Here is a 57,482-nt window from a genome sequence, read left to right on the forward strand (position 1 = left end):
TGCAGGATCGTTGTCGCCAAGAGTAAATTTCCCGCCTTCTATCCAAACCATTCCTGCAGGTTTGCTTATGTTTTTTTCGTTGGTATTTACAGCCAGTTCTTTTGGTTGTTTCTAGCAACTGAATAAACAAAGGCTACCCAATAGTAGTAATGATATTTTCATCGTAATTTTTAGATTGGTCAATAATTGGTTCCTTAAAGATATTACATTTATCTTAAAATTAAGATAACTATATTCATAATGTTTTTATTTATTAGCATGTTAACTGTTTTTAAACAAATATGTAGTTGTATAATGTATTGTGTGTGACAAAGAGTTTTTTTATGATAATTTAGGCTATATTGTATAAAGAAGAGTAAAGTAATTATAAAAAAATGCTGCCCTATTGGACAGCATTTACATTTATTGAGGTTCAGGTTATTCTGTTTTTTCCTTTATGTTTGGTTTACCATTATCCATCATTTCCATGAGTTTTAATCCTAGTAGTCCACTTATGGAACCGTCTGAACCGCCGTTACCTGAGATTAAAACATCAGGAATAACTTTTATATTACCTTTGCCAATCTCTTCTGTAATTTTATACTTAGTAAAGTTATCACCCCCCATAGCCGATACCTGTAACTGATAAGCTTCAGCGGTAGATTTACCAATTGCCATAATCTTTTCAGCTTCGGCCAAACCGGTTTTAGAAATGCGTTCCGCTTCTGCGCTTGCAGTTAGTTTAGTAGCTTCTGCCTGAGCACCGGCTCTTGCTTTAGTAGCTTCAGCCTCTGCATTTGCACGCATTTTAGTAGCCTCTGCCTCAGCATTAACATTAAGTTTTAAACTGGTAGCATCACCTTCAGCTTTTTTAACTGTTGCATCCGCGGTACGTTGAGCAATTTCTACACTTTGCGATGCACGCACAATCTCCTTTTGCATATCTGCAATTGCTGTTTCTTTTTCTACTCCCTGGCGCTGTTCTTGCGCCATTTTTTGAGTTTGATACGTTTTTTGCTCTTCCTCAGCTATTTTACGATCAGTTAATGTTTTCATTAGTGATTCAGGAGGAACAATATCACCTATAAGTGTATCTACTGCATTAACATTATATTCGTCAAGAACTGCTTTGATATGATGTTTCGCAGATTCCTGACGTTCTTTTCTTGTACTTAGAAAAGAAATCACATCGCTATCCTGTGCAGAGTTACGGAAGTAGTTACCAATAGTTGGTTCAAGTACCTGAGATACCAGGTTAGTCATGCTTCCAAAACGTGCAATTACCTTAGGTGCTTCATTAGCCGGAACATGAATGATTTGAGCTACATCCAGATTAAAAGGGAAACCATCTTTTGAACGAACAGTGATGGTTGACAGGTTTTTGTCAAGATCATGTGATTCACTACGTGCATTTGCCCAGTTTAGTACAAGGTTAGTTGTAGGTACAGCTTCAAGCTTGGTCGTATATTTATTAATGGCATACTTGCCGGGACCAAGCGGTTCCATCCATACACCACGGTTTCCTTTAGCAACAATGTTACCGTGTTTAAATGTTTCTCCAGTCATATCCTCACCGTCTTCACCAATATATGATATAACTACCCCTACATAACCAATAGGTACATCGGTCATTGGTATCTGCTCTATTAAAACTCCCCAGGTGTTTAGATAATAAGTACCTGCAAGCATTACCTGCGGCTGTAAACCCCGATTACCTCCTTTGTTAAGAAACTCATCAAGATCCTGAAAGTTGTTGTGATTTTCAACAAATTTACCTGCAATCTGGCCTATTGGTATTGGCTCTCCATCCAGCGCAGTTACAATTCCTACCATGTTCTCAAAAATCTTGACCTGATCGGAGATAATAACTTCAAACAAAAAGGTATTTATTCTGTATGATCCTGTTGTGATAAAAGCCGTTTGACGTCCTTTCTGTCCGCCATTTTGAAGAAATGCACTGGCATCCTGAAAGTTATCGCTCTCAACTTTTCTTGCAAGGATTCTTCCTGTTGGTATTTCCATACCGTCTTTACTTAAAATCAAACCAATTTTTCCTTCAGGAATAATCGTAAAAGAGGTCATGTCAATACTGTATTGCCATATCCATTTCATCCAGTAAAGTCCTGGGGCCAAGGTTTGTGCCTGAAAACCAGCTTCCCCTTTTGTTGCCACAATTCGGCCATCCGGGAGTGATTTATTTTCACCAAACAGTACAAATTTTTTGGTAACAAGGCCAATTTTATCTTCAGGAACGATAACCATTCCAAAAAATACACGGAGTACAAATTTGTACCCAAAAACACATAAAAGCACCGGTATGATCCACCAGTAGCTCAATACATTTGTTGTCATAACTAACAGATTTAGACTACAAAATTACTGTTAACAGAAATCGAAAATAACAATTTTAACTAAATATTTTTTTGCAGATCTACCCTTAAAAAATTCCTCATTTTAAGGTGCTAAATTGTCATTTTAAGCGATTATTTTTTTTAAAGTAAACTATAGTTGGTTTTTTGAATTTTAACAATTTTCAGAGGTTATTTTATTTAGCATGATATTAATTATGTTTCAGGTTGTAAAATGAAACGCATTCACTGACTTAAAAAAATATTGAATGTTTATTATCAGTAACTTGCCGAAAGTTTAAGATAACTCTTACCATGGGTATAGCTAATAGATGCTTTAGTTCTAAGATCAACATCTTGCTGACGTGTATGATGTTGCTGATTTCCCAATATGTTTTCTCACAGGAAACTATGGATTTAGAATCGCCATGTGCGCCAAAAACCTTATTCGAATTGTTTAAGAAGAAGGATTCCTTGCTTGTCGTAAAGCCTGTTAAGAATAGCTTTTTCTTAGTCATTCCTATTATAGGCTCACAACCTGCTACGGGATTTATGTATGGAGCAGTTGCGCAATATACTTTTAAAGGAAAAGGTATAAATGATAAATATTCTTTGGCTAACCTCGGAGTTGTTTACACTGCAAAAAAACAGCTGATGATAAATGTAAAGAATAACATTTTATTAAAGGGTAACTCATGGTATTTAAGTGGAGACTATCGTTTTTATATTTTTACACAGGCTAATTATGGTTTGGGCACTGGCATAATACCATCACATGATAAAGATTTTTCAATAGAATCTATTGCCGAGCCAATGGACTATAACTATCTTAAATTTCATCAGACGGTTTCTTATGAAGTAAAAGATAATCTTTATGTAGGAGGAGGGATTAATGTAGATTGGTATTCTGATATAAATGATAAATTACTTGATCCAGAAAATGGTATATATACGCATCATTATAATTATAGTAAAAAGTATGATTTTAATGATAAGGAGTATTTTATGAATGGGTTCAGTGCAAATGTTACTTTTGACTCAAGGGATAATCAGGTTAATGCCAAACGAGGCTGGTATGCGAACTTAAACTACAGAATGAATCCCAAAATTTTCGACAATCAGCACTGGAGTAATATTTTATATGCCGAATACCGCAATTTTATACCTGTATCTAAAAAGAATGAGAACTTTACATTAGCATTATGGGCTTACGGACAGTTTGTTACCCGTGGTCGTGTTCCTTATTTAAGCTTACCCGCCATAGGATGGGACCAGAGAAGCAGAAGTGGGGAGGGCTATACTCAGGGACTTTTCAGAGGGCCAAATCTTATCTATTTTTCTACAGAATTCCGTTTTCCGATAACCTGTAATCAATTGTTGGGCGGCACGGTATTTACAAACTTTGTTACTGCCAGCAATAAGGAAGAGAATATACATCTTTTCAGGTATATTCAACCTGCTATTGGTGTAGGTTTACGCATTATGATTGATAAGGCTACGCGTACCAATCTTATTGCTGATTACGCCAAAGGGCGTCATTCCGATGGTTTTTATCTTAATGCGGGAGAAACATTTTAAATTCCTGAAAAATAATTTTGCGGTGTCAGGCTAATTATTAACTTTGTATTATAAAGTACTTTTTTATGAAACAGCAGCAGGATTATATCCGTGACATTTCAGAGATACGCTCCATGATGGAGAAATCTACTAAATTTCTTTCCCTTTCCGGATGGGCAGGGATCATGGCAGGCATATATGCATTGATCGGAGCCTATATTGCTTATAAAGTATTGTATTTTAACCCTGATGAGATTATTTATTCTTCAGTTTCACAAAGGCATTATACCGGAGGTATAGTAAAACTTGTGCTTCTTGCTCTTTCCGTTTTGGTTTTAGCTGTTGGCACCGCCGTATTTTTTTCAAGTAGAAGAGCAGCAAAAAGAAATGAGAAGTTTTGGAACGCTACCTCGAGGCGATTGTTAGTAAATATGGGTGTACCACTCGTAATAGGAGGGATATTAATATTAATTTTGATTTCTAAAGGATTTGTAGGCTTAGTAGCGCCACTAACACTTATATTTTATGGACTTTCTTTATTTATTGCCAGCAGGTATACTTTTGAAGACGTTAAAATATTAGGATTGATTCAGGTTGTATTAGGGCTTATAAGTTCATACTATATAGGTTATGGCCTGTTGTTTTGGGCGCTTGGTTTTGGTGTAGCGCACATTGCATATGGTATATACATACATTTTAAATACGAAAGGTGAAAATATCAGTAAACGGATTACATAAGGCATTTGAAAGTCGGATCAGGCTTGGTATCATGTCGGCTCTGGCTGTTAATGAGACCCTGGATTTTAATGCCTTAAAGGAATATCTGGACGCAACTGACGGTAACCTTGCCAGTCATTTAAAAGCACTTGAAAAAGAAGAGTTTATAGCTGTTGAGAAATCGTTTGTTGGAAGGAAGCCAAATACCAGGTATTTTATGACTAAAGAAGGAAAAACAGCTTTTTTGGAACACCTTCGTATACTTGAAAATTTAGTGAAATCACATAAATAAAAAAAATTTACCCTGCAACTTTGCTTTTCAAAGTTCTTTTAAAATTATTATTTGATGATAATTTTAAGAAGTAAAAGGAAAGCAACTTGTTAAAATAAAAGGTTATAATAACTATGGAATATTTTGTTGATAAAGATTCGATCGTAAGGAAGATATGGGGGAATAGTGATACCATACTTTTCATATTTGCGGGTGCTGCAGCTGAATTCGCACTTAATAAAGCTGTAGACTGGCTTTATTTTACAGGGAAGCTGCCTTCAGATCCGCTTGGGCGGCTTTTCTCAACCGTGTCGTATGCAAGGACAATTGTATTTGCCGAACACGATGCTGCTTTACGTTCAATTGATAAAATTGCAGCAATTCACAAAGGAGTGGAGCAGGGACGTGGATTTAAAATTCCTGATTGGGCATATAGAGATGTACTTTTTATGCTCATCGATTATTCAATCAGGTCGTATGAACTATTGGAGCGTAAGCTTAGTGAAGATGAAAAGCAGGAAGTATTTAATGTCTTTTATAGAGTGGGAAGCCGTATGGGATTGCAAAGTTTGCCGAAGGATTTTAGAGAGTGGGAAATAAGTCGTCAGGAACATTTACAGAAGGATATGGTACATAGCGTTCATACTACCGACTTGTTCAGGCAATACCGAAAACATTTGGGTGATTTTAGATACAGGATAATGCTTGAATCGCAGCTACTTGTTGTTCCGGATAAAGTAAGGTATATGCTTTCTATGCGACGTTTTTCGATCTTAGCTCCATTGATTGCCGGTTATAAAATAAGCAAGAGTATGAACCTTGATAATTTAATTAAGTCGGTACTCATACCCAATAAGTATAAGAAAGAAATTGACGCACTTAATATAATTCCAACTTAATAAGAAGTATCGATATGAATGCTACAGCAACATTTTATAATCGTATAAGTATTTTATACCCCATTATAAATTGCTTTTTGAGCCCTCAAAGAAATGTACTGGTTAATGAAGTAAATAGCTGTGAACCGGGGAAATTACTTGAAATTGGAATAGGGGATGGCGTGTATTTACCTTTATATAAAGGACACAAGGTAATAGGTGTTGATATTTCGGAAGCTATGATTGCTAAAGCAAAACGTTTTGAAAGTAATGATGTGAGTTTGATGCTTATGAACGCTGAAGATCTTTCATTTCATGACAATCACTTTGATTATGTTGTTATGTCTCATTCCATTGCTGTAACAGAAAATCCGGATAGATTGATAGAAGAGGCTTATAGGGTATTAAAATCCGGAGGCAAACTATTTATCCTTAACCATTTTACGCCTGATAATGCTCTTAGATATGGAGATAATCTTTTTAAGCCGATTGCCAGACTCCTGCATTTCAGGTCTTCATTTTATCAGAAAGATATAAAAGGACTGGACCAATTTTCATTATTAAAACAGTCTGAACTTGGTTTTGGGTCTTATTATAAATTGCTAATATTTTCAAAGCCTTGAAAAAATATATACCACCCATCGTTGTATCACTACTGATATCATTATATATCTATGTTTTTTACAGAACTTCAAAAACCCTGATAAACAAAGTTATTATTGAGCTATTTTCTTATGAGGAATATATAGCTCTGAAATCGAAAATAATAACGATTTTACCTTTAAATGATTACATAGTGTTTTCTCTACCCGAAGGTTTATGGATATATTGTATAACTATACTTTCCGGGCCATTTTGCCTGATGATAGGGAAAAGAAAATATAATCTTGTATTCCTTCCTTTTATAACGGCAGTGATTATGGAACTGTTTCAGCTATTTCACATTGCAAATGGAAGATTTGACTGGATGGATATCCTCTTTTCACTCTTCTTTTGGTTGCTGGCTTTTTATCAAACCAAAACGATGGTAAAACAAAAGTTGTTCAAGCGATTAGATGCCAAATCAATATGGTGCATTTGTTGCTACTCAATAGTATATCTGGCACATGTTTTCTATTAACACCTATATAGTGTTTTACTTTTGCTCAGACGTATTAACTGCGCAGTTTTCATTGTAGTAATTAACCATCTCGACAAGTGTATGGCTGTTGAATTCTCCACTCTCCAAACGATCGTTAATTCCCTGACATTGAAAATAGGCGGTAATTTTCTTTTTATTGCTAAGTATAGCAAAGTCTTTTTCTGTAGCCCTTTTCGCTTTTATGTTTTTGGGCATTGGAGGGATTATTTTGTCATTTTTTGTGTCCCAAACGGTTACAGCTTCTGCATAAAGTGTTATTTCGCCAGGTTCAATAACCTGAAAGAGTGATGCCTGTACTCCGTCTACGTAAGTAATGTTAATGTATTCAAACGTAACAGGCGCTCCCATATCGTGAAAAACAATTTTAGCTACCGTTTCTTCATCCCAAAGTTCAGCTTGATCATCTTCAGAGACCCTGAATGATATCTTATCTTTAGGCATCCCGTAAAAAGATTCCTTAATGAATTTTATTGATGCAAAACCGGCAACATCAGTACCATCAGTAAAATACATGGTTGCCTCATGATCCTGAGCTATTGCTGAAAGTCCGTGAATGATAAAAAGGGTAGATAGTATTAATTGTCTCATTGTTGAATGCGCTTAGAGACAAATATAATCACTATTCTTTTATAACCATAACAGAAGCTTTAAATCCTGTGGCGAGATTCCACTGATTTGACATTAATTGCTTCTCATGGTCATCAATAACAGTAAATTGAGCAGTATTTGGTCCAGAAGTTCCCTGATTCATAGCTTCAAACTCAATTTTGTTAAATCCGGGCTGAAGCATTATTTGGAGGGCTTTGCTGTTGTTTGTAAGTGTAAATTCCGGTATTACAACCCTGTCGTTGACTAAAACTCTTATCCTGTCGCCGTCTTCAAGGCCGTAATCAGCTGAGAATATGGTGAAATAGTTCGATTTTGTGCGGATTTCCCCAAAACTCTGGTTACCTCGAAAGGCTTCATTTGACTCCCCTTTTTGCTGTACGCTCTGGTTTACTCTGTCCTGATATTCAGTGCCTCTGTTAACGAATTCCTCCTTTTTGATCATGCTGAATTCTTCCTTTTTCTTGGTTAAATCCGTGGCATTGTAGGTCTTAGCGGGAGGCATAACGCTCGAAGGTAAGTCAGTTTTTGCAGGGATTGCTGAAGGCGTAACTGTAGATTTAGCTTTAGGGATGGCCATTCCGCCCATAGGATTATCAATCTGGGCGAATGCTGCTGTACCTGATGTGATTAATAGCGATAATATAGCGTATTTTAAGTAACGTCTCTGCATAAAATTGAACCTTTTATAAGGGCTGTTCCTGACAAAACTAACCAAAATTTTAGAAATTTATTGCAATTAATATGCCAATTTATTGGTGTTTACGCATCTCTCTGATTTGTAATGTGTTGTTTTACAAAGGTAAAGTCACTACTTATTACGTCCGGATCTGTTTTGTTCGGCGTTCCAGTCGTCCATACTTTTATTACGGTCGCGATCATCCTCCCGGGTGATTTTCCCATCTTTAGAATAATGTGCGTTATTACTTACATTGTCGTCGGCTAAAGTTTTTCCTTCGGAGGTGTTTTTTTTATCGTTCATAGCTCAAATTTTATTTCTTAAAGTTATGAATGATATTTTGTTTTTTTGTTAAAAACGTAATAAATCCTTCTTAACGAAAAACCCGCGTGAGGGATGGCAGCGGCACCCCGCGACGAAGGAGTGGGTATAGCGAACAGCCCGACCGTAATGCAATGGAGGGCACGCCCTAATACAACAGTTCCTCTACGTTTTTCCTGATATTCTCGGCCATTTTAGTGGTAGGCAGGTCGTTAGCATCATCCCCGAAAGGTTCTTCGATTTCTTCAGCGATAAGCTCAAGGCTGGAGAGTACATAAAAAATGAACACCACGACTGGTATAACATAATAGCCCAACTGGAACACATAACCAAAAGGCAGCGTTACAACATAAGCGAAAATGAATTTCTTGATAAAAGCACTGTAGGAAAAGGGTATAGGCGTGTTTTTAATGCGTTCGCAGGCGCCACAGATATCGGTAAATGACTGTATTTCGGCGTTTAGCACAATAAGCTGTTCGCCACTAAGTTTGCCTGCCAGGTAAAGGTCGTTCAGCTTGGCCATAATCGTTTTGGCTATCTGGTTGGGTTTATGATTGTAAAGGTTTGTGGAAAGTGTTATATCGTCAAACAATTCGTGGTTTATATCAGCACTTTTAAGGTGCTGGCTTAGTACCTCAGCATAAGCAGGTATCAGCTTTCTGAACAGCTCTTTATCTTCTTTATCTTTAAGCATTACTGCCAGTTTCAGGGCGAGGTTACGGCTGCTGTTTACGAGTCCGCCCCACATACGGCGGCCTTCCCACCAGCGATCGTACGCCGTATTCGTTCTAAAAACCAGCAACAATGAAATCACAAAACCTAACATGGTATGCATTACGGTTACATTCTTTACATGACTGGTTTCGGATAGTTTAAACACTTCTATCTCAAGAAAAGCTATAAGAGCGGAGTATGCTGCTATGGCAACCATCAGTGGCAATAATTTGCCAAACGTTTCACCTTTGTGAAACCTGAAAATAAACGAAAACCATTCCTTAGGATTGTATGAAATCATATTGTGTTATTTCTTTGTTTTTAACAAATTAGATGTAAAATTAATATTGCACTTTTTGTTCTCAAAACGCCATTTTTGTGCGTAAAATTAGAGAGGGCTAAAGTGTTGTTTATCAGTAAACTAATTTTTAATGTTACTTTTCGCGACACTTTTGAGAAAGCACACAAATTTAGCAAAAATCGCATACGGAAAAATACTATATCATGACTGAAAGAATCATTTCAGTAAAGGTTAAAATTGCGGTTGTAATTTTGCAGTGTTAGTTCCGGATTGCAGTTAGCCGGAAAAGTTTAGGGAGTAATATATTTTCGCGGATTAATTTTTAATCAGCATGCATGGGTCGGTCCGGGAGAAAATCTAAAAGGCAGGCCTTTCTGAAAAGCCTGCCTTTTGTGTTCATAACCTGATGATTTCCTGCAGGTGCGCAATTGAGTACGCAAATGCTGAAAGTGTCAATCTAAGGTGCTTCACGAACAAATGTGTGGGGGCATTTTTCATAAACATTGTAATTAAATGTTATATCAAATGTAACCTCCTGTAATCACATAAAAAATTTATTGAGGTAAAAGGCCGGATTTAAGCGGTAAGCGGGATTGTTAATCTGTAAAGTGTTGAAAGCCATATAAAAAGAAAATCCCTTCTGTTTTTACAGAAGGGATTTGCATAACCAATAAGATCCTTACAAAACTATAACTTGTTATAGCACAGTATAAAGGTAGCTTATATATGATGCCTTATGTTGTGTTTTGGTGCAACTAATTTATGAAATCGTGTAATTTACAGTTTTTTAGCACTTTTGTCTATAATTTTCTGAAGTCTTTTGTCAAGATCTTCCATAAGTTCTTCAAGGGCGCTCTCACACTGTGGCATTACCTTGTTGGCATCCAGTACAGGTACACCACTAACCATCATACCTGTTTGTTTGGCATTGGCATTTTCGTTGATAGTAAATACTTTAGTGCCAAGTTTATTATACAGTGTGATATTTGTGTACGCTTTCATTTTTGTAGTTGCCGTACCGCCAACGCCAAAACCTTTGTTCATTGAGAATGAAATGTATACAAACAGTACGCCATCATAATCGGAAAATAATTTAACCATTTCCTTTACGTTCTTTTTGCCATAATAAGCATCTATAGCCTTATATCCGGCAGGTACAACATAGCGTGTAACCTCATAACCGGGTTTATATTCCGGCAGGTAGGCCTGATATGCCGCATTTTCGGTTACTGTTGTTTCAGGGGCAATGTCAAAAGGGAATTTAGGAGCGTAGTCCTTAAAGAATTTGTTGTGGTACTTGTCGATAAGGGGCTTAAGGTTGAACGTAGGATCATCCAGAAGTTCTGCGACCAGGGTAACACCGGCACCGCCTACATCCGAAAGGTCAATATTCCTGTCAGCATAAAAAGTAACAACAGCAACTTTCTTTTTAGCCTGGGCAAAGCCCGGCATGGTTACTGCCAGTAAAAGCACTGCCAGCATCATTTTAATCTTACTCATAAGTATTTGTTTAATAATTGTTTGGTTGGTGCAAAGAAAAACAATTAATACTTTATGAAGGGTTTTTAATGTTAAATTTTTTAAGTTTTTTTTAACATTAAAGTAAGTGCTTAGGCAGGACTAGAATTTCCCTCCTTTAGAGGGGTGTTGTTAGCAACGACGAATGGGTGGTTTTATCATATCCTTCCTGGTATAAAATTAACCACCCCTCCCTACGGGCACCCCTCCGAAGGAGGGGAATTCTCATAAGAATATTTACGGTAGAGTAAGCAACTTTGAGTTCCCCTCTTCTTTGGAGAGGGGTTAGGGGTGAGGCCAATTCAGAGTAAGCAACCCAAAACCCAAAACCCGAAACCCGAAACCCAAAACCAAACAACCGCGAGGTTTTAGCCGAGCTCTATCCACACCGGGGCATGGTCGCTGGTCTTTTCCCAACCGCGTACGTATTTGTCAACCTTGGCATCTTTAAGCTTGTCAACGAGTTGCGGACTCAAAAGGAAATGGTCGATGCGCAGTCCGGCATCGCGCCCGTAGGCATTGCGGAAGTAATCCCAAAAGGTATATATGGTTTCGTTAGGATAGAGGTGGCGTATGGCATCCGTCCAGCCCTGTGCGACAAGATTGTGAAAAGCAGCACGCGTTTCAGGCCTGAAGAGCGCATCGTCTACCCAGCGTTCGGGTTTGTATACGTCGCGTTCGGTAGGCATTACGTTGAAGTCACCCAGCAGGATAACGGGGATCTTAAAGTTGAGCAGTTCCTGCGCACGGTCGGTAAGGCGTTGGAACCATTTTAGCTTATAATCGAATTTAGGCCCCGGTGCAGGGTTGCCATTCGGCAGATACAGGCAGCAGATAAGGATATCATTTACCATACACTCCAGGTAACGGCTCTGTACATCTTCAGCATCACCGGGCAGCACACGGCCAACTTCCTTCACGTCCATACCGGCTTTGGTAAGTATGGCGACACCATTCCATTGCTTTTGCCCGTGCCACACCGCATCATAACCCGCCTTGTTGATTTCATCAACAGGAAACTTCTCCTGCGGGGCTTTCAGTTCCTGAAGGCATACGATATCCGGCTGTGCCTCGCCAAGCCATTGCAGCAATACCGGAAGCCTGCCATTTACCCCGTTTACGTTATAGGTTGCTATTTTCATATTCCTAAGTTAGGGAATAGTTGTGATAGGAGGAAAAGGATTAATTAAAATTTTAGAGAGTCTGTAAGCTGAATGTGTAGAATAACATGCAATTAATATAATTTTATAGAATTATTTTCATATTTTAATTTGTTGTCAAAATTTCTTAATAAGGAGTCGACTTTTGATTCAAAGATGTTAATTACCCATGGTAAAAATATTTTTAGTACTGGATAAGAATCTAATTTTGTTATTGTTAAATGAAATTCACTTTCTTTGTTATGCACAACACAATTTCTAAGTTTGTAAATGAGTTTTAATAATTTTGTCAAAAACTCTGTATCATTATCGGCAACAGATAATTTAATACCAAATTTTGACATAGTTAATTCATCTAAAACATTTCGATTAGCTTCGCTAATTGTTTGATATTGTGTTTTGAAAATACTATTTCGACCAGTAAAGAGCTCAGATATTTTATTTTTAAATATAGTCTCTTCACTGTCTTTATGGGAAGATCCAGCAATTTTATGTATATCTGTTATGAATGATCTTTCAAGATCAGCATTCTTAGCGATTTTTTTTATTTCTATACGATAAGCTATATATTCCAACTGATGATAAAATTTCAAATACCTTGTTAACAAATCGGGGCAAAAATTAGCCTCATTTATTACATCAGCTAATTCAAAAAATTGAGTAAAGTCATTATCATTATTTAAATCAGGGTCAATATTTAAAAAAAGTGGGGAATTTTTTTCATGTTTATGATTCTCATCCAGTTCAGTATGTCCTTGAGTAGACAAAAAATCGTAATACAAATATGAATAGAGATTAATAGATGATATGTTTGCTTTCTTGTTAATGAGTAAAGACAAATTATTTTTTTTGTCTCTGATCGATTTTATTAATTCTATAAGTGATACACCTTCATTATCTTTAATGATAAAATCTATAAGGGCATTAAAAGAGTTTGTAGGGTTATACTCTCCATTAATTAATTTAAAAGGAGATGAAGGACTTTGATAGTACTTTTCATTATGTAAAAATTCTATTGGTAAATGTGATCCATATGAATTTGCAAAACCAAACTTTCTATATCTCATTTTAAAATTGCTATTCTGATTATAATCAATTATTTCAGCAGTTATAATATTTGTAAAACTTTGAGTATCTCTTTCAAGAGTCTCATCATCTATTTGAAGATTTTTGAAACATTCTAAAAGGGGTTTTAAAAATATTTTATCATCACCTAATTTTGATATAACATACTCTGAAAAATCAGAAATTTTTGAAAGATCTTCGTAATTTTCATCTTTTTCTAGATTAAATACTTCAAATATTAAATCTATAAATTTTATTATTGCTTCACTAACTGTCATAATTTTAATTATATATAGTTTGACCAATTAGCTTGCTCTTCATTCAGCATGTCACAAACATACTCTTTTACTCCTGTCCTGACTACATTGCCAATATTAATTGAACGACTTGAAAGATTTTCATATGCCTTTTCAAATCCTTCTAAGTCAATGTTTCCATTTTTTACATTTTTTATGAATTGATTTTTACCCTTATTAGTTAATTTTAATAAATTTTCTCTAATTTCTTCGAATTGAGAATCACTTAAATCATTATCTATATCAGCGAGAATATTACTTACTTCTAGATAATCGGATATACCTGCAAATACTCCACTGAGAGTTGTGTCTTTGCCGAACCATTTTATTCCTTTCCCTGCGTAAGATTTTTTAAATTGATTATCAATGTCGTAAAGGGAGTTAAGGAAATTTAAGATAAAATCTTTATTAAATAATATTTTAAAAATTGGAGCATCAAAATCATCTTCGCTTTCAATTGAAAAGCCAAGATCATTTTTATTAACTCTTTTTGCCTTACCTTCATAAAATGATAGCATAGAAATTATCACTGATGAAAATAAAAAATTACCTGGTTCACGATTTTCGCCTCTTAAAGTTTTTGCTACCGTTTCTCTTTCTCGAATGATTTTTACTTTTGAATCATGATTATTAAATCGTTTATAAAAATTAAGGAATAATAGTTCAAATTGATGTTTAGGAGACACAGATTTTTGACCCAGATTTAAAAGCAGCATCTTATTAACGATTTCAATTTCTTCGAGATTAAGCCAAACATAAAAATATACTTCAAATTTTTCACAAACATCTTTTATAGATTTTATGCGATTTTCTTCTATTAATTTTCTGATGTATGAACTTTTAAATACTCCAAATTCAAAAAACAAACCTCCATCATCACTACTTTTAAATTCTCTTATGAACTCTAATGTTTTTCCATGACCTTGATTTTTAGATTTATTATATGCCTCAAAAAGTTTAATATGTGCCCATAATCGGAAAGTTCTTTGAAGACCATCAAGTATTTCAACTTTTAAAGGATCAAATTCAATATTTTCTCCCTGTTTAATTTTGTGATTAAATTGAGTTGTAAGCGTTATAACAGGGAAAGGTTCCCCATTTTCCACAGTTTTGAAAAGTTGATCGAGATAATCGTTCCTAACAATTTTTCTTTGTATTGCATATTCATAAAAATCTGTTTTTAGAGAAGTTAAGTAATCATATAAATTACCCTCACAAAGTAACCAATGCTTGTTTTTTCCTATTGACTTTGCTTTTAATATGTTTAGTTTAATCAAGTCCATAAAATTCTTTTATTTTCTGTATTAATTCTTCTTTTTTTTGATTAATTATTTTTAAATCACCTATACTTTCACGTTTAATAAAAGAACTTAGATTAATATGGTAATATACTAAATCTGATTTTGTATATATTTCAATTCCGTTTATTAAAGAGATTGTTTGGCCTATGTTAAATGCTAAACTTTTGAAAGCATTCTTATTTTTTATGTCTTCTAAATATGGTAAATGTGTTAGGTCAATATTTTTTAAATGTTCTAATCTTATAGATATTTCAGCTTTACCATTTTTTATTTCTTTGGGAATATATTTATAAAGGTTTTTACATTCCGTGTTTTTGTAAAATGTAAATATGTAAGATAGACACTTTTCAATTGCTGTATTACAATCTCTTTCAACTTTATTTAACAAAGGAAATGGGTACTTTTGTTTATGGAGATTATAGGTCTCATAAAGACTATTGTTAACCCCGTCAGGATTTCCTTTTGAAGGAATTGTGTTAGTCACAACACCATTATCAATAGTAATAATATTTATATTCCAATCGGTAGTTGAAGGATATTTTTGCTTTATATCATTGATAAGTTCTTTATCTCTTTCTATTCCTGATGCTTGAGGATGATTAATCATAACATCTATATCTAGTGAATCTTTTGAACCAAAAAAATAGTAAGGAAAATCTATTTCAATCATAACTTTATTAACCATGCATTAACTAATATAGTTTATAAAGTTAGTTAAATTTCTTACAACGTTTACGAAATATAATTCCAAATATTCTTCTTCTTGCTAATTTCAAGGAAGGCATTACGTAAGGCGGTATGCTCGGGTTTTGCCAGGGCGGCATCATCCTTAAGTATCTTAATGGCGTACTGTCGTGCCAACTGTAGTATGTCGCGGTCTTTAACGAGGTCGGCAATCTGCAGGTTCAGGACACCGCTTTGTTGCGTACCCATAATGTCGCCGGGGCCGCGCAGTTTTAGGTCAACCTCAGAGATTTCAAAGCCGTCGTTGGTACGGCACATGGTTTCCATACGTATCTTGCTGTCGTTGCTTAGTTTCTGGCCTGTCATAAGTATGCAGTAGCTTTGCTCGGCACCACGGCCCACGCGCCCGCGTAACTGGTGCAGCTGCGAAAGTCCAAAACGCTCGGCACTCTCTATGATCATCACGCTGGCATTGGGTACGTTTACGCCCACCTCAATAACGGTAGTAGCTACCATGATATTTGTTTTTCCTTTAGCAAAGCGTTCCATTTCGCTGTCCTTTTCCGAGGGTTTCATTTTTCCGTGTACAATGCTCACGCTGTATTGTGGCAGCGGGAAGTCGCGCGAAATACTCTCGTAACCGTCCATCAGGTCTTTGTAGTCCATTTTCTCGCTTTCCTGTATCAGCGGGTAAACGATGTATATCTGTCGGCCTTTGGCGATTTCCTCGCGCAGGAACGCCCAAACCTTAAGTCGGTTGCTGTCGTAGCGGTGTACGGTCTGTATGGGTTTACGTCCCGGAGGCAGCTCATCGATAACCGAGATATCCAGATCGCCATACAGGCTCATAGCCAGCGTACGTGGAATAGGGGTGGCGGTCATCACCAGCACGTGCGGCGGAATCTCATTCTTATGCCAGAGTTTGCTGCGCTGCTCCACGCCAAAACGGTGCTGCTCATCTATAATCGCAAGCCCGAGGTTTTTGAATTGTACCTTGTCTTCGAGCAGGGCGTGGGTGCCTATAATGATATGCAATTCCCCCGACTCAAGCTGCTCGTGTATGATTTTTCGTTCTGAAGTTTTAGTTGAACCGGTCAGTATTTTTATGTTGATTCCTAATGGTGTAGCCAACTCGCTTAATCCTAAAAAATGCTGATTGGCAAGGATTTCCGTTGGTGCCATCAAACACGCCTGAAAACCGTTATCCAGTGCCAGCAGCATGCTCATCATAGCAACGATTGTCTTCCCCGAACCTACGTCACCCTGTAACAGGCGATTCATTTGTGCGGGTTGCCCCATATCGTGACGTATCTCTTTGAGAACGCGTTTCTGGGCTCCCGTGAGGTCAAAAGGCAGGTGGTTATTGTAAAAGTCGTTAAAGTAAGTGCCTACCTTATCAAAAGCGTGGCCTTTTATCTTATGCTTACGGATGATATTCTTGGTTATCAGCTGTAGCTGTATAAAGAACAGTTCCTCAAACTTCAGCCGGAACTGTGCCCTTGCAAGCAAATCCTGACTCTTCGGAAAATGTATGTTGAAAAGGGCAGCGTTCTTAGGAATTAGCTGCAATTCGTTTACAAGATGTGCTGGCAACGGTTCGCTGAATAATGCCTGTGTCTCGATAAAGAGCTGCTGCATGATCTTGTTCACAACCTTGTTGGTAATGCCGCGTTGTATCAGCTTCTCGGTAGAAGGGTAGATAGGCTGCATGGCACTACGAAGGCTCTGCTCGTGTTCGGTGAGGAGTTCCATTTCGGGGTGCGCCATATTAAACACACCATTGAATGCGCTCGCCTTGCCAAACACCACATACGGCACGTTGATCTTCAGGTTCTCACGAATCCATTTTTGCCCCTGAAACCAAACGAGTTCCATTTCGCCCGTACCATCGGTAAAGGTGGCTACAAGGCGTGTGCGTTTCTCCCCAACCGATTTCAGGTTAATTACTTTTCCCACGACCTGAACCTCACTGTTGCTGTTTAGCAGCTCGTGGATCTTGTAGTAGCGGGTACGGTCGATGTAGCGGTTGGGGTAAAGATTTATGAGGTCGCCATATTTATGGATGCCCAACTCTTTCCGGAGCAGCTCACCGCGCGCCGGACCCACGCCTTTCAGGTATTCTATGGGAGTTTCGAGTAGGTTGTTCATTCAGGCTTATAGATTGAAGTACGAAGGTAAGAAAGGGGAGTCAGGTATGCAAAAAATAGTAAAAAACACCCTCTCACATTATAAGAAAATTTGTGTAAAATATAACATTTCGAAAGCTGTTAAATGTTAAATTTGTTTTGAATATTAAGAATGCCCCGATTTTTAAAACCTTATCTCATAACCTTAGAAACTCACAAATGGAAAACACTACAGTAAAAATCCTTAAAGAAAATAAAGAAGCTATTTTAGCTTTGTGGACAGAAAAACAAAAAACAGAAGACAGCTATTTTAGTTCTGATGATCAAAATGAAGATTCAGGAGATTTTACTGAAGCTTTTCTGGATGCACTGAACGATTCTAATATCGATGATAAAGATGCCAGAGGATTTGATAAAGTTCATGAGATTTTGATGGGTATCTCTATATCAAGAGCGAAAAGAGGTTTTTCTCCAAGAGAAACAGGTGTTTATCTTTTCAGTTTTAAAGAGGCTATGCTTGAGGTTTTGTCCGATAACATTGCTGATCCGTCAGTATTATATACTGATAGCCTTAAGATAAGCAAAATAGTTGATAATATGGCCATACTTACTTTTGAGGGGTACATCAAAGGCCGTGAAGATGTGATTTTAAGGCAAACGGATGAGATCGCTGAGATTTCTACTCCTGTAATCCGTGTTTGGGATGGAGTTGTTGCCTTACCTATTATTGGTACGCTTGACAGTGCACGTACACAGGTTGTAATGGAAAACCTGCTTCAGCAAATTGTTGATACCGGCAGCACTATCGCTATTCTTGATATTTCTGGTGTGCCTGCCGTAGATTCTCTTGTTGCTCAGCATTTGATCAAAACAGTTAGTGCAACACGATTATTGGGTGCAGAGTGTATTATAAGTGGTATAAGGCCTGAAATTGCACAAATTGTAGTTCATTTAGGTATAGACCTTTCGAATATAATAACAAAATCTACGTTAGCCAGTGCGCTACAAACAGCATTTGCAATGCTGCAGCTTGAAGTTAATAAAAAGAAACCAAACGTAATTAACCGTTAATATCATGGAAAGGATTCCTATTTTAAAAATGGGTGATTTTTTGCTTGTTACCATTCAGGTTGACCTTTATGATCAACTTGCGGAAAATCTTGAAACTGATTTGGTTAATTCAGTAAAAAAACACGAATCCAAAGGTGTTCTTATAGATATTTCATCGGTATCAATTATCGATTCTTTTATGGGGCGCATTTTGGGTAATATCGGTATTATGTCACGCATAATGGGGGCACAGTCGGTTATTGTTGGTATGCAGCCGGCAGTGGCTATGACACTCGTTGAACTTGGGTTAACACTCACAGGAGTTTCAACGGCACTTAATGTCGAGAAAGGCATGGAGCTTTTGCATTCAAAAATTTCATTTAATGAAGGCCTGAGCTATGACGATGACAGCACCTTTGAATAAACAGGATTTTCTAATTCTTCGCGAACAGGATGTGGTTCCTTTCAGGAATCAGGTCAAGGAAGCGGCGGTTAAGATTGGTATGGGTATACTTAACCAGACCAAACTTATTACTGCGGCCAGCGAATTAGTGCGAAACCTTCTGAAATATGGAGGCGGAGGCACTGCAGAAATCGAAACTGTCAGTAATGGCAGGGAAAATGGCATACGGCTCACTTTTACTGATAAAGGGCCGGGGATCAAAGATATTGACCTCGCAATGAAGGATGGATTTAGTACAGGAAAAAGCCTTGGACTCGGTTTGCCGGGTACTAAAAGACTTGTAAATGTTTTTGATATAAAATCAACTGTAGGAGAAGGAACTACCGTGATGATAATAAAGTGGAAGAATGGATAATAGCGTTTTTGTAAGCTATAAGATTGAAGAAAGAAGTTATGTGTCTTTTGTTAAGCGCGAAATACACAACCTTACAAATGCTGAAGGTTTTAGTGCACAAAAGATAGGGGAGATAGATATTATAATTGCAGAACTTACCTCTAATCTTATAAAGTTTGCTAAAGAAGGTGAAATGCTTTACCGTATAGGAGCAGATGATAATGGAGTATACTTTGAGGTTTATTGCATGGATAATGGTTCAGGAATAAAAAACCTTTCACGCATGATGCAGGATGGTATGTCTTCTTCTGAAACGTTAGGACATGGCCTGGGGTCTATTGAGCGCTTGAGCGATGTGTCTTCAATTTATACAAATGCTAATTGGGGTACGATAGTTTACAGTAAAGTGTATAAGGAACCTTATAATCGTAACAAAGCTAAAAAAGAATATGAGCTTGGCTCTGTTCAGGTTTGTTGTCCGGGAGAAGTTGTTTCCGGAGATGGTTTTGCAGTAAAAAGAGTAAATGGGTTGACACAATTCTTTATGGGTGACGGACTTGGGCATGGTGTTAATGCGCATGAGGCAGTACAAACAGCGATTAAGGCTTTTAATGAATGTACAGAATCCAGTCCTACAGAAATTCTAAGGTATATTCATCTCAATGTGAAAAAAACTCGTGGACTTGTGGCAACTGTTGCTTGCCTGGATCTGGAAGCTAAGCGATGGACAATTTCCGGGATAGGTAATATTTCCACAAGCCTTTATACAGGACTGAGCGTTAAAAATTATACTCCATATAACGGAATATTGGGGCTTAATATACCAAGAACAATAAACGATTCTGTTATGGCACTGGACAAATATCAGATGCTTATTATGCATTCTGACGGATTACGTACAAGATGGAATCTGACGGATTTACCCGCTATATTAAAATATGATCCTAATATAATCGCGGCTTCTATATATAAAGATAATGCCCGTTACAATGATGATATGACAATTTTTGCAGCTAAAATAAATATGTAAAATGGAAGAAATAGTACGCATTAACCTTGATAATGAAATGGATCTTATTTTGGCGCATAAACGCACCATGAAGCTGGCAGAACTTTGCGGGCTTGTGATTTCTGCCCAAACAAGGTTTGCTACGGCTGTTTCTGAAATTGCAAGATGCTCTATTGCTAACGGGGAAAATTCATGCTTAGTGCTTGGTATTAAATTTTTAAATGGGGGAAAGAAAGAAATAGGGGCTGTAATACTAGACAAAGTAAATCTGGAAGAATCTAATCCCGAAGCTTATGCTTATGCCTCCAGACTTGCCAGAGATATTGTAAAAAAGTATAGTAACGGAGTGTATGAAATATCCCTGAGTCTGAAAATACCGTATTCAGGAATTATTTCACCAGCCCGCATAAGTTCTTTTATAGAATATTTTAAAAAAGAGACTTCTTTATCTCCTTATGATGAGATACGTAAAAAGAATATTCAGCTTATAGAATTATCCGAAAAACTTAGTGATAGTGAAGCCAAGTACAGGCAATTAACAGATACATTGCCATTACTTGTATTCTCGGTTGCGGCTACCGGCGCAGTTACTTTGACTAATAAAAAAATGAAAGATGTTCTGGGTTCAGGGTTTAGTCATTTTACACAAACATCTATAGCTGCTCTTTTTCATCCTGATGATGTGGCAGTAATTGGTAATGCCTGGGATTCTGTAAAGAGAAGGGGTAGTGGTTTTTCCGGGCAGGCAAGAGTTAATATAAAGGATGAATATTTATGGCATATAGTATCGATAGTGCCTGATAATAATGAAGATGTTTCCGGATATATAGTATCGATGGTTAATATCCATGCTCAGAAACTTATAGAAGAAACGCTTAAAGATAATAAAGCATTAAGACAGGCTCAGGAAAGCCTCAAGTCTACTAATGCTGAGCTTTATAAAAAGAATAAGGAACTGGAACAGTTTGCTTATATAGCAAGCCATGATCTTCAGGAACCTTTACGAAAAATACGAAACTTTACCTCTTTAGCTGAGCGCAACCTCTCTGAAGAAGAGAAAGAGAAACTGTATTTCAACAAGATAAATTCTTCTGCCGAACGTATGTCGCGCCTTATAACCGATGTGCTTAATTATTCTAAGCTTTCTGTTGATGACAGAAGCTTTTCAGCAGTCGACCTCAATGTTGTACTTAACGAGGTTATAGGTGATTTTGAATTTCAGATTGAAGAAAAAAATGCTGCTATTACAATAGCAGAACTTCCTTTTATACAGGGTATCCCTATACAGCTAAGCCAGTTGTTTTATAACCTTATAGGCAATTCACTGAAGTTTGTTGAGGGCAAACCAGAGGTTGTTGTAAACTATGAAAAAGTTGAAAAAAACAAACATTTATATCATAAAGTATCAGTGATTGATAACGGTATAGGTATAGAAGAAAAACACCTTTCTAAAATATTTACCATCTTTAAAAGGCTTCATCACCAGAGTGAATATGAAGGTACGGGCATAGGTCTGGCTTTATGTGAAAAGATCATCGAAAATCACCACGGTAGTATTGAGATTTCAAGTATTCCAAATCAAGGCACTACTGTAGACGTTTATTTGCCTGTTTAAGGATATCGAATATTTAATTCGTTCTCCTCCCTCGGCTTCACCACACTCCCTTCTTCAGGATACCTTATACTTCCTTTGATTTCCTCAACATGTTTCGGGTCAAATTTAGGGAGCTGGAGTTCACCTTTTTCTTTCCATTGTTTTACGGTGTCTTCAGCCTGAGTGGTTTTCTCGGCAGAATTGCCTGAGTCTTTTGCAAAATAAATAGTTTGAGAAGGGTAGGCGAGTCCTGTACCGCTTTTATCAATGATATCTAAAATACGAAGCAAAAGATCTTCCTGTACTTCCTGTGAGTCGTCAAAGGTATTGGCTTCAATATATGAAGTAACCTCAACTTTCATGGCATCTGCTGTAATGCCTGTAAAGCGTACGATTGGGGGGGTATTTAAGATTCCGGGGTGAGAATACAGTAATGCTCTAATTTCAACTAACAGAAATCGTAATTGGTCCGGTGTGGTTTCCATCCTGAATGTAAGAACAGGATTGAACAAAAAGCGATCACGGTGCGCATAATTCTCTATTTTACTCGAAGCGAGTTCGCCATTAGGAATGGTTACTATTGTTCGTGCCTGAGTACGAAGCATTGTAGATCGCATTCCAATGCTTTCTACAGTTCCTTTGATGTCACCTACCTTACAAAAATCTCCAACACGCAATGGCTGGTCGGCAATAAGCGAAACACTTCCAACGAAGTTTTCCATGGTTTTTTGTGCTCCCAATGCTAATGCGATACCACCAATACCCAGTGCTGCAAGTCCTGCGGTAACGTCAACGCCTATTGCGCCTAGTATGGCAATAATTCCGGCAATTACAATTGCAGCTTTCGTTGTGCGCCTCAGGAAGAGTATTACAGATATGGCAGAGATACGCCCTCTTTCGGTCATTCTCCTTTTAGTATAAATACTAAGAAGATCGGCAAGTCTCCATAAAAGCATCAAAAACGATACGATGGCTATGGTAACGATAATTACACTAAAACGCTGGCGGACTATAATCGAAATCCCCATACGTTGTGTTGCACTTATAAAAATCCATACTGCAAGGTATAAGCGCACAGGCAGGTTGAATGCTTCTATAATGGCGGTTATCTTTTCGGTACGGGCTTTTGGCCATACTAATGTCAGGATAAAACTAATTAGTGAAACAATACCCCAGGCAACCATATAGCATAGTAATGTCATTACCACAACCACAAGCCAGTGGCCAACCGGAACTCCGCCAAGCTTACGTTCTTTTAGTGTAGTGGGTAAAATCCTGTCTAAAAAGGTGTCATCGTCAATAGTAGCGTTGGCAATGGCACTAACGGTTTCATCGGAGAATAACCAAAGCGCCGGTTTATCATCCTCAGATTGATTTTCGAGATAGATATTTATGACAGTATTATTGGTAGTAATGGTGCCTACTTTGTCAATGCCCGGAGGTAGGTCATCATCGGTTTTTCCACTTTCTTTATTGCTTATGGATGATGTTACTTCCATGTCACCTTTCTGATCCAGTAAGCGCTGGAATGCCTGTGCTATGCGGATCCTTTCTTTTTCTTTTCTGTAGGAACGCCTGCTTAACACCAGGTACTGACTTGCCCTGACATATTTTTCTTCCGAAATCGCTTTTATAAAACCGTTTACGGTACCCTGTGGCGTACGTCTGCCTAATGAGTCCGGTTCAGTTTTAGGGGTTTCCTCAGTTTGCGATTTTGTAGCACTCAATAACTGGGCTGCTGCATTATAGGGTAAAAGGCTCAATACTACTAATGCGATAATAGATATTGTTTTTGGCAGGCAAGGTCTCATAAGGATGTAATAAGGGTACGATAGCTATAAATTTATGAAAATATAACGGTCATGATAAAGTTTTTAACGAGAAGTTGAGAAAATAAAGCATTGTCTATGCTTTGCCAATTGTGTAGCTTTGTATAAATATCATTCCCTTATATGAGATACTTTCTTTTACTGCTGACTACTGCACTAACCTTCGCACAACAAACCAAAAAGGTTGATTTTACTACAGTTAACGCTGACCTGACTTTTGATGTTGCTCAAAAGAAAGTTATGGGGAAGGTTAATTATGCCTTTGAGGTTCTTGATAAAAAGATCGACACCATTTTTATCGACGCAAAGAACATGCAGTTCAGCGATGTGAAGATCAACGGAAAGAAAGCAGGTTGGGTTAACTCAGCGAATGCTTTAAAATTATATAAAGAGTTTAAGAAGGGAAAAAATACGGTTGAATTCAATTATACCGCCCAGCCTAAGCAGACACTATATTTTGTAAAAGATGGTCAGGATGTCCAGTTATGGACTCAGGGGCAGGGCAAGTATACCAGTCACTGGCTGCCAAGCTTTGATGATGTTAACGAAAAGGTTATTTTTAATATATCTGCTTTATTTGATAATAATTATACTGTGCTATCTAATGGAGAACTTAAAGATAAAATTATAAAAGGAAATGACCAGCAATGGATTTATAAAATGGAGAAACCCATGAGTAGCTATCTCGTTATGCTGGCTATAGGCAAGTACAGAAAATGGCAAATGGGAACTGCTTCTAAAACTCCGTTGGAATTTTACTTAAGGGAACAGGACAGTAGCATGTTTGCGACTACTTACCGTTACAGTTGGGATATTTTTGATTTTTTTGAGAGGGAGATAGGTTTTAAATATCCATGGAAAGTTTATAGACAGGTTCCTGTGCTTGATTTTTTATATGCCGGCATGGAGAATACAACTTCAACTATTTTCGCTCAGGACTTTGTGGTAGATTCCATAGGCTTTAATGATCGTACTTATACCAATGTAAATGCCCACGAATTGGCACATCAGTGGTTTGGTGATATTGTTACTGCCGAAAATGGTAAGCATCACTGGCTTCAGGAAGGTTTTGCGACTTATTATGCACTATTGGCTGAACAGAAGCTTTTTGGGGATGATCATTTCAATTACGAAATGTACCAGATGGCAGAGCGTTTACAGCAGGTAGCAAAAACTGATACTATTCCGGTAATGAATGAGAAGGCAAGCAGCTTGTCTTTTTATCAAAAGGGCGCCTGGGCACTACATGTATTGCGAGAAGGTGTAGGGTATGAGAATTTTCAAAAAGCAGTAAAAAACTACCTCGAAAAATATGCCTTTACCAATGTAAATACCGATGAGTTTCTGGTTGAAGTTAATAAGATAAGCGACTATGACACGAACAATTGGAAGAAGCGCTGGCTTGAAACCGGAGGCTTTGAAGTACATGAGGCTATAGAATTGCTCAAAAAGAATGGGTCAATGGCATTGTATTTTGAACTGGGGGAATTGATGGACAATACCTTTGAGCAAAAGAAAGAAACATTTATACAGTTGCTAAGGTCAAATGCGTATTATGCTTTGAAGGAAGAGGCAATATACCAGACGGCTGAAGTGCCTTTTGAACAGAAAGCTGATTTTATCCGCCTTGCAATGCAGAGTAAGGATTTAAGGATTCGTCAGGCGGTAGCACGAACAGTTACCAGTTTTCCGGCAAGCTTTACTGATGAATACAAAACCTTTCTTTATGACGAATCATACATTACCCGTGAGATTGCGATTAATGTACTATGTAAAAACTTTCCGGACCGTAAGGCTGAGTTTTTAGAGGTAGGTAAAGACTGGGTTGGTTTTAACGATATGAACCTGCGTATATTATGGCTTACTCTGGCTTATACAGCTAAGGATTACCGTACACAGGAAAAAGAAAGTTTTTATGGTGAACTCCTCAGATATGCTGCTCCTGAATATGAAAGCACTGTACGTACGAATGCATTGGCAAACCTGATATATATTGGCAAACCTGATCCTGTAGTTTTGCAAAACCTTGTAAATGCAACATTGCACCACAAATGGCAGTTTGTAAAGTTCGGCAAAGATAATATCCGTAAGCTGTTGAAGAAAGAAGGGTATCGTCAGCAATTTGAAAACTTATTGCCATCATTACCCGAAGCTGAAAAGAAAAGTCTTGAAAAGTTATTAGCAGAGAAGTAATTATTCATAGATAGATGCGCCTTTAAGAATATCCGCAAATACCTGCCAACTCGCCTTATCAGCATTTATAGCTTGATTTGTATTTTTATAATATCCATCAATGTCTTCAGTATATCTTAACATAGCTTCCAGAAAATCAGAAAGTGAGATGTTTTCCCATTCTTGTGGATTGGTCTGAAGATGTTGATGCAGAAGTTCCAGAAAATGTATAAATGATTTTCGGTCTGTTATATTAGTATCCATAGTTTAAAAGTTACATAGGCAACAAATCACAAAACCAGAACTGCGATTTGAAGCCATTACTGTCATATTCTCTCATTATAACCTCACCTTTAGTAAACTGTATAGACTGCTTAAAATAGGGTCCATCAAAGCAAAAGGTATGGAACTCGCCATTCTCTCCACAGATGTCTACATCTTCCGGCAGATCATTAATAAAATCATGGTCTATAATACGGCCAACAAACGAACTGTCAAGTTTGCTACCATCTACGCAAACGGTAATGGCTTTAAAACCCAAATCTATGAAATTTGTAAGTAATTCTTTTGTGTCTTTTTTCCACAGCGGAAAAACAGTTTTAATGCCGTAAGGCTCCAGTTGTTTTTCGCGGTACGCTTTCAAATCTTCAAGAAATATATCACCAAAGGCAGTACACTCATAGCCATCAGCTAATAATACGGAAACTGTTTCTTTCATTAGCGCTTCATACTCGGCATTGGTAGGATGAGGAGGAAGTTGGATAATTTTTGCAGGAATGCCAAGGGCTTCTGTCTGTTGTTGTAAAAGTTCCTTACGAAGTCCATGCATGCTCACCCTGTCATATTCTGAACTTACGGATGTCAGCAGGCAATCTATACTATAATTCTTATCCTGTAACAGGTAATATAATGCCAGTGTACTGTCTTTACCGCTACTCCAGTTAAAGTACGTTTTTATGGGTTGGCTCATTGTTATAAAAAAAAGCATCCTGAGATGCTTTAGGTTATGATTTTTGCGATGTTATAGGTTACTGCACCCTGTCTTATTGTAAGTTTGTCTGTTTCAAATTTTACAATTTCAATTTGTTCACCTTTAGAATCTTTATGTTTAAGTTCAATTTTACCGTTAACAATTTTCCATGTTCCGGATGTTTTGCTTTTTCCTAAAAATACAGTAAACCTTCCATCAGGTCCAAATTCAAGATTTAGGTCTTTAAAGCTCTTTTGGTAGGTTTCTGTAATAGACGGACTTAAATCTGCAGCATTTGGTACACCATCATACTTCCATGTTCCTATAAGTTCTGCATTAGTCTGTGCAAATGAAGCTATAGAGGCAAAAGTGCATACTATAAGTATAAAAAGTGATTTTTTCATATTGGAGATTTTAAGTTGATTCATACAAACATAATAAAAGCATCCGCTACTACGAATGTATTTCGATATAATATATGATTTACTCGCTCCAAAGCCCGGATACCTCATTCTTAAGGTGGGCAATGGCAACACTGCTCGGACTTTGCTTGTCGAAAAGATTCTTTAATAGTGTTTCGCGCAGTTCCTGCGCTGTTGCGATTGCAGGATCAGCAGTCGTTTTTCGTACCATCTGTATGGTAGCATTCTTGGCAGTAGTAACAATGTCCCAGCTTTCAGAAGAGATATAGATCTGCTGTGAAAGATTGTGCTCATATTCTACCTCAATTTGTGATACAAGGTACTCTTCATAATCGTGTTTGTTTGATGACTGAGGAGTTATTCTTATGAGAATCTTTGCAGGGTTTATCCTTTCAAGGAATAAAGTAAGTCTTTCATACGCTTGTAAGCGAAGCGGTAATGCGTTCTTTTGTGCTTCTTTGTGTATAAGGTAACGGCGACGGCCTTCTTCGTTACGGGTATGCATGCTAAAAAAGTAGTAAGCAACTCCTCCTGTTATAAGTGCCGGAAGGGTATAAAAAGCAAGTTCAATAATTTTGTCTGAGCTCATAGGTTTATAGTAATGTGTTTTTGGTATAACGTTACAATAGGGTTTCAAATTGCAGAAGCGAAAATAAGGAAATAAGTTTTTTCCGTAAGTGTGCAATTCAAATAATTTGCAATTATATTTGAGGATAATCCTACTCAATCATGAAAAACAAAAGGATAGTATTTTTAATTGTCAGTTTTATTACTATAGTAACGGGTCTCTTCATCAGACTTAAAAAGCATTGGTTTCCTGATATTGTGAATCTTTACCTGGGCGATATATTGTATGCATTTATGATGTTTTATATCGTCAGTTTTTGTGTGCCTCATAAAAATATAAAAGCAAGGGCTGTTACAGCATTGCTTATCTGTTATTGCATTGAAACATTACAGCTCTATCAGGCTGATTGGATCACTGCAGTCCGGCAGACCATTCCAGGAAGACTGGTGCTAGGCTCAGGTTTTTTGTGGAGCGATATACTGGCATACTCTATTGGTATAACAGCAGCTTTTCTTTTTGAAAAATTTATGTTTTTCAAAGGAAGACCAGAGGATAAGAATATCAGCTAAAATAGCTATTTTTGCGTTGTAAATTGTAGAAATGGATATTCGTAGTTATATAAGCCAGTTAAATGAAGCCCAGCAGGCACCAACGCTGCAAAAAGACGGTCCGATGATCGTTATTGCGGGTGCAGGTTCGGGAAAAACCAGAGTACTTACCCTTCGTATCGCTTACCTGATGAGTCAGGGAGTGGATGCATTCAATATTCTTGCACTGACCTTTACCAATAAGGCAGCAAAGGAGATGAAGAAACGTATTGCCGACATTGTAGGTAACTCGGAAGCTAAGAATCTTTGGATGGGTACATTTCACTCGATTTTTGCTAAAATTCTTCGTTTTGAGGCTGACAAACTGGGGTATCCGTCAAACTTTACGATTTATGATTCTCAGGACAGTGTTCGTCTTATCAGTTCTATCATTAAAGAAAAACAGCTTGATAAAGATGTTTATAAACCTAAACAGGTTTTAGGACGTATTTCTTCGTATAAGAACAGCCTTATTACTGTTAAGGCTTACTATAACAATCCTGAATTGCAGGAAGCTGATGCGATGTCTAAAAAGCCACGTCTTGGTGAGATTTACGAAGCTTATGTAGAGCGTTGCTTTAAAGCCGGAGCAATGGATTTTGATGACCTGTTGCTTAGAACCAACGAGCTTCTTAATCGTTTCCCGGATGTACTTGCGAAGTATCAGGATCGTTTCCGTTATATACTGGTAGATGAGTATCAGGATACCAACCACTCGCAGTATCTTATCGTTCGTGCGCTCTCAGACCGTTTCCAGAATATTTGTGTGGTTGGAGATGATGCACAGAGTATTTATGCTTTCAGGGGAGCGAACATCAATAACATCCTGAACTTCCAGAAAGATTACGAGAATGTACAGATGTACCGACTTGAACAAAACTACCGCTCGAGCAGGAATATTGTAGAAGCGGCAAATGCCATTATAGATAATAATAAAACCAAGCTTGATAAGGTGGTTTGGACTGCCAATGATGAAGGTCCTAAAATCAAAGTGCATCGCAGCCTTACCGATGGTGAGGAAGGTCGTTTTGTTGCCAGTACCATTTTTGAACAAAAAATGCAGCACCAACTGACCAATAATAAGTTTGCTATTCTTTACCGTACTAATGCGCAGTCACGCGCTATGGAGGATGCCTTACGTAAACGTGATATTCCGTATCGTATTTATGGAGGTCTGTCATTCTATCAGAGGAAAGAGATAAAGGACATATTGGCTTATTTAAGGCTGGTAATAAACCCTAAGGATGAGGAGGCACTTATTCGTGTTATTAATTATCCTGCAAGGGGAATAGGGGATAGTACGGTTGAGAAACTTACAGTGGCAGCTAATCACTACGGTCGTTCTATTTATGAAGTGATGGAGAACATTGATCGTATAGATCTTAAGCTAAACAGTGGTACTAAAAATAAGCTGAATGACTTTGTAACTATGGTTAAGAGTTTTCAGGTAATTAATGAATCGCAGGATGCATTTTTCCTTGCAGATCACGTTACCAAAAAAACCGGACTTATCCAGGAGCTTAAAAAAGACGCAACACCCGAAGGTATTGCCCGTATAGAAAATATTGAGCAGTTACTAAGTGGTATCCGTGACTTTATTGAGGGGCAAAAGGAAGTTGACGGTGCCCGCGGTGCCTTGTCTGAATTCCTTGAGGATGTTGCCCTGGCGACTGATATGGATAACGATACAGGTGATGATGACCGTGTAGCACTTATGACCATTCACCTTGCAAAAGGGCTTGAGTTCCCTCATGTATTTATAGTAGGGATGGAAGAGGATCTTTTCCCGAGCGCCATGAGTATGAATACCCGTAGCGAACTGGAAGAAGAAAGACGATTGTTCTATGTGGCTCTTACACGTGCAGAGCATCAGGCATATTTAACCTATGCACAGTCTCGTTATCGTTGGGGTAAACTGGTAGATAGTGAACCTTCACGCTTCATTGAAGAGATTACCGATAAATACTTAGAATACCTTACACCGGCTGAGTCGAATTATAAATACAAGCCAATGATTAATGCTGATATCTTTGGTGATGTAGATAAATCCAAACTAAGGCTAAATAAGCCAACCAATACAGCTCCGCCCAAATGGGTTACTGATAATGAGCCTAAGCCGGATATTCCTATCCGTAAGCTAAAGCCTATGAATAGCAATGCACCTGTTTCATCAGGGCCTGCAATGCCGGACACCAAACTGGTAATAGGTAATGTAGTAATGCATGAACGTTTTGGTAAAGGCAAGGTCTTAAATCTGGAAGGTGTTGGTGCCGACAAGAAAGCTGAAATTCACTTTGAAGTTGGCGGTATCAAAAAGCTATTATTACGTTTTGCAAAGCTGGATATACTTAGTTAGTATTCTTTTAAAATTATAAAAAACCTGATTTCACATTGAAGTCAGGTTTTTTTATTTCTATAACTCAACTTTAAGAAAATATTAATAGTTTGTTTTTATACTATATTTTTTAAAATAAGTATATTTGAATACTAATTTTATTGGTATGAATTATACTTTGTTAAAAGAAGTTGTACAGCTTTTGGAAGAATTTGAAGTTTCCGAAACATCTAAGAATCATTCTCAGGATTTAGAAGGATTTAAAGGATGGATTGCTGACTCATTTATTCAGGATGAGAAGAAATATCCGGAACCTGAATGGGAAAACAAAGCTAATGGACGTACTCCTGAAAGTGCTATATCTACAATGCTTGTGCATATGAGCAGGTATGCTAAAATGTATTCCAAATCCGCTATATCAGACTCTTCTTTTTCTACTCAGGAAGATTTTATTTATCTCATAAATCTTAATGCATTGGGAGCGATGTCCAAGATTGAATTGATTAAAAAGAATATTCAGGACAAGCCAACAGGTATGCAAATCATTGGCAGACTTATCAAACAAGGCTGGGTGGTTCAGAGCAAATCTGATAATGATAAAAGAAGTAAATTAATAAGCATTACCGAAAAAGGTCGGGAAGCTTTGGATGCACAGATGGGAAAAATACGGCACGCAACTTCAATAGTTTCAGGAAATCTGAATTATATGGAGAAAATGGAGCTAATAAGAATACTTAATAAGCTTGAAGATTTTCATAATCCAATATTCAATAGCAATATTTCTGTGCCTGAATTGCTTGATGAGGTAAATAATAATTATTTACAAATTCAAAATTAATAGTATGCCTAACAAGATCGCGGTTATTGGTTCCGGTATTTCAGGTCTTTCTGCAGCAGCTTATCTGGCTAAATCAGGAAACGAGGTTCATGTGTTCGAAAAGAATAGTACACCTGGAGGACGTGCAAGGCAGTTCCACACTAATAATGGTTATACTTTCGATATGGGACCAAGCTGGTATTGGATGCCGGATATAATTGAAGATTTTTTCAAAGATTTTGGCTATAATTCTAATGATTTTTATGAATTGGTACGACTTAATCCTCAATTTGAAATGATTTTTGCAGATGGTAAACTCAGTTTGCCTGATAGTTATGAAGATATGCGTCTTCTTTTTGAGAAAATTGAGTCTGGTGGAGCAAAACAACTTGACCGTTTCATGGAATCTGCAAAATATAAGTATGAAATAGGTATGCGCGACTTTGTCGTTAAACCCTGTCTTTCATGGTTTGAGTTTATATCTTTAAAAATCGCAAAAGGTGCATTAAAACTTGATTTGCTTTCTGATTATCGCTCTTATGTAAAAAAGCATTTTACTAATCCAAAACTCATAGCTTTAATGGAGTTTCCGGTAATATTTCTTGGTGCATCACCCAAAAACATACCGGCACTTTACAGCCTTATGAATTATGGAGGGTATATGCTTGGTACGCACTATCCCATAGGAGGATTCTACGAGTTGGTTAAAGCGATGAAGTCTGTTGCAGAAGAACAGGGAGTTAAGTTTCATTTTGAAGCTAATGTAGATAGGATAATAACAGTTGATAATAATGCTACAGGGATTTCAGTTAATGGAGAATTTATAGAATTTGACAGCATAGTGTCTTCCTCGGATTATCATCATACAGAAACGCTTCTGGATGCTAAGTACCGAAACTATAACGAGGAGTATTGGGAGAGCAGGACTTTTGCACCTTCATGTCTTATCTATTATCTGGGTTTTAATCACGTTATACCAAACCTAAAGCATCATACATTGTTCTTTGAAAACGATTTTGATTCGCATATTGCTACTATTTACGGAGATAAAAAATGGCCAAACGAACCGCTGTTTTATTCGTGTTGTCCTTCAAAGACCGATAGTTCTGTAGCACCTCAAGGACATGAAAATGTATTTTTATTAATGCCATTGGCAATCGGTATAGAAGATGAGGAGGCAATAAGGGAAAAATACCTTGAAGAAATGGTATCAAGACTTGAGAGGCATACTGGTACTACAGATTTGTTATCAAAAATAGATTTTAAAAGAAGTTATTGCGTTAGCGATTTTGTTAGTGATTATAATGCTTACAAAGGTAATGCTTATGGGTTGGCCAATACTTTAAAACAAACAGCCGTTCTTAAACCCTCAATAAAAAATTCTAAATTGAAGAACCTGTATTATACCGGTCAGCTTACGGTTCCCGGCCCCGGAGTACCACCTTCGATTATTTCAGGAAAAATAGTCGCTAAAGAAATTAATAAACAAACACCATCCCGCTATGAAAAAACTATTTGATGAACTTTCGCATCAGGTTAGTAAGGCTACAACCCAAAAATACTCCACAAGTTTTTCGTTGGGTATTATGGCCCTTAAACCAGAGATAAGACCGGCTATTTATGCTATTTATGGATTTGTACGTTTGGCGGATGAAATAGTGGATAGCTTTCATGATTATGATAAAGAAGCTCTAATAGCCCGTTTAAGGTTACAGACAACTGAAGCTCTTAATGAAAAAATCTCACTAAATCCAATCCTTAATTCATTTCAGGAAACAGTTCATAAATATCAAATTGGTCTTGATTTGATAGATCAGTTTTTGAAAAGTATGGAAATGGATCTTAATCCGGTTGATTATAATACCGAACTGTATAAGGAATATATTTTGGGGTCGGCTGAGGTTGTTGGGCTTATGTGTCTAAAGGTTTTTGTAGAGGGATGCCAGGAAAAATATGATGAGTTAAAGCCTTTTGCAATGAAGTTAGGATCGGCGTTTCAAAAAGTAAATTTCCTAAGAGATCTTAAAGATGATTATTCAGTTTTAGGGCGCACTTATTTCCCTAATGTTGATATGAATGAATTTAATAATGAAGTAAAATGCTGTATTGAGAAAGAAATAAAGCAGGAATTTGCAGAAGCGCTTATCGGTATAAAGAAGTTGCCGGTTTCATCTCGTTTTGGGGTTTATCTGGCGTACAGATATTATCTGTCGCTTTTAAAGAAAATATGCAATACTCCGGCTCAGCAAATTCTAAATGCCCGTATAAGGATACCTAACACGCAAAAAATTTCATTGATGATGAGAAGCTATGTAAAATATAAAGTAGCTAATGTATGAGGATCTTTTGTGTATTATTGTGTAGTTTAGTTTCAGTTGGTTACTCACAGGAATTGGAGGACGTGCGATATAAGTATTCGCAAGCGGCAACTAATAAGTTATTGTGCAAAGAAATGATATATAAACTTAGAAATGATAGAGAGCCAATCAGGATTGCTTATTTGGGGGCGTTTCAAACTATTTGGGCTAAACATACGCTAAACCCATTCGAAAAACTAAAAACTTTTAAGGAAGGTAAAGCAAATATTGAAGAGTCTGTAGCTCAGTCTCCGTCTGATATGGAAATACGTTTTATAAGACTTTCGGTCCAGCTTAATGCCCCTAAATTTCTTGGATACAGCAATAATATTGAAGAAGACAAAAAAATCATCAGGCATTGTGGTTCAGAGATAAAATCAGAAACACTTCAGAAGATGATTAATGAATGTATTAAATTAAAACAATAATGGAATTCCTTATTATACTTCCCGTGTTTCTTATTATGGAAGGCCTTACGTGGGTTATTCATAAATACGTGATGCATGGATTTCTTTGGGTCTTACATAGAGATCATCATGATCATAGCTCTGAGAACCATCTGGAACGTAATGATTATTTCTTTGTAATTTTTGCTATACCAGCTATTGCGTTAATGTATATAGGTGCAGTTCAGGGATATAATTACTTGTTTTACGTTGGATTAGGGATTACAATTTATGGGATGGCCTATTTTTTTGTCCATGATATATTCATACATCAAAGAATTGGTTTTCTAAAGAAAACAAAAAATCCTTATTTATTAGCTATCAGGCGCGCTCACAAACAACATCATAAACATACGGGGAAAAATGATGGTGAATGTTTTGGGTTTCTTTGGGTTCCTGTAAAGTATTTTAAAATGTATTTTAACAAAGACAATAAATGAAACCATACACTTATTTGCTCATTAATTTCCTGACTATTGTTGTCTGTTTTATATTCTCATTTCATCCAAAGATAAGATTTGATAAATATTTTGGTTCTTTTATAAAAGCCAGTATAATTGTAGCAATTCCCTTCTTAATTTGGGATGCTTGGTTTACACATTCAGGAGTGTGGTGGTTTAATCAGGATTATGTTTTAGGAATAAGTATAATTGGGATGCCTGTTGAAGAATGGTTTTTTTTTATTTGTATACCATTCTCCTGTGTTTTTACATATTATTGCCTTCTAAAGTTTTTCGATTTAAAGTGGGCTGAGAAATTGAGTAAACTAATAATCTTCGTAGTACTAACAGTAAGCATTACGAGTTTATTTATTTTTTACAATAAAATATATACGGCAGTTACGGCAATAGTAACAATTGTTACTGTTGCTTATTTAGGTCTGATTGCCAGATATGAATTATTTGGCAGGGCTTCCCTGATATATCTTATATTAATGCTAGGATTTGTTCCTGTAAATGGAACCCTTACAGGTACAGGACTTGAAAGTGCGATTGTAAATTATAATTCTGAGGAAATAATTGGGTTACGTATACTTACAATCCCGATTGAAGACTTTATTTACGGCTACATTATGTTTTTGTTGAATATTTACATTTTTGGATTACTAACAAAGTTTCCTTTATCAATTCACACCAATGCTGATTCAGGTCTTTAATTACAATTTAAAGGAGTGCCTTGTTCTTTAAGTTTGCTAACAATTTCGGTAGTATCGGAGAGATTGACGAATTCAAATTTAGTATAAGAGTAGAAGTAGTTATAAACTTCCTTTCTAAGATCATATTTTCGATTATAATCAGCACTGTTAAGGCCAACATAAATTGTAGGTGTTTTAGATGCGATGTATAATGCTGCAATAGGATTGGCTGTTAATCTTCCTTTTCTCTCGACATTTTTTTTAAGGCATTTAGTAAGTTCTGAGAGTGTAGATTTGTCCAAATCGCGGAATAGGGTAGATGTTTTACGGATAATAACCTTTCCTTTTAAAAAATCTTCTTTACTGAGATTTGTATAAACATCATCGGTTATATTGTTGCCCTTTCTGTTTTTTGCTGCAACCCTATATACATATACAGGACCGAAAGGTAATCCCCACCATCCCCATATTAGATTGATGAGGTTGTATTTAGCATAATATCTTTTAGAATCACCTTTTTTTACAAAATAAATCTTTGATACTGCACGACCGGGAGCAATTATAGGTCTGGGGATTACATATTCATAGTATATGAACTGCGCACCATTTTCCCGTTGGTCCATGATGCTTTCAAAGGTTTCGCCCTTTGGAATTTGTAATTTGTAAACATGCTCTTTCATAAGGTGTTGGTTGGCAGTGTACAAACAAATATAATTAATTGTTTTTTTATTTTCAATACCTTTTGACTGTTTGAAAAACAGCTTAAAAAACACTGTTGATGAAACATTGAGTTTAATCGTTTTATATAAAAAATGAGCCCGGTATTAAACCGGGCTCATTTTTAATTATAATCTTTGTTTTAGATTGTAGTATCGAACTGACTAACCAAATGCTATTAAAATTGGTTTATCGTTTTACGTATAGCAACCAGTTTTTGCATTAATCCTTCAAAATAATCAAGGTGAAGCATGTTAGCGCCATCACTTTTTGCATTAGCCGGATCAAAGTGTGTTTCGATAAAAATACCGTCAACACCTACAGCAATTCCTGCTTTAGCGATTGTTTCAATCATATCAGGACGTCCGCCGGTAACACCTACTGTCTGGTTAGGTTGTTGTAATGAGTGTGTAACATCAAGCACAGTTGTTGCATATTGCTGCATTGTAGGTATTCCTCTGTAGTCAACAATCATATCCTGGTATCCGAACATGGTACCGCGATCGGTAACCATTACGTTTTCATTGTTAGAATCCAATACCTTTTGAACAGCATGTTTCATAGCCTCAGGGCTCATAAACTGACCTTTTTTAAGGTTAACTGTCCTTCCTGTCTCGGCAGCAGCTACAACAAGGTCGGTTTGACGAACAAGGAAAGCAGGAATCTGAAGTACATCAACATATTGTGCGGCCATAGCAGCATCTTGTTCTGTGTGAATATCAGTAACGGTTGGCACACCAAAAGTTTCCGATACTTTGCGAAGTATTTTTAAAGCCTTTTCGTCTCCAATACCGGTAAAGCTATCTACACGCGAACGGTTCGCTTTTTTGAAAGAACCTTTAAATACGTAAGGAATTTGTAGTTTGCTGGTAACCTCTACGGTTTTTTCAGCTATGCGAAGCGCCATCTCTTCTCCTTCAATGGCGCATGGGCCAGCAAGAAGAAAAAAATTACCGCTGTCAGTATTTTTAATTTGTGGTATATTATTTAAGTTCATTGTTGTGTTATAATTTGGTGCAAAGATAACGATAAAAAACCATTGCTGTATACAAAGACAATCGAGAGAATCTATGGTGTTATAGTTCGAATTGTGAAGCCCTGAGGAGCTACAACTTTTCCTTTTTCATAAAGATTAATATAGATACGTTTTGGTTCATTTAATCCTTCCCAGGTTACCTCATAAACATCAAGAAGACCTGCACCTGCATCAAATTTCTTAGTAGGAAAGGGGCAACAGCTTTCTATTTTAGTATAAGTTAATTTTTCGCCTTTTGGTCCTGCAAGAGCACCAAAATAACGCTGAACATTTATTTCACCGGTTGCCAGCGGAAGAAAACCTAGGTTTACAGGATAATCCTGATCATAGCCATATTTTTTATCCTTGCTTATTTCTGTAATGATAAATGTTTTTTCTTTACTCAAAGCGGGCATGAGTGCAGTGTCATCTATATTTTGTATTGTGTTTCTTGTACTAACGCAAGATGTAGTTGCAAGTGCTAAAGCCATAAGGCCAGCGAACAGTTGTTTTTTCATTGATGGTTAATTGTTGATCAAAAATAGTAATTTTTTGGTTGTCTGTTACCGGTTGATGGTTGTCAGAATCTGTAGTAAGAGTCTTTTATCTATTATCGCAAATCTATTATCGCAATACTAACTAAATCGTTACTTTTGTGAAAAAAATAAAATAACATGGAGAGTTTATATGGTACCTGGCCGTGGTATGTGTCGGGATTCCTTATTGGGGGCGTAATGCTTGCCCTATTGTATTTCGGAAAAACATTCGGAATGTCATCGAATCTACGTACAATGTGTACTATGCTTGGTGCGGGAAAAACATCAGAGTTTTTTAAATTCGACTGGAAAACACAACGCTGGAACCTTACAGTTGTACTTGGTGCCATGATAGGAGGATACATCGCAGTTAACTTTCTAAGTGACCCTGCGCAAATGGTACAGATTAATCCAAAAACTGTAACAGAACTTCAGGCGATGCATATTGATGCTCCTGAAGGTAAGCTACTTCCTGATACCCTTACAAGTAAAAAAGCTCTTCAGTCGCCTAAAATATTGGGTATATTATTACTTGGTGGTCTACTTGTTGGTTTCGGAACTCGTTATGCCGGTGGCTGTACTTCAGGTCATGCTATTACCGGATTAAGTAACTTGCAGTTACCATCACTTATAGCAGTAATCGGATTTTTTATTGGTGGCCTTGTAATGTCATGGCTGCTGTTACCATTATTCTTTAATTAAGATCATCTCATGAAGTTTATAAAATTTTTACTTGTAGGTATAGTATTTGGTATAGTACTAACCAAATCGGAAGCGGTATCGTGGTATCGTATTTATGAGATGTTTCATTTCCAGTCATTTCATATGTTCGGGATCATTATGACTGCTGTTGTGGTTGGTGTGGTTGGTGTGCAAATTATTAAGCGTACTAATATGAAAGATATTACCGGATCACCAATCGTAATTCCTGATAAAGAAAAAGGTTTTACAGGATATCTTGTAGGCGGTACATTGTTTGGTTTAGGATGGGGACTTATCGGTACCTGTCCGGGGCCTATGTATATCCTTATCGGTGCCGGCTTTTATGGAATAGGTGTTATTCTATTGGGAGCTTTGGTAGGAACGTATTTGTACGGAGTATTGAAAAATAAACTACCTCATTAATTAATATGGTTCTATAATAGAAAAAGGGATAAGCTATAAACTTATCCCTTTTTCTTTATATTAATTCTGGACTATTTGTTCAGCCAGTTTACCATATCGTAAAAGTTCTGAGGAGCAACACCGTGTCCGGCATTGTACTCATGATATTCTACATCAAGGCTTAAGTTCTTTAGGAATTCAGGTGCTTTGCGTGCCCATTCAACGGGTATTACCTGGTCTACTGTTCCGTGAGAGATGAAGAAGCGTACTTTAGACACATCTTCGGCATGAAGGCTTTTACCAACAATATCCATATTCAGGTAGCCGCTCAATGCCAGTACTCTTGATACTTTTTCAGGGTAGGTTAGTGCTACAGCATAGCTTAGTATTGCACCCTGACTAAATCCAACAAGTGTTACATTATCAGCATCAATAGGGTATGTGGCAATAATCTCGTCTATGAATCTAACGATAAGATCACGTGATTCTATGGCCTGTTTGTCGTCTGAGAATTTATTCATGTCACTGTCAAACGTAATGGCATACCATGCATGGCCGCTATATTGAGGCAAGTTATAAGGTGCCCTTGCGGACACGATAAAATATTCATCGGGCAGGTGCTGGGCAAACGAAAAAAGATCTTCCTCATTGCTTCCGTAACCATGAAGCAAAAGCAGTAATGGATTCTTATCCTTTTTTACTTTTGGTTCTCTTATGAGATGGTATAATGATAAATCCATTAATTATAATCCTTTAAACAGTTTTTGAAAGAATGGCCCAAGTAATGGAACAGCATTCATTTTGCCTTGTATAGCACCAATAATTCCATATGTCCACAAAACAAAAAAGAATAGGTAAAAAGGCCCTGTTACCAGCCAACTGTCAAAATTAGATATAGTTGAACCTAACAGCATAGACAACAACGTAAGTCCCAATGATTGTCTTATATGAAAGGACGCGAATGCACTTTTCTTTTCGGCATCGCTATTCATCACCATGGCTATAATACAGCCAATGATGTGTAGGTAAGATATAATGGCGTTAGTTTTGCCTTTTTCTATATCGGAGATATTATTGTAATTAGTCATTTAAGATAAGTTTTCCCTGATTGTATATTCCATATGCTTTACCCTTCATGGCTTGTCCAAGGAAAGCTGAATTTTTCGATTTTGATTTGATATCTTCTTTGCTGAATGTCCAGTGTGTTTCAGGATTAAACAAAGTGAAAGAAGCTACAGCGCCTTCTGTAATATCCTGGTTTGTAAAGCCAAATATTGGTTTGCCGGCAGTGAATTTTTCAACAATAACTTCAAGTGGAAGTACAGTCTGTAAAGCTCCAAAGGCGCTTTCAAGGCCTATTGTTCCGTCTTTTGCCATATCAAATTCCAGTTTTTTAAGTTCAATATCAAGAGGGTTGTGGTCTGATGTTATCATGTCAATGGTACCGTCAAGAACAGCTTCAATAAGTACTTTTCTTTCTGAATCAGGACGTAGTGGTGGCATTACTTTATAACGGGTATCAAAGTCCGTAAGCACTTCGTCCGTAAGTATCAGGTTGTGTATAGCGACACTACAGGTTACGTTTAGTCCTTTTGCCTTAGCTTCTTTAATAAGCTGAACCGACTTTGCAGATGAAATTGTAGGGATATGCATTTTGCCGCCTGTATATTCTAATAAGTACAGGTTGCGTACAATTTGTAGTTCTTCAGCAAGGGTAGGGATTCCTTTAAGGCCTAAGCGGGTGCTAACAACACCTTCGTGAACCACACCTTTACCTTTAATATTATTATCCTGGGCAAATGCTATTACCAGACCGTCAAAATCCTGAACATATTGCAGTGCAATTTTTAGTATACCGGCATCAGTAATAGATTTGTTATAATCACCAAAAGCAACCGCTCCGGCATTTTTCATATCAAAAAGCTCAGCAATGTCTTTTCCTTCGCTATTTTTTGTAAGTGCACCTATTGGGTGCAGTTTTGTCGCTGCAGTAGCCGATTTGGTCAATAAGAAACTAATATCTGCCTGTCTTTCGGCAATTGGGTTTCCTGTAGGCTGAAGTGCAATATCGGTAAAACCGCTTTTAGCAGCAACATTAAGTCCGTTAGCCAGGGTTTCCCTGTCTTCATAACCGGGTTCACCCAGACTCACAGAGCTGTCAAACCAGCCTTTAGAGATATGCAGGTTATCCAGTTCTACTGTATCAAAGCCATCAGGAGCGATGTTTTTAGCTATCTTTTTAATGATGCCATTCTCTACCTGTATATCAACAGCCTGTTTATGGAAAGGGCTGTTTTTGTCTATAATAACGGCGTTTTTGAATATCAGGTTCATTTTACAAATTTTTGGATAAGAAGTTCAGTTAACAGGAATAGCAGTGTGCCAATGATAAACCATTTCCATAGTTCGTCGGCAGTGCGTTCCGATTTAATATCGTTGTAAACCGTAGCAACAGAATCAGCTTCGGTAAAATCGTCAGCAAGGGCTTTATTCTGCAGGGCAAGATTACTTTCTGTCCTTGTATGATTAAAGCTTATGTTCTTTAAATTTTGATCATTTTTATATATTGCAAAGTTACCTGCTTCTTCCGGATAATCACCAAAAGAAAGTTTTACTTTGTTATTCAGTAATTGCTGCATTGGGATAAAATCTGATGTCTCATTCTTTACTGTCAGCACTTCATCTTTAGATAACAGTACATCAAGCAAAAGACTTTGGTTTTCTCCAATGGTTATAGCACTAATTCCTGTTTTACCACTGTTTTGTGCCATGTTATAGAATGTAGGTACAATAAGAGGGGAATTCTGGAAATTACTGTTGGTTTTGTTTATAGCTGCTGTAAATACATATACGTTACCAAGCTTATTGCTTATTGAAGCAAGGAACGGAGTCTGGTCATCATAACTAAGTACCGGAAGAGCGCTTCCGCCAAGAGTAAAGCCAGTGTTTACCTTTGGATACTGGAAATTATCCGTCTTTTTCTCAAAAACCGTAGCATATAACGGGTGACTAAAGGCAATTTTAGTGATTTGCCTTTCATTAGCATTTGTGTTTTTAAACTGGTTTCCGCCAAAGGCTGCCAATAAAGCATTAAGATTTTGGAGATTACTGTCTGAAGCCGGTATTATAACAACATTTCCGCCTTTTGCATAAAAATCCTTCAGTGTAGTAATAAGAGCCTGCGGAATATCCTTGATCTCATTAAGGATTATAGCATCCTGTTTACCAAGGTTGTTGTAATCCAGAGTGCGTAATTCGGATGATGTGAAATTAAAATCATCATCAGTATATATTCTCGAAAGGAAATTGTTTTTGGCAGTATCGCCAATTGCAATCACATTTGATTTCTCTGGTTTGCTTATGCTAAAATAGTAGTTGTTGTCATAGGTCAAGCTGTTATCGTTGATGAATACATAACCATGAAAATCTTTTTTCGGAATTGTAAATGTGCTTGACTTTTTCTTGTTGCCATCAAATTTCACAAGGGTCTTCGCAGAAAGACTTTTACCATTGTAAAGTGAAATAGGAATGTCGTTCTCAATATCACCAAAAGCTTCCATATCAACTTTAATCTCATAAAAGTTATCCATAACCTGAGAGATATAAATACTGTCGATTGCTACATTTGCTTTATTTTCAGCTTCAGGAACTATGAAATAAACAGGAGCTTCACTATTAAATTTAGAAATGTATTTATTATCAAGGTTAACAGCGTCGGTAATTACAACAACGTCTTTTCCAGAATGAGGATTTTTAGCTTCAGCTTTTGTCAGCAAAAAATCAGGTCTAAAAGATGCATCACTATATTTTAAATTTTGTAGGTCTTTTTGTATGGATTTTATATCGGTATCCCACCACGCATTGGTATTTGTAATTAACGAAAATTGCTGGTTTTCAGGAGTATTTTCAAGTATGTCCTGTACAGCTCGTTTAAGTAATTCTCCTTTACTGCCTTTAGCTTGCATAGAAAAAGAGTTATCAAGCAAAATAACCATTTCATTGCCTTTATGATTATCATCTTTAGCCTTAAAGTAAGGCTGGGCAAAAGCAATAATTAGAAAGGTTAACAGCAATAATCGTGTAGCAAGCAATAGCCATTTCTTTATTACTGAGCTTTTACGGGTTTGTATGCTAAGCTCCTTAAGAAAGCGTACATTGGTAAAATATTCTTTTTGGAAACGGCGCAATTGAAACAAATGAACCAGTATGGGAATTACAAGCAGGAAAAGAAAGTATAGAATTTCCGGGTGTTTGAACTGCATTTCGTTTGAAAGTTTGTCAAAAATACTAATTTTTCCTGTAAACCTCATAGCAATTATGCAGGATAAATTTCACATGATATTTAAATACTTTACTTTTGTTCTGTATAAATAAATTAGGATGAGAATAACCGGATTACTGTTGTTACTTTTTAGCATGACTGCTTTTTCACAGGATAATTATAACCTGATAGTTGGTACTTATACTAATATCTGCGAAAGTAAAGGTCTTTATGTATATGATTTTAATGTAAATACCCTTTCGTTCAAAGAAAAGAATAGTACGGAAGGAGTTGTAAACCCTAGTTATTTTACAGTAAATAAATCCAATAATGTTATTTACTCAGTAAACGAAGATGGTACAAAAAGTGATGTAACTTCTTTCAAATATAATCCTGCTACAGGAAAGCTTCAATATTTGAATAAAAAGGATTCAGAAGGAGCAGACCCATGCTATATTATCAATGATGATAAAAATGTAATTGTAGCTAATTATTCGGGCGGTAGTATTGCTGTTTTTGGAAAGAAAAATGACGGTGCACTTACTGATGCCAAGCAGGTTATTCGACATACAGGAAGTAGTATAAACAAAGATCGTCAGGAAAAGGCACATGTACATATGGTATATTTTTCTCCTGATAAAAAATATATTTTCTCTAATGATCTGGGTGAAGATAAAATATACATTTATAGTTATAACCCTGAAGGCGGAGCTAATACTTTAACTTTTAAAGAATCCATTTATGTTAAACCGGGCAGTGGACCAAGGCATTTAGTATTCAATCCTAATGGGATATTCTTTTATGTTATAAATGAGCTTTCTGCTACGGTAAGTGTATTTAGTTATAGTTACGAAAAGCCTCAGCTTATCCAGGAGCTTTCGTTGTATGCTAAGGATTGTACTGATTTTAATAGTGCTGCCCATATCAGTTTCTCTAAAGATGGCAAATATCTGTATGCGACAAACAGAGGTGATGCTAATACTATTACTGTTTTTAAAGCGCATTCAAACGGAATGATCAATCAGGTTCAGCAGATTACTACAGGAGGAGAAGGTCCACGTAATTTCGCAATTGATCCATCTGATAATTACCTATTAGTAGCGCATCAGTACACGCACAACATAATTATTTTCAAACGAGATAAAACTACAGGTATGCTTACTGAAACCGGAAAGAAGATAGATGTTTGTTCTCCGGTTTGCCTTAAGTTTACAGCTAATAAATAGAATATAACCTTATATGATATAAAAGGCGATGCACTGCATCGCCTTTTTGTTTATATTTTATGATTCATCTTCAACAGATGCCTCCGGTGCATTTTTCTTGACAGATTCAATCCCATTCTCTCTCGCAGCAACGCTTTCATACATTTCACTTGAACCAATAATTTGTCCGTTTCCTGCTTTAAGATTAAAATACGGTTTTCCGGTAGAGGATTCTTTTCTGTCATATCTGTCATCATCAGGAGCATTTTTCTTAACCGAATCGATTCCATTTTCACAGGCTGATTTAGTCGTATAACCTTCACTGCCGAGTATAACCTGTCCGTTACTGGCTTTAAGGTTAAACTGATACTCACCGTTTTTCCTTTTAGAAATTACAAATTTTCCCATAATTTAAAATCTAGTTTTGTTAATAAAGATCTACTGGTATTTGTAAAGTTATAAAAAATGTTCTTCTTATGGTGTTAAGAAATTATGATAAACTATTTGTAATGAATATATTGAAACAAAAAAGCGATGCTGTAGCATCGCTTTAGATATTCTATTTTCCTTTTTTCTTTTTTGCAGCTCTTTTAGCTTCAACGGCCCGATTTCGTGGAGCGGTTTTTCTTGGCTTGGTTTTACCCGGACCACCAAGGTTAACTTTTTTATTTTTATCTTTCTTATCATGATAAGCCCCGCCGCTTTCCTGCTTTGGTTTTTTTAGCAGGATTTTCATCTTCTTTTTGTCTTTCTCAAATTCAAGCCTTTTCTCTGAAATTTCAACATTTTCAGGAATTTCAAGGAATTCAAGTTCTTTCTCCATAAGAACTTCAGCTTCTACCTCAATATCTTCTTCAGATGGAGCAATAAAACTAATTGCAATACCATCTTTATCGGCACGACCTGTACGTCCTATACGGTGAATATATTGTTCGGGAGCTTCGGGGAACTCCATATTGATTACATGAGTAATGTCCGATATATCAAGTCCACGGGCCATAACGTCTGTGGTTACTATACCTCTAATCTCACCTTGCTGGAAAGAAGCCATTGTATTTAGCCTGTAGTTTTGTGATTTATTGGAATGAATAACTCCAAATTCACCCTGGTATTCTTCTTCAAGAGAATCCATAACGAGGTCGGCTGTTTTTTTGTTGTTTACAAAAACAAGGATTCGGCTTAAATCTTCATTTTTTAGAAGTTCCTTCAGTAGGTTTATTTTAGTAAGGAAGTTTGGTACACGGTAGCCTAATTGGGTTATTTTTTCTAACGGTGTACCGCTGGCAGCTAATGAAACTTCTTCAGGAAAATCGAAGAAATCATTAAGCATATCATCTACATCATCGGTCATAGTTGCCGAAAACAGGATATTCTGCCTTTTTGTTTTCATCATTGAGAGGATTGAAGTAATTTGGAAACGAAAGCCAAGATTCAGTATCTCGTCAAACTCATCAATAACCAGTTTTTTCACTTCATCAAAACGTACAACATTATCAAGCGCAAGGTCCATCATCCTACCGGGAGTACCAACAAGGATATCTACACCTTCATACACTTTAGTTTTTTGGGTATTGATATTAACACCGCCATAAACACCTAATGTTCTGACTGACATATAAGCTGTAAGTTTTTCAACTTCTTCAACTACCTGTACAACAAGCTCGCGTGTAGGTACTACTATTACTACGCGTGGTACATGTACGTTGGCAAACTTCCATTGTTTAAGTATTGGTAGCAGGTAAGCAAATGTTTTTCCAGTACCGGTTTGCGCAATACCCATCATATCACGTCCGGAAAGTATAACAGGCATTGCCCTCTCCTGAATAGGAGTTGGGTTTGTAAAGCCAAGTTCGTCTATGGCTTTTTGTAATGCTTTTGGGAGATCAAGGTCGTGAAATGTGGCCATGTAATGCTATATTTTATGCAAAGATAGTTATTTTAAAGAGAAGGATTGGTACATTATATTTTGTAGGCAAGCATATATAAATTAACAAAACCTTTTCAAAATTTAATTTTGGGCTTTTTAAATTAGCTAAATAAATAAAAGCCATGTCAGAATTCGTAATTATAGGAGACCATATTTCAATTGCAACAATCAGAAGTTATCTTTTTGCAAAGAAAATTGACCAGGGTGATTCTCTTGTACTTAATGCGGTAGATTTTGAACATATTCTTGATGAAATAAGACATTCTGAAGAATCTGTTGACATACCGCTTAATGTGTTAGGAGTATTGCTTTTAAAAGATACATCAGGCGACATACCTATTGGGAAAGTCCAAATTTTAAAGAATGAGAAATTATAATTAATATCTCATTTACTTTACTTTTATAAATGTTGTGAAAAAAGCTTCGTAGTAGTGCCCGGAGCTTTTTTTATACCCTACACTTATTACTATGATATTTAAAAATCATAATCATGAAAGATAAATTAAATCTCATTACAGATGCATTCCATGTAGCAGGTATTGACAATAAAAATGTTGAGTTCAGTATAACAGAATATTCACTTAATTCTAAGCTAAGTTTTAAGTTTAATAATATAAACGAGTTATTGCTGTTTCTTGACGTTTTGCCAACATCACAGAAGGGAAAAGTTGTCAATGCAAAATTTGTAGAATCAGGTATTGACCCAGAAAAATTCTTCTATGTGAATTTTTTTAAGCCAAAGATCACTGAATTGTAATAGCTGAATTTTAAACTTTTTTAGTGCAACATTTAAAATAAAAAAGCACTGTTGTTCGTTAAATTCCTTATTTTTGTTGGAGTTGAGGCAATATGGAGGGATGTTTACAAGTTATTGATTTGTAACAGTGAATATGAGCTTATAAAAATAATTCATCTTAAAAAACGATTCTGTTTGCAATAAAACTACACTATTTTTTAAAGTAAGAGGGGGATGAAATTATTTTCACTAATATTATCTATAATTGTATTTATAGTATCATTATATTTTTTTGTACTTAAGATTGACGATATCGACAGCGTTAATGATATTATTTATGTATCATTACTTTTAGTACTTATGGCAATTTGTATTGTTGGAGTTATTATAAACTGGGAGTTTTTCAGACAAAGAAAAAACAAAACCTTTATTTTCTTTGTTAATAATAGCTTTTCAAAGAAGAGAGAAAAAAAATAAACCCCAGCTTTTGCCGGGGTTTATTTTTAATATCGACCAAAATAGTATCCGTTATCAGGTACTTCTATAATATCATTGAGTAAGAATACATCGCCCAGATTATTTCTGAATACAGCATCCTTCAAATAGATGTCGTGGTTATATATGCCACCTGTTTCAGTTGTGGTAATTAGCACTTGCCCTCCAATCATTTGCCACTTCTGAATTGGCAAAGAAGGTACCTGAGATCCCTGATTACATATATTAGCTGAAGTAACGGTACTTTTATAAATATTAAATAATACTATATCCTCTGTATTTCCCTCTAGTTCAATTGTATCTGTCTCTACTTCTTTATCAAAAAGAGTATCAAAATTCGCAAGATCAAGCGAAAGGGTTCTTTCTGCTTTACGTGTATAAATAAGTTTGCTATTATTGGTACATGACTCTACATTAGGTACGTCAGTACCCTCTTGTATAAAATCGAAATCAAAATCAAAATCTTTATCTATATTACCAAATTCGCTGTTAACTATGGTAATTTTTTCATCCCCCTGATTAAACGAAATATTTTCAAGTGTAATTGTGTGTCTGTAGCCTAATAGTTTACCAGTGTCTTTATCAATATTAGGAAGCGTAAGGACAGATAATGTTCCTTGTCCAGTCCAAATCCCATTTTCTTTGGCAGCAGGTATGTCTGATTTTGTACAAAGCGTGCCGGTAGGTTTGCTAACAAAATCGTAATAAGTAAGTGTGTTTGCAGTTCCAAGAGTTATTATTCTTGGTAGATTTTCTCCTGTGTTAGGGTCTGGGTTAGTTGCATTTATAAGAGTTCCTTTAGCAATAATAAGTATGAGACCTTCTGTACCGGTTATTTTATAATAGGTTTCAGTGGTGGCAGATACATCGTCAACATTATTAGTGCAAGAAACAGGATCAACATCAGTAAAATCAAATGTTTTGTATCCCATGTCGCCATCGTCGCAACCGGCAATAAGTATAAGAGCAGCAACCAGGCAAAAAATCTTTTTCATATAACAGTATTTTAAACAAAAATAGTGTTTTTAATCAGTTTCGGAAATGTTTTATAAGTACGAATGGTAAAATAAAAACGGCGAGCGTTTTTTTCTGTAATTTTGCAGCAATGAAAAAAGCTTACCTTGATAATGCCTCTACTACTGCTTTACGTTATGAAGTAATACAGGAAGTAACGCATATACTTACAGAAAATTATGGAAACCCTTCTTCTACACATGCTATTGGCCGTAGTGCTAAAGTAATTGTAGAAACTTCCCGTAAAACAATTGCCGGATTGATTAATGCTGAAGCCAGGGAAATTATATTCACTTCGTGCGGTACAGAAGCCAATAACTGGATTGTTTTTAGCGCTGTAAAAGACTTAGGTGTTAAGCGTATCATTAGTAGTAAAATTGAGCATCATTCCGTTTTAAATGCTGTTGAGGAAGCCGGAAAGCAATATGGAATAAAGATTGATTACGTTAATCTGTTGCAGGATGGAAGCGTAGACCTAACACACCTGGTTCAGTTGCTTTCTGAGGATTTACCTACTTTGGTTAGCTTAATTCATGTAAATAACGAAACCGGTACTGTTCTGGATCTTGAAAGAACAGGACGTATTTGTAGGCAGTACGGGGCTTACTTCCATAGCGATACTGTTCAGTCAATGGGTAAAACAGCACTTAACCTGAGGGAACTTCCTGTTGATTTTCTGGTTGCCAGTGCTCATAAATTTCATGGACCTAAAGGAGTAGGCTTTGCTTTTGTGAGAAAAAATACTCCATTAAAGCCAATGATTTATGGTGGCGAGCAGGAAAAAGGTTTCCGTGCCGGAACCGAAGCTGTTCACCAAATAGGAGGGATGGCAAAGGCATTAGAATTATCTTATGCTAATCTTGAAAATGACAAGGCTTATATAAGTGATTTAAAATCCTATCTTATTACTCAACTTGATAAGTGTTTTCCGGGATACAAAATCAATGGACAAAATGAAAATCTTTTTTACAATATCATTAATGTGATGCTACCTTTATCAAATGATAAGACATCTATGATATTATTTCATTTAGATATGCAGGGTATTGCCGTATCTCGCGGTAGCGCCTGCCAGTCAGGGAGCGTAAAGCCATCTCATGTACTTAAAGAAATATTATCTGACGAAGATGTAAAAAAACCATCACTCCGAATTTCTTTCAGCCATTTTAATACCACAGAAGATATTGATTTACTGATTGCAGCATTAAAGACACTATAACAAAAGCCACCTCAAGGTGGCTTTTTCTACAAATAAACTGACTGGATTAGAACTTCATACCAAAACCAAAACCAAGTAACCACGGGTCGATGTCCACGTCGGCCGGAATACTTAGTCCTGCTGCAAGATTTGAAGCATCTACTTTTACATCCGTATTAAGGAATAGTTTTTTAGCGTCCATATTAAAAAAGAACTTATCGTTTATCATATAGTCAAAACCTAACTGAAAGGCATATCCTAATGCGTTGTCATATTCCACTCCTTTTACGGTATTTTCCGGTTTTACATCATAAAATATGGTATAATTGATACCGGCGCCAACATAAGGTTTAAAATCCTTATCGGCTAATGGATAGAAGTGGTATTGAAAGGTTAGGGTAGGTGGCAGCAGGCGCACACTGCCAAGGTCTACATTGGCTTTTGTCGGACCCCCAACGGCAGAGATATCCGAACCTGTTGTGCTAACATCATGTTTTGAAGTACCAAGAATAAGTTCGGCAGCGAAATTTTTTGTAAAGAAGTAGGTAAAGTCAAGTTCAGGGATAAAGGTAGACGATATAGAAGTGTTTCCTCCTATAGTCCCTATAGAAGCATTTTCATCAGGTACTACAGCCAACCCACGAAGGCGTATTTGCCATTTGCTGTAGTCGTTTGAAAGGTCTTCTTTTTCGGTTTGTGCTGATGCAGTTGTGATGCTTAATAATGATACTGCAATTGCAGATAATATCAACTTTTTCATTTGTGTGTGTTTTGAATTACACTTCAAATGTATGTTAGATAAACCCCGTGAATCCTGATATAAGTCATGGTTTGAGAACTACTTTTTGCTTTAAATATAGTTTTAAGATTTTTATTTAAAAACTGCTTTATTCTGTAAATAAAAAATCCGTGAGTATTATTCACGGATCTTTATTTCTAAGTATTTTATTTTATTGCTCCTGAAACGCAGCCATGTTAACGGCAGGTAATACATCATTTTTAGGAGTCATTGATAGTGAAATGAAATCAAATTTCCATGCCCCATCTTTTTTTATGAGATGGGATGTCATTCGCCACGGGATGTATTGTGTAAAAGCGATTGGAGTAAACTGATCGACCAAAACAGCCGATTGTCCGTTTTCAGCAATGTTAACTTCACGTCTGTCAATTTTGTAATCAATAGTTCCGATAGCAGGGTTGGTAAGTTTTTCTAAAAGGTATTTTTCAAAAGCTATAGGGTTGAAAACTTCTTCCGGATCAGTACCCATATAAAAGCCGTTTTCAACGATAAGTGCTTTTATATCCTGAGACTTTTTAGTTTTAAAAGCTGTATGGAATTTATCAGCGACAGCAAATATTGCATTTTTTTCTGTTTCCGGATCTGAAGATTCGGTTTGCACAGAAGCTTTATCGTTTTTACAGCCGATAGCAGCCGACAGAGAAAATGCAAGTAGTAATAGTGTAATAATTCGTTTCATGGGTTTAGCTAAGTTTAGAAGGCTAAGATATTAATTTAATGAAATATCCTGCTCCATAATTGTCGTAAGCATTATTTTATTTATGTCTTTTTCTTTTGCAATTCTGTTAGAATGTTTTTCTATGGTACATTCAAAAACGTTTCTGGCGAAACGTCCATTACCAAATGTGTTATCTCTTTGTGTATAAGCATCGCTAAATAGCTGTAAGGCCTTTGCTTTTGCAGAGGAGTCTAAAATATAGTCCGATTTTTTACAGTTAATCTCAAATATTGCTAAAAGGTCTTCGGGTGTATAATCTGCAAAATTTATATAACGGTTAAATCTTGAACCAAAACCGGGATTAGTACTAAGAAATGTTTTCATTTCATTAGTATAGCCTGCCAAAATTACAACAAGCCTTTCCCTGTCATCTTCCATACGTTTTAGCAGGGTAGCAACAGCTTCTTTTCCAAATATCTCATTTGAGCCACTATTCAATGAATAGGCTTCATCAATAAATAAAACACTGTCTAATGCATCGTCTATAACATCATCAACCTTTGCAGCTGTCTGACCCTCATATTCAGCAATCAGGCCCGCACGATCGGTTTCTATTAGTTCACCAATATCAAGGATGCCTAAATGCTCATATATTTTTGAGACGATACGGGCAACAGTGGTTTTGCCTGTTCCGGGGTTTCCGGTAAATACCATATGATAGGAGACTGAAGAGGTTTTTAAACCTTCTTCTTCACGCTCTTTCTGGATTTTGATAAAGTTTACAAGGGTATTGATTTCGTCTTTTACTTCTTCCAGTCCCACAAGAGCATTAAGTTCTTTTAGCACATCTTCTAAAGTTTCATTCTTATCAGTATGTTCCGAATGCTGTTTCTTTTTATTATTTTTAGATTGATAACTACTTTTCTTTTTAGAGTTTCTTTTGTTTTTTTCTATGATTTCATTTGAATGTGAAACTAAACAATCGAGGCAATAATCTTCACTTTGACTGTATGTTTCAATTGGGTCTCCACAATCTTTGCAGGGTTTCGGGTTGTAGTTTTTATCAAATTTTTCCTGAGATGTAAAAAGTAATCCTATTGCTGAAAATATTCCAAATATCCCGGGTATACCACTCCAGAAAATAATCAGATACTCATATCCTAATCTTTTATTACCCAAATAAAACAGATGGGCTCCGAAAGATCCCAAAAAGAATGCTAAAAGAATTGCTTTCCATTTTTCTCTTGGCTTTGCTGATGGCGTGGGTTGATGTGGTAATGGCATTGGTTTATTTTTGGCCTAAAATAGTACAATTTGTTTTGGTGTAAAAATGAATGATGTCAATTCTACGGAATAGTTTTTAACAAAAAATCCGCCCTGAAAATTCAAAGCGGATTTTATATTGTGATGCAAATCTAAAATCTGCAATCTGTAATCTAAAATTATAAATGGATCACTTCATCGTAAGCAGCCGCAGCAGCTTCCATGATAGCCTCACTCATAGTAGGGTGTGGGTGAACCGATTTGATGATTTCATGACCTGTAGTTTCTAGTTTTCTTGCAACAACAGCTTCAGCGATCATATCAGTAACTCCGGCACCAATCATGTGGCAACCTAACCATTCGCCATATTTAGCATCAAAGATTACTTTTACGAAACCGTCAGGAGTACCCGCAGCTTTTGCTTTACCTGAAGCTGAGAATGGGAATTTACCAACTTTTATCTCGTAACCTTTTTCTTTAGCTGCTTTTTCAGTAAGACCTACAGAAGCGATCTCAGGAGTAGCATAAGTACATCCAGGGATATTTCCGTAATCAAGAGGTTCTACGTGAAGACCAGCAATTTTCTCAACACAAAGAATACCTTCAGCGGAAGCAACGTGTGCTAATGCCTGACCCGGTACTATATCACCAATAGCGTAGTAACCCGGTATGTTTGTTTGGTAGTAAGCGTTAACCAATACTTTATCTCTGTCAGTAGCGATGCCTACTTCCTCAAGACCTATGTTCTCGATGTTAGATTTGATTCCTACTGCAGAAAGAAGGATGTCTGCTTCAAGGATCTCTTCGCCTTTAGCTGTTTTTACAGTAGCTTTAACTCCTGAACCTGAAGTATCAACTTTCTCAACAGAAGAGTTAGTCATGATATCGATACCCGATTTTTTAAGCGAACGCTCAAATTGTTTTGATACCTCTTCATCCTCTACAGGAACGATGTTAGGCATAAACTCAACGATAGTTACTTTAGTACCCATTGAGTTGTAGAAGTGAGCAAACTCAACTCCAATTGCACCTGAACCTACAACGATCATAGATTTTGGTTGCTCAGGAAGCGTCATTGCCTGACGGTACCCGATAACTTTCTTACCATCCTGAGGAAGGTTTGGAAGTTCACGTGAACGTGCACCTGTAGCGATGATGATATGGTCTGCGCTGTATTCGGTAGTAGCACCGTCTTTTGCTGTTACATCAAGTTTTTTTCCGGGCTTAAGTTTACCTGTACCTTCAATAACATCAATTTTATTTTTTTTCATAAGGAACTGGATACCTTTGCTCATACCATCGGCTACGCCACGGCTGCGTTGTACTACAGCACCAAAGTCTTTGTCAAATTCGTTTACGGTAAGACCGTAGTCTGAAGCGTGTTTCAGGTAATCAAAAACCTGTGCACTCTTTAAAAGCGCTTTTGTTGGGATACAGCCCCAGTTAAGGCAGATTCCGCCAAGGTTTTCTTTTTCCACAATTGCAGTTTTGAATCCTAATTGTGCTGCCCTGATTGCGGCTACATATCCGCCAGGACCACTTCCTAAAACAATAACATCGTATTTCATCAGTGTATAATTTCTGTATTAATTTGTGCCTACGAAAGTAAGTATTTATTTGGTTATTCTAAAATGTTTCAATATTTGATTACTCATACTCCCGAGTGTTTGACACCCGGCTATTATATTTGACCCTTTCAGGGTCGAACTTGTGTAACATTATTCAGGCGTGACTGAACACTGAACACTGAACACTGAACACTGAACACTACTGACTACGCCTCCTCTTCAGCTACAAATTGTGAATAATAAAGGTTTTTGTAATAACCTTCTGCGCGGTTAATCAGTTCGTAATGCGATCCTGCTTCCACGATAAGCCCTTTATCCATCACGATAATTTTATCAGCATTTACTACAGTAGCAAGTCGGTGCGCAATAATAATTGAGGTTCTGCCTTCGGTAATCTTGTCTGTAGCGTTTTGTATCAGCTCTTCTGAATAGGTGTCGATAGAAGATGTCGCTTCGTCTAATATCAATATGCTAGGGTTACTTACCAATACGCGAAGAAAAGCAATAAGCTGTCGCTGTCCTGATGAAAGCATTACTCCACGCTCTTTTACGTTATAATCATACCCTTCCGGCAAGCTCATAATGAAATCATGCACGCCAATCTCTTTCGCGGCATTGATAATAGTTTCTCGGCTTATAGACGGATCATTCAGCGTAATATTGTTCAGGATAGTATCAGCAAAAAGGAAAACATCCTGTAATACAATACCAATCTGTTTTCTAAGGCTTTCAAGGGTAAATTCATTGATGTCAGTGCCATCAATCGTAATCTTACCACTACTTATTTCATAGAAACGGTTGAGCAGGTTAATAATAGTTGATTTACCCGCTCCGGTAGACCCTACGATTGCAATGGTGCTGCCGGCGTCGATCTTAAGGCTGATACCTTTTATTACTTCTTCGTTCTCAATATAGCTGAAGTGTACCTTTTTAAATTCAATTTCACCTTTAAAGTGGCTTGCCACCTGAGTTCCCGGTATCTGTACCAATTCTTCCATTTCCAGGAGTTCAAATACCCTGTCGGAAGCAATTATACCCATCTGCATCTCGTTGAATTTATCAGCGATCTGTCTAAGCGGGTTGAAGAGCATGCCTATGTACATAATGTAGGCAAACATATCTCCCGGTTGTGTTATGGTATCTCCGTTTAGGATATTGAAACCGGCATACCATATTACCATCCCCAGTGTTAAAGAAGAAATGGTATCGGCAACAGGGAAGAAGATGGAGTTGTAAAGGATGTTTTTTTGCCAGGCATCATTATGCTTTTTGTTTATCTCTTTGAATTTTTCGTATTCGATATCCTCACGGTTAAACAGCTGAACGATACGCATACCGGTAACACGCTCCTGTATGAAAGTATTCAGGTTGGCAACTTGTGTACGCACTTCTTCAAATGCGCCTTTCATCTTTTTCTGGAAAATACGGGTTGCATATACAAGTAACGGCATTGCAAGTAATACGACGATACTCAGTTTCCAGTTCATATAGAACATAAATCCAAGGATAACAATCATTTTAAGAAGATCACTCACGATCATGAATAATCCCTGACTGAAAATCTTTGAAATGGATTCAATATCAAAAACGGTACGTGTAACCAGTCGGCCCACAGCTTCGTTGTCAAAGAATTTCATCCTGAAGCTGTTGATGTGTGCGAACAGTTTTTCACGGATATCCTTTACGATATCCTGCCCAAGCCAGTTTGCCAGATATACGAAGTAAAATTGTGATATTACCTCTAGCATAAGTACAACGGCCATTAATACTACATAAAATAGTAGTCCTGAAGCATCCTTAGGTATAAGGTAGGCATCTACGGTCTGCTTAAGCAGGTAAGGTCTGGCTGCAGCAAATATGGAAAGGAATATTGAGAATAATATAACCCATATAAAACGGGACTTATAAGGTTTTGCATATTGCATAACCTTTTTGAATGATGACGATTTTTTGGTTTTCATAATAATGGCCTAAAGATAAGGATAAATTACCTTAGTAAGGTATAATCCGTGTGCGGGAACTGAAAATCCTGCCTGATTTCTGTCCCGGCTTTCTATAATTGTAGCTACATCATTAACGCTTATTTTACCAAGGCCAACATTTACCAGTGTCCCCACAATGGCACGTACCATATTTCGTAAAAAACGATCGGCACTAACCGTAAACACAAGTTTATTGTCATGTTGTTCCCAGTGGGCTTCCATAATATCACAATTAAATGTCTTTACATCGGTATGTGTTTTTGAGAAGCATTTAAAGTCGGTATAATTGAAAAGAAGCTGTGCTGCTTCATTCATTTTTTCAACATCGAGTTTATGAAAATTATACCAACTGCCTTCATGGTCGAAAGCATTCTTAAAAGTATGGATATGGTATTCGTATGTGCGTCGGGTAGCATCAAAACGGGCATGGGCGTCGTTATGTAAAGGAATAAACCTGTATACCACGATATCAGCAGGAAGAAATGAATTTAATCGTTTGACTAACTGTGCGGTGTCAACGATTTCCTCATGATCAAAATGGGCAAACATTTGTTTTGCATGGACCCCGGTATCGGTACGTCCGGCACCTACTACATCTATCTCTGTTTTAAGCAATGTTGATAGTGCTTTATTGAGTGTTTCCTGTACAGAAGGACTGTGTGGCTGAAACTGCCATCCGCAGTAATTCTTACCGTTATATGCAAATTCTATAAAGTATCTCATGAGGGTGCAAAGATAATTATTAAGTTATAAAGTTAGAAAGTCGAAAGTTGTAAAGTTTTGGTAGCAAAGTCACAAAGTAGCAGTGTTTTCGTAAAGCTGTTTTGCAGCCTGAATAAAACTTTGCAACTTTGTGACTCTGAAACTTTGTAACTTAAAAAATGAAAAAGATCCTTCTTCTTAGTGATACCCACAGTTATATAGACGAAACAATACTTAAATATGTGCGTCAGGCTGATGAAGTTTGGCATGCAGGGGATATAGGAGATCTGTCTGTTACCGATACCCTGAAAAAAGAGAAACCCTTAAGAGCAGTGTATGGCAATATTGACAGTAATGAAGCCCGCTTAGAATTCCCATTGAACAATCGTTTTATGTGCGAAGGGGTAGATGTCTGGATTACGCATATTGGTGGTTATCCGGGTAAATATAATCAGGCAGTGAGGGATGAAATCAATGCTAATCCACCGAAGCTCTTTATTTGCGGACATTCACATATATTAAAAGTGCAGTTTGATCAAAAACTGGGATTAT

The 57,482-nt window shown here is 36.8% G+C and carries 59 protein-coding genes (2 of these 59 running past the window's edge); 26 read left to right on the plus strand and 33 right to left on the minus strand.

Annotated features, from left to right (window positions below; translation table 11 throughout):
• Together ACFSR3_RS15445 and ACFSR3_RS15450 are read right to left on the minus strand one after the other, a co-directional pair.
• Positions 1 to 51, minus strand: the beginning of a protein-coding gene (locus ACFSR3_RS15445) for a formylglycine-generating enzyme family protein (protein WP_379822256.1). It extends 882 nt beyond the left edge of the window; only the first 51 of its 933 coding nucleotides appear in the window; the start codon lies at positions 49 to 51; its stop codon lies off the left edge, out of view.
• Between the two features lie 366 nt (positions 52 to 417).
• Entirely contained in the window at positions 418 to 2,331 is a 1,914-nt protein-coding gene (locus ACFSR3_RS15450) for an SPFH domain-containing protein (protein ID WP_379822257.1), read from the minus strand.
• A 311-nt stretch (positions 2,332 to 2,642) separates the two neighbouring features.
• Here ACFSR3_RS15450 and ACFSR3_RS15455 point away from each other — a divergent pair, with 311 nt between their 5' ends.
• From ACFSR3_RS15455 to ACFSR3_RS15475, 5 genes are all read left to right on the plus strand, one after another.
• Positions 2,643 to 3,905: a BamA/TamA family outer membrane protein gene (locus ACFSR3_RS15455; protein ID WP_379822258.1), complete on the plus strand. Its 1,263-nt coding sequence runs from the start codon at positions 2,643 to 2,645 to the stop codon at positions 3,903 to 3,905.
• Positions 3,906 to 3,970: 65 nt separating this feature from the next.
• A complete protein-coding gene (locus tag ACFSR3_RS15460) occupies positions 3,971 to 4,597 on the plus strand; it encodes a hypothetical protein (protein ID WP_379822259.1) in 627 nt (208 codons plus the stop codon).
• A complete protein-coding gene (locus ACFSR3_RS15465) occupies positions 4,594 to 4,893 on the plus strand; it encodes a winged helix-turn-helix domain-containing protein (protein WP_379822261.1) in 300 nt (99 codons plus the stop codon). The genes ACFSR3_RS15460 and ACFSR3_RS15465 overlap by 4 nt, the downstream gene beginning before the upstream one ends.
• A 113-nt stretch (positions 4,894 to 5,006) precedes the next feature.
• The gene (locus tag ACFSR3_RS15470; RefSeq protein ID WP_379822262.1) at positions 5,007 to 5,771 is read left to right on the plus strand and encodes an oxygenase MpaB family protein; all 765 of its coding nucleotides are present in this window, start codon (positions 5,007 to 5,009) and stop codon (positions 5,769 to 5,771) included.
• Positions 5,772 to 5,848: 77 nt separating this feature from the next.
• Positions 5,849 to 6,373, plus strand: a complete 525-nt coding sequence (locus tag ACFSR3_RS15475; protein WP_379822263.1) for a class I SAM-dependent methyltransferase — start codon at positions 5,849 to 5,851, stop codon at positions 6,371 to 6,373.
• Between the two features lie 512 nt (positions 6,374 to 6,885).
• On the opposite strand, the gene ACFSR3_RS15480 is transcribed toward ACFSR3_RS15475, so the two are convergent.
• The 10 genes from ACFSR3_RS15480 to recG form a co-directional block, all read right to left on the minus strand.
• Positions 6,886 to 7,479 (minus strand): hypothetical protein, encoded by a 594-nt coding sequence (locus ACFSR3_RS15480; RefSeq protein WP_379822264.1) that lies wholly within the window; start codon positions 7,477 to 7,479, stop codon positions 6,886 to 6,888.
• Positions 7,480 to 7,510: 31 nt separating this feature from the next.
• On the minus strand, positions 7,511 to 8,170 hold the full coding sequence (locus ACFSR3_RS15485) for a hypothetical protein (protein WP_379822265.1): 660 nt from the start codon (positions 8,168 to 8,170) through the stop codon (positions 7,511 to 7,513).
• Positions 8,171 to 8,308: 138 nt separating this feature from the next.
• Complete coding sequence (locus ACFSR3_RS15490; RefSeq protein ID WP_379822266.1) at positions 8,309 to 8,479, minus strand: hypothetical protein; 171 nt, start codon at positions 8,477 to 8,479, stop codon at positions 8,309 to 8,311.
• 166 nt (positions 8,480 to 8,645) lie between these two features.
• Positions 8,646 to 9,512: a bestrophin family protein gene (locus ACFSR3_RS15495; RefSeq protein WP_379822267.1), complete on the minus strand. Its 867-nt coding sequence runs from the start codon at positions 9,510 to 9,512 to the stop codon at positions 8,646 to 8,648.
• A 777-nt stretch (positions 9,513 to 10,289) separates the two neighbouring features.
• Positions 10,290 to 11,012, minus strand: a complete 723-nt coding sequence (locus ACFSR3_RS15500) for a hypothetical protein (RefSeq protein WP_379822268.1) — start codon at positions 11,010 to 11,012, stop codon at positions 10,290 to 10,292.
• 386 nt (positions 11,013 to 11,398) lie between these two features.
• The gene (gene xth, locus ACFSR3_RS15505; protein ID WP_379822269.1) at positions 11,399 to 12,172 is read right to left on the minus strand and encodes an exodeoxyribonuclease III; all 774 of its coding nucleotides are present in this window, start codon (positions 12,170 to 12,172) and stop codon (positions 11,399 to 11,401) included.
• Positions 12,173 to 12,264: 92 nt separating this feature from the next.
• Complete coding sequence (locus ACFSR3_RS15510) at positions 12,265 to 13,533, minus strand: hypothetical protein (protein WP_379822270.1); 1,269 nt, start codon at positions 13,531 to 13,533, stop codon at positions 12,265 to 12,267.
• A gap of 8 nt (positions 13,534 to 13,541) precedes the next feature.
• On the minus strand, positions 13,542 to 14,834 hold the full coding sequence (locus ACFSR3_RS15515) for a hypothetical protein (protein ID WP_379822271.1): 1,293 nt from the start codon (positions 14,832 to 14,834) through the stop codon (positions 13,542 to 13,544).
• A complete protein-coding gene (locus tag ACFSR3_RS15520) occupies positions 14,821 to 15,537 on the minus strand; it encodes a hypothetical protein (protein ID WP_379822272.1) in 717 nt (238 codons plus the stop codon). Before ACFSR3_RS15520 ends, ACFSR3_RS15515 begins: the two co-directional genes overlap by 14 nt.
• Before the next feature lie 47 nt (positions 15,538 to 15,584).
• Entirely contained in the window at positions 15,585 to 17,684 is a 2,100-nt protein-coding gene (gene recG, locus ACFSR3_RS15525) for an ATP-dependent DNA helicase RecG (protein ID WP_379822274.1), read from the minus strand.
• A gap of 197 nt (positions 17,685 to 17,881) precedes the next feature.
• Here recG and ACFSR3_RS15530 point away from each other — a divergent pair, with 197 nt between their 5' ends.
• Genes ACFSR3_RS15530 through ACFSR3_RS15550 form a run of 5 tightly spaced genes read left to right on the plus strand, consistent with a single transcriptional unit; the run spans position 17,882 to position 22,133 of the window.
• Positions 17,882 to 18,733 carry an STAS domain-containing protein gene (locus ACFSR3_RS15530; protein ID WP_379822276.1) on the plus strand — a complete coding sequence of 284 codons (852 nt, stop codon included), beginning with the start codon at positions 17,882 to 17,884 and terminating at the stop codon, positions 18,731 to 18,733.
• A 4-nt stretch (positions 18,734 to 18,737) separates the two neighbouring features.
• The gene (locus ACFSR3_RS15535) at positions 18,738 to 19,136 is read left to right on the plus strand and encodes an STAS domain-containing protein (protein WP_379822278.1); all 399 of its coding nucleotides are present in this window, start codon (positions 18,738 to 18,740) and stop codon (positions 19,134 to 19,136) included.
• Entirely contained in the window at positions 19,111 to 19,530 is a 420-nt protein-coding gene (locus ACFSR3_RS15540) for an anti-sigma regulatory factor (RefSeq protein WP_379822279.1), read from the plus strand. The genes ACFSR3_RS15535 and ACFSR3_RS15540 overlap by 26 nt, the downstream gene beginning before the upstream one ends.
• Entirely contained in the window at positions 19,523 to 20,539 is a 1,017-nt protein-coding gene (locus ACFSR3_RS15545) for a SpoIIE family protein phosphatase (RefSeq protein WP_379822280.1), read from the plus strand. The genes ACFSR3_RS15540 and ACFSR3_RS15545 overlap by 8 nt, the downstream gene beginning before the upstream one ends.
• Position 20,540: 1 nt before the next feature.
• Positions 20,541 to 22,133: a PAS domain-containing sensor histidine kinase gene (locus tag ACFSR3_RS15550; protein ID WP_379822281.1), complete on the plus strand. Its 1,593-nt coding sequence runs from the start codon at positions 20,541 to 20,543 to the stop codon at positions 22,131 to 22,133.
• On the opposite strand, the gene ACFSR3_RS15555 is transcribed toward ACFSR3_RS15550, so the two are convergent.
• Positions 22,130 to 23,923 (minus strand): mechanosensitive ion channel family protein, encoded by a 1,794-nt coding sequence (locus tag ACFSR3_RS15555; RefSeq protein WP_379822283.1) that lies wholly within the window; start codon positions 23,921 to 23,923, stop codon positions 22,130 to 22,132. The two genes, ACFSR3_RS15550 and ACFSR3_RS15555, sit on opposite strands and share 4 nt — an antisense overlap.
• Before the next feature lie 141 nt (positions 23,924 to 24,064).
• On the opposite strand from ACFSR3_RS15555, the gene ACFSR3_RS15560 reads away from it, so the two are divergent.
• On the plus strand, positions 24,065 to 26,134 hold the full coding sequence (locus ACFSR3_RS15560; RefSeq protein WP_379822285.1) for a M1 family metallopeptidase: 2,070 nt from the start codon (positions 24,065 to 24,067) through the stop codon (positions 26,132 to 26,134).
• Here ACFSR3_RS15560 and ACFSR3_RS15565 read toward each other — a convergent pair whose 3' ends face one another.
• From ACFSR3_RS15565 to ACFSR3_RS15580, 4 genes are all read right to left on the minus strand, one after another.
• A complete protein-coding gene (locus ACFSR3_RS15565) occupies positions 26,135 to 26,377 on the minus strand; it encodes a DUF7660 family protein (protein ID WP_379822286.1) in 243 nt (80 codons plus the stop codon).
• Positions 26,378 to 26,387: 10 nt separating this feature from the next.
• Positions 26,388 to 27,083 (minus strand): Dph6-related ATP pyrophosphatase, encoded by a 696-nt coding sequence (locus tag ACFSR3_RS15570; protein WP_379822289.1) that lies wholly within the window; start codon positions 27,081 to 27,083, stop codon positions 26,388 to 26,390.
• Positions 27,084 to 27,112: 29 nt separating this feature from the next.
• Positions 27,113 to 27,487: a lipocalin-like domain-containing protein gene (locus ACFSR3_RS15575; protein ID WP_379822291.1), complete on the minus strand. Its 375-nt coding sequence runs from the start codon at positions 27,485 to 27,487 to the stop codon at positions 27,113 to 27,115.
• 79 nt (positions 27,488 to 27,566) lie between these two features.
• Positions 27,567 to 28,094, minus strand: a complete 528-nt coding sequence (locus ACFSR3_RS15580; RefSeq protein WP_114756839.1) for a DUF7935 family protein — start codon at positions 28,092 to 28,094, stop codon at positions 27,567 to 27,569.
• 140 nt (positions 28,095 to 28,234) lie between these two features.
• Between ACFSR3_RS15580 and ACFSR3_RS15585 the strand changes: the two genes are divergently transcribed.
• From ACFSR3_RS15585 to ACFSR3_RS15620, 8 genes are all read left to right on the plus strand, one after another.
• Positions 28,235 to 28,642, plus strand: coding sequence for a ribosomal maturation YjgA family protein (locus ACFSR3_RS15585; protein ID WP_379822292.1), 408 nt, complete (start codon positions 28,235 to 28,237; stop codon positions 28,640 to 28,642).
• A 37-nt stretch (positions 28,643 to 28,679) separates the two neighbouring features.
• Positions 28,680 to 31,016: an ATP-dependent helicase gene (locus tag ACFSR3_RS15590; RefSeq protein ID WP_449267422.1), complete on the plus strand. Its 2,337-nt coding sequence runs from the start codon at positions 28,680 to 28,682 to the stop codon at positions 31,014 to 31,016.
• A 124-nt stretch (positions 31,017 to 31,140) separates the two neighbouring features.
• Positions 31,141 to 31,833 carry a MarR family winged helix-turn-helix transcriptional regulator gene (locus ACFSR3_RS15595; RefSeq protein WP_379822296.1) on the plus strand — a complete coding sequence of 231 codons (693 nt, stop codon included), beginning with the start codon at positions 31,141 to 31,143 and terminating at the stop codon, positions 31,831 to 31,833.
• 4 nt (positions 31,834 to 31,837) lie between these two features.
• Positions 31,838 to 33,331, plus strand: coding sequence for a phytoene desaturase family protein (locus ACFSR3_RS15600; protein ID WP_379822298.1), 1,494 nt, complete (start codon positions 31,838 to 31,840; stop codon positions 33,329 to 33,331).
• A complete protein-coding gene (locus ACFSR3_RS15605; RefSeq protein ID WP_379822300.1) occupies positions 33,315 to 34,151 on the plus strand; it encodes a phytoene/squalene synthase family protein in 837 nt (278 codons plus the stop codon). Before ACFSR3_RS15600 ends, ACFSR3_RS15605 begins: the two co-directional genes overlap by 17 nt.
• Positions 34,152 to 34,264: 113 nt before the next feature.
• Positions 34,265 to 34,597, plus strand: coding sequence for a hypothetical protein (locus tag ACFSR3_RS15610; protein ID WP_379822301.1), 333 nt, complete (start codon positions 34,265 to 34,267; stop codon positions 34,595 to 34,597).
• Positions 34,597 to 35,055, plus strand: coding sequence for a sterol desaturase family protein (locus ACFSR3_RS15615; RefSeq protein WP_379822302.1), 459 nt, complete (start codon positions 34,597 to 34,599; stop codon positions 35,053 to 35,055). Before ACFSR3_RS15610 ends, ACFSR3_RS15615 begins: the two co-directional genes overlap by 1 nt.
• Positions 35,052 to 35,771 (plus strand): lycopene cyclase domain-containing protein, encoded by a 720-nt coding sequence (locus ACFSR3_RS15620; RefSeq protein ID WP_379822303.1) that lies wholly within the window; start codon positions 35,052 to 35,054, stop codon positions 35,769 to 35,771. The genes ACFSR3_RS15615 and ACFSR3_RS15620 overlap by 4 nt, the downstream gene beginning before the upstream one ends.
• On the opposite strand, the gene ACFSR3_RS15625 is transcribed toward ACFSR3_RS15620, so the two are convergent.
• The 3 genes from ACFSR3_RS15625 to ACFSR3_RS15635 form a co-directional block, all read right to left on the minus strand.
• Complete coding sequence (locus tag ACFSR3_RS15625; RefSeq protein ID WP_379822305.1) at positions 35,768 to 36,430, minus strand: hypothetical protein; 663 nt, start codon at positions 36,428 to 36,430, stop codon at positions 35,768 to 35,770. The genes ACFSR3_RS15620 and ACFSR3_RS15625 overlap by 4 nt on opposite strands.
• 215 nt (positions 36,431 to 36,645) lie before the next feature.
• Positions 36,646 to 37,464 carry a 3-deoxy-8-phosphooctulonate synthase gene (gene kdsA / locus ACFSR3_RS15630; protein ID WP_169518972.1) on the minus strand — a complete coding sequence of 273 codons (819 nt, stop codon included), beginning with the start codon at positions 37,462 to 37,464 and terminating at the stop codon, positions 36,646 to 36,648.
• A 71-nt stretch (positions 37,465 to 37,535) separates the two neighbouring features.
• Entirely contained in the window at positions 37,536 to 38,000 is a 465-nt protein-coding gene (locus tag ACFSR3_RS15635) for a 2-dehydro-3-deoxyphosphooctonate aldolase (RefSeq protein ID WP_379822307.1), read from the minus strand.
• A 156-nt stretch (positions 38,001 to 38,156) separates the two neighbouring features.
• Between ACFSR3_RS15635 and ACFSR3_RS15640 the strand changes: the two genes are divergently transcribed.
• Together ACFSR3_RS15640 and ACFSR3_RS15645 are read left to right on the plus strand one after the other, a co-directional pair.
• Complete coding sequence (locus tag ACFSR3_RS15640) at positions 38,157 to 38,720, plus strand: YeeE/YedE family protein (RefSeq protein ID WP_379822309.1); 564 nt, start codon at positions 38,157 to 38,159, stop codon at positions 38,718 to 38,720.
• 9 nt (positions 38,721 to 38,729) lie between these two features.
• Positions 38,730 to 39,143: a DUF6691 family protein gene (locus ACFSR3_RS15645; RefSeq protein ID WP_379822311.1), complete on the plus strand. Its 414-nt coding sequence runs from the start codon at positions 38,730 to 38,732 to the stop codon at positions 39,141 to 39,143.
• Between the two features lie 71 nt (positions 39,144 to 39,214).
• Here ACFSR3_RS15645 and ACFSR3_RS15650 read toward each other — a convergent pair whose 3' ends face one another.
• From ACFSR3_RS15650 to ACFSR3_RS15665, 4 genes are read right to left on the minus strand one after another with little or no spacing between them, the layout of a single operon-like run.
• The gene (locus ACFSR3_RS15650; RefSeq protein ID WP_379822312.1) at positions 39,215 to 39,862 is read right to left on the minus strand and encodes an alpha/beta hydrolase; all 648 of its coding nucleotides are present in this window, start codon (positions 39,860 to 39,862) and stop codon (positions 39,215 to 39,217) included.
• 3 nt (positions 39,863 to 39,865) lie between these two features.
• Positions 39,866 to 40,210: a hypothetical protein gene (locus ACFSR3_RS15655; protein WP_379822314.1), complete on the minus strand. Its 345-nt coding sequence runs from the start codon at positions 40,208 to 40,210 to the stop codon at positions 39,866 to 39,868.
• The gene (locus tag ACFSR3_RS15660; protein WP_379822315.1) at positions 40,203 to 41,456 is read right to left on the minus strand and encodes a dihydroorotase; all 1,254 of its coding nucleotides are present in this window, start codon (positions 41,454 to 41,456) and stop codon (positions 40,203 to 40,205) included. Before ACFSR3_RS15660 ends, ACFSR3_RS15655 begins: the two co-directional genes overlap by 8 nt.
• Complete coding sequence (locus ACFSR3_RS15665; protein ID WP_379822317.1) at positions 41,453 to 43,384, minus strand: BatA domain-containing protein; 1,932 nt, start codon at positions 43,382 to 43,384, stop codon at positions 41,453 to 41,455. The genes ACFSR3_RS15660 and ACFSR3_RS15665 overlap by 4 nt, the downstream gene beginning before the upstream one ends.
• Before the next feature lie 118 nt (positions 43,385 to 43,502).
• Between ACFSR3_RS15665 and ACFSR3_RS15670 the strand changes: the two genes are divergently transcribed.
• Positions 43,503 to 44,609, plus strand: coding sequence for a lactonase family protein (locus ACFSR3_RS15670; RefSeq protein WP_379822319.1), 1,107 nt, complete (start codon positions 43,503 to 43,505; stop codon positions 44,607 to 44,609).
• 57 nt (positions 44,610 to 44,666) lie between these two features.
• Here ACFSR3_RS15670 and ACFSR3_RS15675 read toward each other — a convergent pair whose 3' ends face one another.
• On the minus strand, positions 44,667 to 44,996 hold the full coding sequence (locus ACFSR3_RS15675; protein WP_379822320.1) for a YegP family protein: 330 nt from the start codon (positions 44,994 to 44,996) through the stop codon (positions 44,667 to 44,669).
• 151 nt (positions 44,997 to 45,147) lie between these two features.
• On the minus strand, positions 45,148 to 46,494 hold the full coding sequence (locus ACFSR3_RS15680) for a DEAD/DEAH box helicase (RefSeq protein WP_379822321.1): 1,347 nt from the start codon (positions 46,492 to 46,494) through the stop codon (positions 45,148 to 45,150).
• Positions 46,495 to 46,637: 143 nt separating this feature from the next.
• On the opposite strand from ACFSR3_RS15680, the gene ACFSR3_RS15685 reads away from it, so the two are divergent.
• Positions 46,638 to 46,892: a hypothetical protein gene (locus ACFSR3_RS15685; protein ID WP_114756821.1), complete on the plus strand. Its 255-nt coding sequence runs from the start codon at positions 46,638 to 46,640 to the stop codon at positions 46,890 to 46,892.
• Between the two features lie 113 nt (positions 46,893 to 47,005).
• A complete protein-coding gene (locus ACFSR3_RS15690; RefSeq protein ID WP_379822323.1) occupies positions 47,006 to 47,272 on the plus strand; it encodes a hypothetical protein in 267 nt (88 codons plus the stop codon).
• Positions 47,273 to 47,754: 482 nt separating this feature from the next.
• On the opposite strand, the gene ACFSR3_RS15695 is transcribed toward ACFSR3_RS15690, so the two are convergent.
• The gene (locus ACFSR3_RS15695) at positions 47,755 to 48,741 is read right to left on the minus strand and encodes a hypothetical protein (RefSeq protein ID WP_379822325.1); all 987 of its coding nucleotides are present in this window, start codon (positions 48,739 to 48,741) and stop codon (positions 47,755 to 47,757) included.
• Positions 48,742 to 48,851: 110 nt separating this feature from the next.
• On the opposite strand from ACFSR3_RS15695, the gene ACFSR3_RS15700 reads away from it, so the two are divergent.
• Complete coding sequence (locus ACFSR3_RS15700) at positions 48,852 to 49,979, plus strand: cysteine desulfurase family protein (RefSeq protein WP_379822326.1); 1,128 nt, start codon at positions 48,852 to 48,854, stop codon at positions 49,977 to 49,979.
• Between the two features lie 46 nt (positions 49,980 to 50,025).
• Here the strand turns inward: ACFSR3_RS15700 and ACFSR3_RS15705 are convergent, their stop codons facing one another.
• The 6 genes from ACFSR3_RS15705 to truA form a co-directional block, all read right to left on the minus strand.
• The gene (locus ACFSR3_RS15705) at positions 50,026 to 50,718 is read right to left on the minus strand and encodes an OmpW/AlkL family protein (protein WP_379822327.1); all 693 of its coding nucleotides are present in this window, start codon (positions 50,716 to 50,718) and stop codon (positions 50,026 to 50,028) included.
• Positions 50,719 to 50,908: 190 nt separating this feature from the next.
• Positions 50,909 to 51,436, minus strand: coding sequence for a nuclear transport factor 2 family protein (locus tag ACFSR3_RS15710; RefSeq protein WP_379822330.1), 528 nt, complete (start codon positions 51,434 to 51,436; stop codon positions 50,909 to 50,911).
• A 30-nt stretch (positions 51,437 to 51,466) separates the two neighbouring features.
• Positions 51,467 to 52,699, minus strand: a complete 1,233-nt coding sequence (locus ACFSR3_RS15715; RefSeq protein WP_379822333.1) for an AAA family ATPase — start codon at positions 52,697 to 52,699, stop codon at positions 51,467 to 51,469.
• Between the two features lie 158 nt (positions 52,700 to 52,857).
• Positions 52,858 to 54,246, minus strand: coding sequence for a dihydrolipoyl dehydrogenase (lpdA, locus tag ACFSR3_RS15720; protein ID WP_379822334.1), 1,389 nt, complete (start codon positions 54,244 to 54,246; stop codon positions 52,858 to 52,860).
• Between the two features lie 206 nt (positions 54,247 to 54,452).
• The gene (locus tag ACFSR3_RS15725) at positions 54,453 to 56,207 is read right to left on the minus strand and encodes an ABC transporter ATP-binding protein (RefSeq protein ID WP_379822336.1); all 1,755 of its coding nucleotides are present in this window, start codon (positions 56,205 to 56,207) and stop codon (positions 54,453 to 54,455) included.
• A 9-nt stretch (positions 56,208 to 56,216) separates the two neighbouring features.
• On the minus strand, positions 56,217 to 56,951 hold the full coding sequence (truA, locus tag ACFSR3_RS15730; protein ID WP_379822338.1) for a tRNA pseudouridine(38-40) synthase TruA: 735 nt from the start codon (positions 56,949 to 56,951) through the stop codon (positions 56,217 to 56,219).
• A gap of 158 nt (positions 56,952 to 57,109) precedes the next feature.
• On the opposite strand from truA, the gene ACFSR3_RS15735 reads away from it, so the two are divergent.
• On the plus strand, positions 57,110 to 57,482 hold the 5' portion of the coding sequence (locus tag ACFSR3_RS15735) for a metallophosphoesterase family protein (RefSeq protein WP_379822340.1). The gene runs 122 nt beyond the window's last position; the window shows 373 of its 495 coding nt (coding positions 1-373); the start codon lies at positions 57,110 to 57,112; its stop codon lies off the right edge, out of view.

It is taken from the genome of Flavobacterium suzhouense (assembly GCF_042684765.1).
Lineage (GTDB): Bacteria > Bacteroidota > Bacteroidia > Flavobacteriales > Flavobacteriaceae > Flavobacterium > Flavobacterium suzhouense.

Excerpts from the sequence above, each read along its gene's own strand:
- ACFSR3_RS15450 (WP_379822257.1), bottom strand. The coding sequence starts at position 2,331 with ATGACAACAAATGTATTGAGCTACTGGTGGATCATACCGGTGCTTTTA.
- ACFSR3_RS15455 (WP_379822258.1), top strand. The coding sequence starts at position 2,643 with ATGGGTATAGCTAATAGATGCTTTAGTTCTAAGATCAACATCTTGCTG.
- ACFSR3_RS15460 (WP_379822259.1), top strand. The coding sequence starts at position 3,971 with ATGAAACAGCAGCAGGATTATATCCGTGACATTTCAGAGATACGCTCC.
- ACFSR3_RS15470 (WP_379822262.1), top strand. The coding sequence starts at position 5,007 with ATGGAATATTTTGTTGATAAAGATTCGATCGTAAGGAAGATATGGGGG.
- ACFSR3_RS15480 (WP_379822264.1), bottom strand. The coding sequence starts at position 7,479 with ATGAGACAATTAATACTATCTACCCTTTTTATCATTCACGGACTTTCA.
- ACFSR3_RS15485 (WP_379822265.1), bottom strand. The coding sequence starts at position 8,170 with ATGCAGAGACGTTACTTAAAATACGCTATATTATCGCTATTAATCACA.
- ACFSR3_RS15490 (WP_379822266.1), bottom strand. The coding sequence starts at position 8,479 with ATGAACGATAAAAAAAACACCTCCGAAGGAAAAACTTTAGCCGACGAC.
- ACFSR3_RS15495 (WP_379822267.1), bottom strand. The coding sequence starts at position 9,512 with ATGATTTCATACAATCCTAAGGAATGGTTTTCGTTTATTTTCAGGTTT.
- ACFSR3_RS15500 (WP_379822268.1), bottom strand. The coding sequence starts at position 11,012 with ATGAGTAAGATTAAAATGATGCTGGCAGTGCTTTTACTGGCAGTAACC.
- xth (WP_379822269.1), bottom strand. The coding sequence starts at position 12,172 with ATGAAAATAGCAACCTATAACGTAAACGGGGTAAATGGCAGGCTTCCG.
- ACFSR3_RS15510 (WP_379822270.1), bottom strand. The coding sequence starts at position 13,533 with ATGACAGTTAGTGAAGCAATAATAAAATTTATAGATTTAATATTTGAA.
- ACFSR3_RS15515 (WP_379822271.1), bottom strand. The coding sequence starts at position 14,834 with ATGGACTTGATTAAACTAAACATATTAAAAGCAAAGTCAATAGGAAAA.
- ACFSR3_RS15520 (WP_379822272.1), bottom strand. The coding sequence starts at position 15,537 with ATGGTTAATAAAGTTATGATTGAAATAGATTTTCCTTACTATTTTTTT.
- recG (WP_379822274.1), bottom strand. The coding sequence starts at position 17,684 with ATGAACAACCTACTCGAAACTCCCATAGAATACCTGAAAGGCGTGGGT.
- ACFSR3_RS15530 (WP_379822276.1), top strand. The coding sequence starts at position 17,882 with ATGGAAAACACTACAGTAAAAATCCTTAAAGAAAATAAAGAAGCTATT.
- ACFSR3_RS15535 (WP_379822278.1), top strand. The coding sequence starts at position 18,738 with ATGGAAAGGATTCCTATTTTAAAAATGGGTGATTTTTTGCTTGTTACC.
- ACFSR3_RS15540 (WP_379822279.1), top strand. The coding sequence starts at position 19,111 with ATGACGATGACAGCACCTTTGAATAAACAGGATTTTCTAATTCTTCGC.
- ACFSR3_RS15545 (WP_379822280.1), top strand. The coding sequence starts at position 19,523 with ATGGATAATAGCGTTTTTGTAAGCTATAAGATTGAAGAAAGAAGTTAT.
- ACFSR3_RS15550 (WP_379822281.1), top strand. The coding sequence starts at position 20,541 with ATGGAAGAAATAGTACGCATTAACCTTGATAATGAAATGGATCTTATT.
- ACFSR3_RS15555 (WP_379822283.1), bottom strand. The coding sequence starts at position 23,923 with ATGAGACCTTGCCTGCCAAAAACAATATCTATTATCGCATTAGTAGTA.
- ACFSR3_RS15560 (WP_379822285.1), top strand. The coding sequence starts at position 24,065 with ATGAGATACTTTCTTTTACTGCTGACTACTGCACTAACCTTCGCACAA.
- ACFSR3_RS15565 (WP_379822286.1), bottom strand. The coding sequence starts at position 26,377 with ATGGATACTAATATAACAGACCGAAAATCATTTATACATTTTCTGGAA.
- ACFSR3_RS15570 (WP_379822289.1), bottom strand. The coding sequence starts at position 27,083 with ATGAGCCAACCCATAAAAACGTACTTTAACTGGAGTAGCGGTAAAGAC.
- ACFSR3_RS15575 (WP_379822291.1), bottom strand. The coding sequence starts at position 27,487 with ATGAAAAAATCACTTTTTATACTTATAGTATGCACTTTTGCCTCTATA.
- ACFSR3_RS15580 (WP_114756839.1), bottom strand. The coding sequence starts at position 28,094 with ATGAGCTCAGACAAAATTATTGAACTTGCTTTTTATACCCTTCCGGCA.
- ACFSR3_RS15585 (WP_379822292.1), top strand. The coding sequence starts at position 28,235 with ATGAAAAACAAAAGGATAGTATTTTTAATTGTCAGTTTTATTACTATA.
- ACFSR3_RS15600 (WP_379822298.1), top strand. The coding sequence starts at position 31,838 with ATGCCTAACAAGATCGCGGTTATTGGTTCCGGTATTTCAGGTCTTTCT.
- ACFSR3_RS15605 (WP_379822300.1), top strand. The coding sequence starts at position 33,315 with ATGAAAAAACTATTTGATGAACTTTCGCATCAGGTTAGTAAGGCTACA.
- ACFSR3_RS15610 (WP_379822301.1), top strand. The coding sequence starts at position 34,265 with ATGATATATAAACTTAGAAATGATAGAGAGCCAATCAGGATTGCTTAT.
- ACFSR3_RS15615 (WP_379822302.1), top strand. The coding sequence starts at position 34,597 with ATGGAATTCCTTATTATACTTCCCGTGTTTCTTATTATGGAAGGCCTT.
- ACFSR3_RS15620 (WP_379822303.1), top strand. The coding sequence starts at position 35,052 with ATGAAACCATACACTTATTTGCTCATTAATTTCCTGACTATTGTTGTC.
- ACFSR3_RS15625 (WP_379822305.1), bottom strand. The coding sequence starts at position 36,430 with ATGAAAGAGCATGTTTACAAATTACAAATTCCAAAGGGCGAAACCTTT.
- kdsA (WP_169518972.1), bottom strand. The coding sequence starts at position 37,464 with ATGAACTTAAATAATATACCACAAATTAAAAATACTGACAGCGGTAAT.
- ACFSR3_RS15635 (WP_379822307.1), bottom strand. The coding sequence starts at position 38,000 with ATGAAAAAACAACTGTTCGCTGGCCTTATGGCTTTAGCACTTGCAACT.
- ACFSR3_RS15640 (WP_379822309.1), top strand. The coding sequence starts at position 38,157 with ATGGAGAGTTTATATGGTACCTGGCCGTGGTATGTGTCGGGATTCCTT.
- ACFSR3_RS15645 (WP_379822311.1), top strand. The coding sequence starts at position 38,730 with ATGAAGTTTATAAAATTTTTACTTGTAGGTATAGTATTTGGTATAGTA.
- ACFSR3_RS15650 (WP_379822312.1), bottom strand. The coding sequence starts at position 39,862 with ATGGATTTATCATTATACCATCTCATAAGAGAACCAAAAGTAAAAAAG.
- ACFSR3_RS15655 (WP_379822314.1), bottom strand. The coding sequence starts at position 40,210 with ATGACTAATTACAATAATATCTCCGATATAGAAAAAGGCAAAACTAAC.
- ACFSR3_RS15660 (WP_379822315.1), bottom strand. The coding sequence starts at position 41,456 with ATGAACCTGATATTCAAAAACGCCGTTATTATAGACAAAAACAGCCCT.
- ACFSR3_RS15665 (WP_379822317.1), bottom strand. The coding sequence starts at position 43,384 with ATGCAGTTCAAACACCCGGAAATTCTATACTTTCTTTTCCTGCTTGTA.
- ACFSR3_RS15670 (WP_379822319.1), top strand. The coding sequence starts at position 43,503 with ATGAGAATAACCGGATTACTGTTGTTACTTTTTAGCATGACTGCTTTT.
- ACFSR3_RS15675 (WP_379822320.1), bottom strand. The coding sequence starts at position 44,996 with ATGGGAAAATTTGTAATTTCTAAAAGGAAAAACGGTGAGTATCAGTTT.
- ACFSR3_RS15680 (WP_379822321.1), bottom strand. The coding sequence starts at position 46,494 with ATGGCCACATTTCACGACCTTGATCTCCCAAAAGCATTACAAAAAGCC.
- ACFSR3_RS15685 (WP_114756821.1), top strand. The coding sequence starts at position 46,638 with ATGTCAGAATTCGTAATTATAGGAGACCATATTTCAATTGCAACAATC.
- ACFSR3_RS15690 (WP_379822323.1), top strand. The coding sequence starts at position 47,006 with ATGAAAGATAAATTAAATCTCATTACAGATGCATTCCATGTAGCAGGT.
- ACFSR3_RS15695 (WP_379822325.1), bottom strand. The coding sequence starts at position 48,741 with ATGAAAAAGATTTTTTGCCTGGTTGCTGCTCTTATACTTATTGCCGGT.
- ACFSR3_RS15700 (WP_379822326.1), top strand. The coding sequence starts at position 48,852 with ATGAAAAAAGCTTACCTTGATAATGCCTCTACTACTGCTTTACGTTAT.
- ACFSR3_RS15705 (WP_379822327.1), bottom strand. The coding sequence starts at position 50,718 with ATGAAAAAGTTGATATTATCTGCAATTGCAGTATCATTATTAAGCATC.
- ACFSR3_RS15710 (WP_379822330.1), bottom strand. The coding sequence starts at position 51,436 with ATGAAACGAATTATTACACTATTACTACTTGCATTTTCTCTGTCGGCT.
- ACFSR3_RS15715 (WP_379822333.1), bottom strand. The coding sequence starts at position 52,699 with ATGCCATTACCACATCAACCCACGCCATCAGCAAAGCCAAGAGAAAAA.
- lpdA (WP_379822334.1), bottom strand. The coding sequence starts at position 54,246 with ATGAAATACGATGTTATTGTTTTAGGAAGTGGTCCTGGCGGATATGTA.
- ACFSR3_RS15725 (WP_379822336.1), bottom strand. The coding sequence starts at position 56,207 with ATGAAAACCAAAAAATCGTCATCATTCAAAAAGGTTATGCAATATGCA.
- truA (WP_379822338.1), bottom strand. The coding sequence starts at position 56,951 with ATGAGATACTTTATAGAATTTGCATATAACGGTAAGAATTACTGCGGA.